General features: G+C 68.7%; 53 protein-coding genes (1 of these 53 running past the window's edge). 18 read left to right on the forward strand and 35 right to left on the reverse strand.

Annotated elements, in window-relative coordinates; translation table 11 throughout:
• A partial coding sequence (locus H036_RS23465) for a hypothetical protein (RefSeq protein WP_157417574.1) occupies nt 1-188 on the reverse strand: 188 nt, incomplete at its 3' end.
• Nucleotides 189-319: 131 nt separating this feature from the next.
• Nucleotides 320-643: a hypothetical protein gene (locus H036_RS0117580; protein ID WP_017936122.1), complete on the reverse strand. Its 324-nt coding sequence runs from the start codon at nt 641-643 to the stop codon at nt 320-322.
• 225 nt (nt 644-868) lie between these two features.
• On the opposite strand from H036_RS0117580, the gene H036_RS0117585 reads away from it, so the two are divergent.
• On the forward strand, nt 869-2,023 hold the full coding sequence (locus H036_RS0117585; RefSeq protein WP_017936123.1) for a hypothetical protein: 1,155 nt from the start codon (nt 869-871) through the stop codon (nt 2,021-2,023).
• Nucleotides 2,024-2,125: 102 nt separating this feature from the next.
• On the opposite strand, the gene H036_RS0117590 is transcribed toward H036_RS0117585, so the two are convergent.
• Nucleotides 2,126-2,713: a hypothetical protein gene (locus H036_RS0117590; RefSeq protein WP_157417575.1), complete on the reverse strand. Its 588-nt coding sequence runs from the start codon at nt 2,711-2,713 to the stop codon at nt 2,126-2,128.
• A 1,830-nt stretch (nt 2,714-4,543) separates the two neighbouring features.
• Here H036_RS0117590 and H036_RS24590 point away from each other — a divergent pair.
• The 5 genes from H036_RS24590 to H036_RS0117620 all read left to right on the forward strand — a co-directional run bounded on the left by H036_RS24590 (nt 4,544) and on the right by H036_RS0117620 (nt 9,825).
• Nucleotides 4,544-5,119, forward strand: coding sequence for a hypothetical protein (locus H036_RS24590; RefSeq protein WP_157417577.1), 576 nt, complete (start codon nt 4,544-4,546; stop codon nt 5,117-5,119).
• A gap of 513 nt (nt 5,120-5,632) precedes the next feature.
• Complete coding sequence (locus H036_RS0117600) at nt 5,633-6,724, forward strand: ComEC/Rec2 family competence protein (RefSeq protein WP_157417579.1); 1,092 nt, start codon at nt 5,633-5,635, stop codon at nt 6,722-6,724.
• A gap of 67 nt (nt 6,725-6,791) precedes the next feature.
• Nucleotides 6,792-7,508, forward strand: coding sequence for a hypothetical protein (locus tag H036_RS0117605; protein ID WP_017936127.1), 717 nt, complete (start codon nt 6,792-6,794; stop codon nt 7,506-7,508).
• Between the two features lie 304 nt (nt 7,509-7,812).
• Entirely contained in the window at nt 7,813-8,241 is a 429-nt protein-coding gene (locus tag H036_RS0117615) for a hypothetical protein (RefSeq protein WP_017936129.1), read from the forward strand.
• A 6-nt stretch (nt 8,242-8,247) separates the two neighbouring features.
• Nucleotides 8,248-9,825: a hypothetical protein gene (locus H036_RS0117620; RefSeq protein ID WP_017936130.1), complete on the forward strand. Its 1,578-nt coding sequence runs from the start codon at nt 8,248-8,250 to the stop codon at nt 9,823-9,825.
• Between the two features lie 19 nt (nt 9,826-9,844).
• On the opposite strand, the gene H036_RS26210 is transcribed toward H036_RS0117620, so the two are convergent.
• Complete coding sequence (locus tag H036_RS26210) at nt 9,845-10,402, reverse strand: tyrosine-type recombinase/integrase (protein WP_081615607.1); 558 nt, start codon at nt 10,400-10,402, stop codon at nt 9,845-9,847.
• Between the two features lie 48 nt (nt 10,403-10,450).
• On the reverse strand, nt 10,451-10,795 hold the full coding sequence (locus H036_RS0117625) for a site-specific integrase (RefSeq protein ID WP_081615608.1): 345 nt from the start codon (nt 10,793-10,795) through the stop codon (nt 10,451-10,453).
• A 126-nt stretch (nt 10,796-10,921) separates the two neighbouring features.
• Between H036_RS0117625 and H036_RS0117630 the strand changes: the two genes are divergently transcribed.
• On the forward strand, nt 10,922-12,604 hold the full coding sequence (locus H036_RS0117630) for a tetratricopeptide repeat protein (RefSeq protein ID WP_157417583.1): 1,683 nt from the start codon (nt 10,922-10,924) through the stop codon (nt 12,602-12,604).
• Here H036_RS0117630 and H036_RS24595 read toward each other — a convergent pair.
• Both H036_RS24595 and H036_RS23480 read right to left on the reverse strand, forming a co-directional pair.
• Nucleotides 12,592-13,191: a metallophosphoesterase gene (locus tag H036_RS24595; RefSeq protein ID WP_017936133.1), complete on the reverse strand. Its 600-nt coding sequence runs from the start codon at nt 13,189-13,191 to the stop codon at nt 12,592-12,594. The two genes, H036_RS0117630 and H036_RS24595, sit on opposite strands and share 13 nt — an antisense overlap.
• Nucleotides 13,188-14,024, reverse strand: coding sequence for a hypothetical protein (locus H036_RS23480; protein ID WP_157417585.1), 837 nt, complete (start codon nt 14,022-14,024; stop codon nt 13,188-13,190). The genes H036_RS24595 and H036_RS23480 overlap by 4 nt, the downstream gene beginning before the upstream one ends.
• A gap of 523 nt (nt 14,025-14,547) precedes the next feature.
• On the opposite strand from H036_RS23480, the gene mobF reads away from it, so the two are divergent.
• A complete protein-coding gene (gene mobF / locus H036_RS23485; protein WP_017936135.1) occupies nt 14,548-17,130 on the forward strand; it encodes a MobF family relaxase in 2,583 nt (860 codons plus the stop codon).
• A gap of 17 nt (nt 17,131-17,147) precedes the next feature.
• Here mobF and H036_RS24600 read toward each other — a convergent pair whose 3' ends face one another.
• Complete coding sequence (locus H036_RS24600; protein ID WP_017936136.1) at nt 17,148-18,080, reverse strand: helix-turn-helix domain-containing protein; 933 nt, start codon at nt 18,078-18,080, stop codon at nt 17,148-17,150.
• Between the two features lie 110 nt (nt 18,081-18,190).
• On the opposite strand from H036_RS24600, the gene H036_RS0117655 reads away from it, so the two are divergent.
• Nucleotides 18,191-18,436 carry a helix-turn-helix domain-containing protein gene (locus H036_RS0117655; RefSeq protein WP_017936137.1) on the forward strand — a complete coding sequence of 82 codons (246 nt, stop codon included), beginning with the start codon at nt 18,191-18,193 and terminating at the stop codon, nt 18,434-18,436.
• Nucleotides 18,437-18,441: 5 nt separating this feature from the next.
• Nucleotides 18,442-18,750, forward strand: a complete 309-nt coding sequence (locus H036_RS0117660) for a hypothetical protein (RefSeq protein WP_232421906.1) — start codon at nt 18,442-18,444, stop codon at nt 18,748-18,750.
• Between the two features lie 53 nt (nt 18,751-18,803).
• Here the strand turns inward: H036_RS0117660 and H036_RS0117665 are convergent, their stop codons facing one another.
• The gene (locus H036_RS0117665) at nt 18,804-19,886 is read right to left on the reverse strand and encodes a Fic family protein (RefSeq protein WP_017936139.1); all 1,083 of its coding nucleotides are present in this window, start codon (nt 19,884-19,886) and stop codon (nt 18,804-18,806) included.
• A gap of 248 nt (nt 19,887-20,134) precedes the next feature.
• Here H036_RS0117665 and H036_RS0117670 point away from each other — a divergent pair, with 248 nt between their 5' ends.
• Complete coding sequence (locus H036_RS0117670; protein ID WP_017936140.1) at nt 20,135-21,379, forward strand: DUF6880 family protein; 1,245 nt, start codon at nt 20,135-20,137, stop codon at nt 21,377-21,379.
• Between the two features lie 537 nt (nt 21,380-21,916).
• On the opposite strand, the gene H036_RS0117675 is transcribed toward H036_RS0117670, so the two are convergent.
• The 7 genes from H036_RS0117675 to H036_RS0117705 all read right to left on the reverse strand — a co-directional run bounded on the left by H036_RS0117675 (nt 21,917) and on the right by H036_RS0117705 (nt 28,143).
• A complete protein-coding gene (locus H036_RS0117675; protein ID WP_157417587.1) occupies nt 21,917-23,926 on the reverse strand; it encodes a hypothetical protein in 2,010 nt (669 codons plus the stop codon).
• A 298-nt stretch (nt 23,927-24,224) separates the two neighbouring features.
• Nucleotides 24,225-24,692, reverse strand: a complete 468-nt coding sequence (locus H036_RS0117680; protein ID WP_017936142.1) for a YggT family protein — start codon at nt 24,690-24,692, stop codon at nt 24,225-24,227.
• Nucleotides 24,693-24,847: 155 nt separating this feature from the next.
• The gene (locus H036_RS0117685; RefSeq protein WP_017936143.1) at nt 24,848-25,567 is read right to left on the reverse strand and encodes an HNH endonuclease family protein; all 720 of its coding nucleotides are present in this window, start codon (nt 25,565-25,567) and stop codon (nt 24,848-24,850) included.
• Nucleotides 25,568-25,654: 87 nt separating this feature from the next.
• On the reverse strand, nt 25,655-26,083 hold the full coding sequence (locus tag H036_RS23495; protein ID WP_017936144.1) for a hypothetical protein: 429 nt from the start codon (nt 26,081-26,083) through the stop codon (nt 25,655-25,657).
• A complete protein-coding gene (locus H036_RS0117695; protein WP_017936145.1) occupies nt 26,080-26,973 on the reverse strand; it encodes a mechanosensitive ion channel family protein in 894 nt (297 codons plus the stop codon). The genes H036_RS23495 and H036_RS0117695 overlap by 4 nt, the downstream gene beginning before the upstream one ends.
• 30 nt (nt 26,974-27,003) lie before the next feature.
• Nucleotides 27,004-27,213, reverse strand: a complete 210-nt coding sequence (locus H036_RS0117700) for a hypothetical protein (RefSeq protein WP_017936146.1) — start codon at nt 27,211-27,213, stop codon at nt 27,004-27,006.
• Nucleotides 27,214-27,324: 111 nt separating this feature from the next.
• Nucleotides 27,325-28,143: a helix-turn-helix transcriptional regulator gene (locus tag H036_RS0117705; protein WP_017936147.1), complete on the reverse strand. Its 819-nt coding sequence runs from the start codon at nt 28,141-28,143 to the stop codon at nt 27,325-27,327.
• A 116-nt stretch (nt 28,144-28,259) separates the two neighbouring features.
• Between H036_RS0117705 and H036_RS0117710 the strand changes: the two genes are divergently transcribed.
• Nucleotides 28,260-29,681 carry an MFS transporter gene (locus H036_RS0117710; RefSeq protein WP_017936148.1) on the forward strand — a complete coding sequence of 474 codons (1,422 nt, stop codon included), beginning with the start codon at nt 28,260-28,262 and terminating at the stop codon, nt 29,679-29,681.
• Between the two features lie 18 nt (nt 29,682-29,699).
• Here H036_RS0117710 and mca read toward each other — a convergent pair whose 3' ends face one another.
• The gene (mca, locus tag H036_RS0117715; protein WP_017936149.1) at nt 29,700-30,593 is read right to left on the reverse strand and encodes a mycothiol conjugate amidase Mca; all 894 of its coding nucleotides are present in this window, start codon (nt 30,591-30,593) and stop codon (nt 29,700-29,702) included.
• Nucleotides 30,594-30,654: 61 nt separating this feature from the next.
• Between mca and H036_RS0117720 the strand changes: the two genes are divergently transcribed.
• Complete coding sequence (locus H036_RS0117720; protein WP_017936150.1) at nt 30,655-31,062, forward strand: DUF4307 domain-containing protein; 408 nt, start codon at nt 30,655-30,657, stop codon at nt 31,060-31,062.
• Between the two features lie 57 nt (nt 31,063-31,119).
• Here H036_RS0117720 and greA read toward each other — a convergent pair whose 3' ends face one another.
• The 4 genes from greA to H036_RS0117740 form a co-directional block, all read right to left on the reverse strand.
• Nucleotides 31,120-31,629: a transcription elongation factor GreA gene (gene greA / locus H036_RS0117725; protein ID WP_017936151.1), complete on the reverse strand. Its 510-nt coding sequence runs from the start codon at nt 31,627-31,629 to the stop codon at nt 31,120-31,122.
• A gap of 92 nt (nt 31,630-31,721) precedes the next feature.
• Nucleotides 31,722-32,951 (reverse strand): threonine ammonia-lyase, encoded by a 1,230-nt coding sequence (gene ilvA / locus H036_RS0117730; RefSeq protein ID WP_017936152.1) that lies wholly within the window; start codon nt 32,949-32,951, stop codon nt 31,722-31,724.
• Nucleotides 32,944-34,299: an AI-2E family transporter gene (locus H036_RS0117735; protein ID WP_017936153.1), complete on the reverse strand. Its 1,356-nt coding sequence runs from the start codon at nt 34,297-34,299 to the stop codon at nt 32,944-32,946. Before H036_RS0117735 ends, ilvA begins: the two co-directional genes overlap by 8 nt.
• Nucleotides 34,296-35,471 carry a cystathionine gamma-synthase gene (locus H036_RS0117740; RefSeq protein ID WP_017936154.1) on the reverse strand — a complete coding sequence of 392 codons (1,176 nt, stop codon included), beginning with the start codon at nt 35,469-35,471 and terminating at the stop codon, nt 34,296-34,298. The genes H036_RS0117735 and H036_RS0117740 overlap by 4 nt, the downstream gene beginning before the upstream one ends.
• 147 nt (nt 35,472-35,618) lie before the next feature.
• Between H036_RS0117740 and msrA the strand changes: the two genes are divergently transcribed.
• From msrA to H036_RS24605, 3 genes are all read left to right on the forward strand, one after another.
• Nucleotides 35,619-36,266 carry a peptide-methionine (S)-S-oxide reductase MsrA gene (gene msrA, locus H036_RS0117745; protein WP_017936155.1) on the forward strand — a complete coding sequence of 216 codons (648 nt, stop codon included), beginning with the start codon at nt 35,619-35,621 and terminating at the stop codon, nt 36,264-36,266.
• The gene (locus H036_RS0117750; RefSeq protein WP_017936156.1) at nt 36,266-36,820 is read left to right on the forward strand and encodes a nitroreductase family protein; all 555 of its coding nucleotides are present in this window, start codon (nt 36,266-36,268) and stop codon (nt 36,818-36,820) included. The genes msrA and H036_RS0117750 overlap by 1 nt, the downstream gene beginning before the upstream one ends.
• Nucleotides 36,821-37,119: 299 nt before the next feature.
• Nucleotides 37,120-38,343 carry an HNH endonuclease signature motif containing protein gene (locus tag H036_RS24605; RefSeq protein ID WP_232421902.1) on the forward strand — a complete coding sequence of 408 codons (1,224 nt, stop codon included), beginning with the start codon at nt 37,120-37,122 and terminating at the stop codon, nt 38,341-38,343.
• A 19-nt stretch (nt 38,344-38,362) separates the two neighbouring features.
• On the opposite strand, the gene H036_RS23505 is transcribed toward H036_RS24605, so the two are convergent.
• From H036_RS23505 to H036_RS0117790, 7 genes are all read right to left on the reverse strand, one after another.
• A complete protein-coding gene (locus tag H036_RS23505) occupies nt 38,363-38,746 on the reverse strand; it encodes a nitroreductase family deazaflavin-dependent oxidoreductase (RefSeq protein WP_017936158.1) in 384 nt (127 codons plus the stop codon).
• 94 nt (nt 38,747-38,840) lie between these two features.
• Nucleotides 38,841-39,488, reverse strand: a complete 648-nt coding sequence (locus tag H036_RS0117765) for a TMEM175 family protein (RefSeq protein WP_017936159.1) — start codon at nt 39,486-39,488, stop codon at nt 38,841-38,843.
• Between the two features lie 53 nt (nt 39,489-39,541).
• The gene (locus H036_RS0117770; RefSeq protein ID WP_017936160.1) at nt 39,542-40,279 is read right to left on the reverse strand and encodes a VOC family protein; all 738 of its coding nucleotides are present in this window, start codon (nt 40,277-40,279) and stop codon (nt 39,542-39,544) included.
• Nucleotides 40,280-40,351: 72 nt separating this feature from the next.
• Nucleotides 40,352-42,694, reverse strand: a complete 2,343-nt coding sequence (locus H036_RS0117775) for an Ig-like domain-containing protein (protein ID WP_017936161.1) — start codon at nt 42,692-42,694, stop codon at nt 40,352-40,354.
• A gap of 156 nt (nt 42,695-42,850) precedes the next feature.
• A complete protein-coding gene (locus tag H036_RS0117780) occupies nt 42,851-43,687 on the reverse strand; it encodes a hypothetical protein (RefSeq protein ID WP_026146144.1) in 837 nt (278 codons plus the stop codon).
• Nucleotides 43,687-45,141: a dicarboxylate/amino acid:cation symporter gene (locus tag H036_RS0117785; protein ID WP_017936162.1), complete on the reverse strand. Its 1,455-nt coding sequence runs from the start codon at nt 45,139-45,141 to the stop codon at nt 43,687-43,689. The genes H036_RS0117780 and H036_RS0117785 overlap by 1 nt, the downstream gene beginning before the upstream one ends.
• A 119-nt stretch (nt 45,142-45,260) precedes the next feature.
• The gene (locus H036_RS0117790) at nt 45,261-46,037 is read right to left on the reverse strand and encodes a sulfite exporter TauE/SafE family protein (RefSeq protein ID WP_026146145.1); all 777 of its coding nucleotides are present in this window, start codon (nt 46,035-46,037) and stop codon (nt 45,261-45,263) included.
• A gap of 132 nt (nt 46,038-46,169) precedes the next feature.
• On the opposite strand from H036_RS0117790, the gene H036_RS0117795 reads away from it, so the two are divergent.
• Nucleotides 46,170-46,694, forward strand: a complete 525-nt coding sequence (locus H036_RS0117795) for a GNAT family N-acetyltransferase (RefSeq protein WP_157417596.1) — start codon at nt 46,170-46,172, stop codon at nt 46,692-46,694.
• 67 nt (nt 46,695-46,761) lie between these two features.
• On the opposite strand, the gene H036_RS0117800 is transcribed toward H036_RS0117795, so the two are convergent.
• Genes H036_RS0117800 through H036_RS0117810 form a run of 3 tightly spaced genes read right to left on the reverse strand, consistent with a single transcriptional unit; the run spans nt 46,762 to nt 50,532 of the window.
• On the reverse strand, nt 46,762-48,744 hold the full coding sequence (locus tag H036_RS0117800) for a vWA domain-containing protein (protein ID WP_017936165.1): 1,983 nt from the start codon (nt 48,742-48,744) through the stop codon (nt 46,762-46,764).
• Nucleotides 48,741-49,139 carry an OsmC family protein gene (locus tag H036_RS0117805; RefSeq protein WP_017936166.1) on the reverse strand — a complete coding sequence of 133 codons (399 nt, stop codon included), beginning with the start codon at nt 49,137-49,139 and terminating at the stop codon, nt 48,741-48,743. The genes H036_RS0117800 and H036_RS0117805 overlap by 4 nt, the downstream gene beginning before the upstream one ends.
• Nucleotides 49,132-50,532 carry an AAA family ATPase gene (locus tag H036_RS0117810; protein ID WP_017936167.1) on the reverse strand — a complete coding sequence of 467 codons (1,401 nt, stop codon included), beginning with the start codon at nt 50,530-50,532 and terminating at the stop codon, nt 49,132-49,134. Before H036_RS0117810 ends, H036_RS0117805 begins: the two co-directional genes overlap by 8 nt.
• Before the next feature lie 69 nt (nt 50,533-50,601).
• Here H036_RS0117810 and H036_RS0117815 point away from each other — a divergent pair, with 69 nt between their 5' ends.
• Nucleotides 50,602-50,964: a YchJ family protein gene (locus H036_RS0117815; RefSeq protein ID WP_017936168.1), complete on the forward strand. Its 363-nt coding sequence runs from the start codon at nt 50,602-50,604 to the stop codon at nt 50,962-50,964.
• Here H036_RS0117815 and cydD read toward each other — a convergent pair.
• The 4 genes from cydD to H036_RS0117835 form a co-directional block, all read right to left on the reverse strand.
• A complete protein-coding gene (cydD, locus tag H036_RS26010) occupies nt 50,940-54,425 on the reverse strand; it encodes a thiol reductant ABC exporter subunit CydD (RefSeq protein ID WP_081615610.1) in 3,486 nt (1,161 codons plus the stop codon). The two genes, H036_RS0117815 and cydD, sit on opposite strands and share 25 nt — an antisense overlap.
• Nucleotides 54,422-55,432, reverse strand: coding sequence for a cytochrome d ubiquinol oxidase subunit II (gene cydB / locus H036_RS0117825; RefSeq protein ID WP_017936170.1), 1,011 nt, complete (start codon nt 55,430-55,432; stop codon nt 54,422-54,424). The genes cydD and cydB overlap by 4 nt, the downstream gene beginning before the upstream one ends.
• A gap of 10 nt (nt 55,433-55,442) precedes the next feature.
• Nucleotides 55,443-56,891 (reverse strand): cytochrome ubiquinol oxidase subunit I, encoded by a 1,449-nt coding sequence (locus H036_RS0117830; RefSeq protein ID WP_017936171.1) that lies wholly within the window; start codon nt 56,889-56,891, stop codon nt 55,443-55,445.
• Between the two features lie 115 nt (nt 56,892-57,006).
• Nucleotides 57,007-57,671, reverse strand: partial view of a cystathionine beta-synthase gene (locus tag H036_RS0117835; RefSeq protein WP_026146146.1) — the 3' portion only. It continues 724 nt past the right edge of the window; the window shows 665 of its 1,389 coding nt (coding positions 725-1,389); its start codon lies beyond the right edge, outside the window; the stop codon is at nt 57,007-57,009.

Below are 57,671 nucleotides of genomic sequence, written 5' to 3' on the forward strand. Positions count from 1 at the left end.
GGGCCGTCTTCGACCTGTCGCCGCAGTCCCAAGAGCCCGCTGTGCCACCAGCCCCGGTAGACGATGCAGATCGCTTCGCCCTCCACCCAGGCGTCCTCGATCGCGAACTGCCCATTGTGGTCGTTCGGCTCGGGCGCGCGCCGAAGCACATCAGCCAAGATGAGCACTGCCCGGGTCTCTCCGGTCACGTGGGCGACCATAGTGGCCGGAACATCGGCTCGCGGCTAGAGCCAGAAGAAGAGCACGTCCCAAACGAACTCGCCGAAGTCGACGATCTTGTCCTTGAGCCGACGGACTCTTGTCGTGGGCTTCTCATCGGTCACCGGTCAAGGCTATGCCGGGGGATCACTCTTTGCTGCTTCGACCGAGGTGCCGGCACCGGCTTGCTGGACGCCCGCCGGCGCGCCCAAGTGACGTCACGGCGTTCCGCGGCGAGATGCTCGAGTCGGTCGGCTCGTTCTTCCGCGGACTGTGCGAGGGCGTGGGCTTCTTCGGCTCGCTGGTCGGCTTTCTCTGCCCGATCGTTGGCGTTCTTCGCGAGCGCGTTGGCGCGGTTGACCTGCTTCCAGCCGACTATGGCGACGCAGAGCGTGACGAAGATGCTGAAGGCGGCCATGAAGAGGGTCGCTTGGTCGTTGCTCACGGTGGTTTGCTCCTGCGTGGGGTGGCTCGGTTACGGCGACATTAGTGGCGCCGACCGACGCGTTACAGGACGAGCGCACATCGGTTTCGGTCGCCCCACTGCGCATACGGACGCTAGGGGGAGGCGGTGGACACCTGGTGGCTCGTTGGCGTCACGACGCGGCGGAATGACGCACGCTCCGCAACGGCCCAAGACCTTGTCGGCCGGTACTGATACACAAGAGCCATGGCTATGGAGTCTTTGTCGGCGCTACTCGACGAAACGCTGCCGCTCAACCGCAAGGAGCGGTTCTACACCGGCACGGTCCTCCCCGGGATCGTCTGCGCGCAACTGCCAGAGTTGGCGCGGCTCACGGCGCTCATGGGCTGGCCGAGCGTCGATGTCCGCGACGATCCCCAGGATTGCGGACTCGTCTTCTTCACTGAATATGGCATCGCGGAGTCGGCGTACGGGCCAGCTCGTGCACGCTTTGAGGGCCTCTCCACAGCCCGCGACACCCCCGACGTGGTCTTTCTCGTCACTCGCCCGGAGCCCGTGTTGTTCGCGCTTGAGGCGAAGATGTTCGATCGGCCTGGGGGTGGCGCTCTTCGCAAGCAACTGGATCAGCAACTCGATCTGCTGCTACCGCTTGCGCAACGACTGGCCTCCTGGCTAGGCGTCGACGCAGTGCCGGTGGTCCACCGCGCTCTGCTCCCTCCCGAGCAGATGACCCTCCATCTCGAACCTCATCAAGCGATCAGTTGGTCGGAGTTGCGTGATGCCTACGCGGGCATCGCCCCGCCGTACTGGCTCGCCATGCTCGACGAGGCGCTCAACCGCTACGTCGACCTCGTGACCCGAGCGCTGCCGAACGACGACGCTCGCCTCAGTGGGCAGGCAATCGTGTCGGACTTCCAAGGGGGGTCGCTGCCCTACAACTTCATGGGCCGTCATCGGGGTCTCCATGGACCGGCGATGCGTGAGGACATCACGACTGGCACGTGGGTGAGCACCATGTACCAAGTCGCGGTCTCTGACCCGAACAATCCCAACTGGTTCCCTATCGCGGACTTTGTGCAGCGGGTGGCCGATGGCCAGGAGCGAGCCAGCACGGCTCCAGCGCCGAGGGCTAACGGACCTCGATTCGAAGACGCGCGCGAGGATCTACTCGATGCCCTCAACGCCGCTCATTGGCAGGGCATGAGGCTTCTCGGCGAGGGGTCAGTCCTTGAGACCATCAAGAACGCGACGGACGCTCAGCTCGACGGAATACCTGAGGGCGATCTGCGCGACTTGGCGGCTTTGTACCGAGCCACCACGGCTCAAGCGATAGCTGCTCGCGCGGCATCCAGCGACATCTGGAGCGCCGTCCGCGCTTCACAGTCCGAGGAACCCCGCTGAAGCGAGCGAGAGCACTCGGTTTCGTCCCATGCGCGGCGGATGGACGCTCTTGCTTTGCCTGTCGATCGGCGCTGGCAGCCCGGGGGGATCAGAAGTCAGGGGTCAGGAGGCAGTCGTGATGGGAAGCCTGGTCCCGTACCCGCGCCGTGCCTGACTTGGTACCCACAGATAGGCGTTTGAGGGTAGGCCGAAGCGCGCGGAAACCGCCCTCGCGCTGGTCACTAAGTGATCCAGCTCCCGGCCGTGGAGGTAGCAGGTGACGGCGCCGCCGGTGGTGGTGCTTTGGCCGCACGCGCCGCCACCGCTGAGCTCGTCAGTAAGCGGTTCCATCAGTTCGAATTCGGGCGGCTCGTCTCCGGGGCGTCCGAACAGTAACTCCAACAGCACTTCGCCTGAGGCCCGTGCCTCGTCGCGCCGCATCCGATCAGCCCAGTGGCCAGGAACCCGAACGAGCATGGTCATCCCGACACAGATGAGGATGAGATAGGCGCGGTAAAGGCCGCCGGCCACAGCTACGACTCGACAAATGACCCGAGCGACACCGCCCAGGTAAGAACTCGCCGTCCACCCGAGAACGAGCACGATGATGCCGGCGGCGCCGAGGCCGTAGGTGTCCCAAGAGGTCGGTGGTCTGAGGTGACCAGGATCAGGGATCAGGTCGCCCTTGGCGCTCGCCCCATCTCCGGACATGCGGCAACTGTACGGGTCGCACCGAGACCATGCCGTGCAAACGCGTACGGCGATGTCGGATAGAAGCCCGCGTGGGCGAGACCAGAAGGACTCGCGGCGGTGTGACGCGGGTGTGACGCCTACAAGTTTGCCGGCGGCGGAGCGACCTGACGGACCTCGTCGGCGTCGGACACAGCCCAAATGGCGATTCGAAGCCGGGCGCGCACCCATTCGGGCACACGTAGTGCGGCCGTGACTGCCTTCTCTGGCACAACGACGCCTAGCAGGGAGTCCGCCGCGTCCTCCGGAATTCGGCGGAGAAGTTGACCGTAGAGCGTGTCCACGTCAAGTCCGATCGCTTCGGTTCGGCCCTTGGCCTCGGCGTACAGAGTCGCGCTCCCCTTAGTCGCTTTCACGTCGACGAAGTCGACTTCCGTCTGTACGCTCCAACCTTCGCGTCGGAGGTGATCGCTGAAGGCGCGAACGACTCGGGCTTCATCTCCCCGCATCCAGCTCTCCCTCCGAGAGGTTCGTTCCAGGATGCGTGGGATCGGCCGATCTGGCTAGAGCCGCCTGCACTCGTCCCTCGTCGGCGACAAGCGGCGGATCGACGCACCTTTGGAACGGCGCTTGTTGGGGCTAGGTCCGAGCCGTCAGCCGTGTCGTCTGTAATCGCGCTAGGCAGGGTCGTTGCCGTTCCAGCACACGATACCTTGTTCGTCGGGCAACACGTTTTCGATCAGCGAACCGGCGGCTTGCCCAGTTCCTCGACCAGGACATAGGCCACGATCTGTTCGACTGATGGATCGCGCTCGACCGGTCGCCGCAGTCCCAAGGGTCCCCTGTGCCACCAGCCTCGGTGGACGATGCAGATAGCGTCGTCATCCACCCAGGCTTCTTCAATCCTGAACTGTCCGTTGTCGTCGCTCGGCTCGGGGGCGCACCGAAGCACGTCACCAAGACGAGCGCGGCCCGCGTATCTGCGGTCACCTGGGCGACCATAGCGTGCTGGCATGGGCACGTCCCGGCCAGCGGCAGACGCGTGGTCGGCTCGCGGGGGTGTGGCGCACCTTGGAAGCGACCGGGTCGATTTCGGGACAGCATTGCTTGCGCGTACGAGGATGGCCGCTATGAGGTCGTGTTGGGCCGCGGTCCTGCTCGTTGCCATCGTGGCCGTCGGAACTGGCGGAGCGGTGGCCGCTCACGCGCGTGCCAAGCACCACGATGAGCGGTCAGGAGTTCCTGTCCTCGCAGCGACGCCGACAGTTGTGCCTCATCCGAACGATAAGAGCGGAGTCTGCTCGGCTTCCGACGGTCTTCCGGTTCAGTCAGCCGAGACACCGGTCGGCCGCCGCCTGTGGGTCGGTCAGCACCCCGCGGGCGGCGTCGCGCTCTGGCTGCCGGGGATGAACTCGCGGTGTCGGCCGGTCCTGACTCGACTGGATGCACAACACGCAGAAGACTTCGCGAACGCGGTCGAGCACGCTTCCGCCCTGCCTCAGGGCCCCTTCAGCTGCCCGGCGGACGACAATTCCGGTGTCACGGTGTTCCTCACCTACCCCTCCCAACCGGGAGCCGAGGTCGTTCAGATTGGCCTGACTGGTTGCGGTGGCATGTCCGCACCCGGACGCGATCGTCGCAACGCGGATGCTGCGCTCGCGGCACTGGGGCCAATCCCAAAGGGACTCGAGGCGGTTGCGCGAGGGCGCGCCAGATCCTGAGTGCGCGGCTTCGTAGTCGGCGGCTCGAGGGGCGAATCTGGTGGTCGTGCCTTGCGCGTTCATCCGCAGATGAGTGCGTCCGCCACGCGGCGGAAGACGCGCATCCCCGGTCAGTGGCATCGTGCATGTGGTGACACACCATCATCCGCCGATTGACTTCCCGATGTATGGCCTGGACCGGACGTGGGCGGGTCCGCGCTGGCTGGACCTGCTTGATGGACCAGCCGGCCACTCGGTGTGGGGCATCTGGCTCGGCCATGGTCGAGACGTGGCCCGGAGCGCTGGCGGTAACTGGGCTGTGGTCGGGTCGTTCTCGCCTGATCGGTCCGCACCGCTGCGCTCACCTGGAGAGACGTTCGAGCACGGCCTCGCCTTCGACGTTGCCCGGGTCTTGCTCGGTCACTCCAGGGACATTCGTCGCATCGAGATGGAGGCGGACCGCTGGGAGTCCTGGCCGACGGTTGCCTGGCGGGTCGACGGACAGGTGGTGACGGCTCGGCTTCTCGTCGAGAACGGCCCGGCTTGGGCAGGGTTCACCACCGATGTACCGCACGTGGGCCTGGTGGTCCATGGCAGTGGGTTAGAGCCTGACGGGCTTTCCTTAGCCCGGGTGAGTGAGTCGTCGAGCTATCACTTCGATGCCAAATCGCCGCTTGAGTATCCAACCGCGATCCAGGCTTCTCAGGACGCTGCCCTGGGTCGATGACCAGGCACGATGACCGGCTCCACGGGAACTTCTCATCGACCGGTCATCGGCACATCTGGCACTCGACAACGAGGTCGGCTCGCGGCGGTTTGACGCAGCCTGAGCGGGGCGCGCCCGTGGCTCCTTTTCAGGCGCTAGAACTCGAGGCGACGTCGTCGCTCTCACGTGAAGGCGCGCGGAACGTAGTGGGAGAGGGCTCGCATCGTTGGCATTGCGATCGCTTCGGCGTGTCCTCCACAAAAAATCTGTGGCAGAAGGGGTCCATGGGGTCGAAGGGGCGCATGTGAACGCTTATCCCCAAGTCGATGGCCACTTGTCCACAGCGAATCCCCATCGCGTAATTCCAAGGGCGTAGTTCGTGGCCTACGCTGTAGTCACAAATGCCGCGAGACCTCGGTCCGAGGCCATAGCTCGGCTCCAAGGTCTCGACGGTGTCATTGGCGTGATGACTGTCAAAAGACTATCGGGAGCGGCCCTGATGCTTGGCATTGGGGCTGGCCCGCGAGTCGTGTGTTGGTCGAAGCAGAAGGTCGAGTGGTCAGACACACTCGAAAGGCAAGACTGATGTACGAAGTTGATTACATGTGGGTTGGGGAGAAGACCAACACTGGCGACGCGATCGCCATGCGGTTCACCCGACCTGACACTGGCACGCAGGCCGTCGTCATCATCGACGGCGGCTTCCATGAGACCGGTGAACGGCTCGCCGACCATGTCGAGAGCTACTACGGCACCCCGACCGTGGACCTGGTCGTGTGCACCCATCCCGACGATGACCACATCATGGGTCTGTTCGAGGTTCTCGAGCGTCTCGATGTCAGGCGCCTCCTCATTCACAGGCCCAGCCGCTACGGGTATGGCCCGGACGATGACGTAAAGTCCCAGATCGTCGAGGATCTCGTCGCGTTGGCGCAGCGACACGGGGTCACGGTCGACGACACGTCCTACGCCGGTACCTCGTTCTTCGGCGGCGCCCTCGTGATCGCCGGTCCGACCGAGGAGTACTACTCCGAGATGCTGCGAGAGCAGTCGTCGCCGTCAGCGGTCGGCAGTCTCTCCCACAGCATGAAATCCGCATTCGGTGCGCTCGTGCGTGAGGTGCGCAGTCTGTTCGGTGACCCCGGCGAGACGATGACGGGCGACAACGGCGGCACCACTCCCCGTAACAACTCAAGCATCATCCTCGACTTGCAGGTGGAGGGCACTCGCGCTCTCTTCACCGGGGATTCTGGTGCGCCTGCGTTGACGCTTGCCGCCGACAAGCTGGATGCCCTGGGTCGCTCGCAGGCAACCATCGAGCTGTTCGACGTGCCGCACCACGGTTCCCGTCACAACCTCACGCCGCAACTGCTCGATCGGCTGCTCGGGACGCGCACGGACGGCATCCGTGGGGGCGCGGTGGCGAGCGTCGCCAAGGAGGCCGTCGACCATCCTCGTGCTGAGGTGGCGAACGCGATCAAGCGTCGCGGCTATCCGGTCTACTGCAGCCGGGGGGTCAACCTGTGGTGGCACGGCGACACCGCGCCGACGCGGGCCGCGTACAACACGCCGGTGACGGCACTGGAGTGGCTCGACGAGTCTGACGACGAACAGGGCGCTGCCTGAGCCCCTGGCGGGTTCCGGGGAGGGTCGCTGGTCGGCCCTCCCCGTCGCAGGTTCGAGAGGAGACGAAATGTCCGGCGTCGGCGATCTGTTCGACTCCTACGCCCTGAGAGCGCGGGTATACCCCGCCCTCCTGGCCGCGGCGCCTGTCGCCGCGATCGTGGTGGTCGTTTGGCCGCACTCACCGGCTCAGGCGCTGTGGGCGCTCGCGGTCGCGGTAGGTGCCGTGTATTTCCTCGCCAGCTGGGTTCGTGACCGAGGCAAGCGCCTGGAGAAGCAGCTGGTCGACGAATGGGGTGGGATGCCGACCACCCATCTCCTGCGGTGGCGGGAGAACCAGGCAACGCTGGAGTTCCTGCGCCGGCGGGACTTGCTGCAGGCGGCCACGAAGATCTCGCTGCCCTACCAGGACGCTGAGACGGCTGCGAGCGATGCCACCTATGTTGCGGCGACGCGGGCCCTGATCGCGCGCACCCGTGGGGACCAGCCCGCGTTCAAGTTGATTCACGATGAGAACACGCAGTTCGGGTTCCGCCGCAACCTCTTGGCGATGAAGCCTCTGGGCGTCATCTTGACCAGTGTGAGCCTGGCCTTCGACCTGGCCTGGGCCATCGTGGTGTCGCCTGGTCCGGGGCTGCTGCTCGGCATCGTCCACGCGCTTGTTCTGGCTGCCTGGGTCGTCATCGTGTCGGCCGACTGGGTTCGGACGCAAGGAGAGACGTATGCGGAGCGCCTCTTCGAGGCGCTTGAGCATCTAGTTCCGCCCGTCGCGGACACGTCGAGTTGAGCACCGCCCGGGACCGCAGGCGGCTCGAGCGGCGATATGACGCGTTTCGACGGTCCCGAATGGGGACCCAGAGATGTGGTCGTCCGTTCGTCGAAACCACTACCCTCCTCGACATGGAGCCGGTGGTCTTCGCCTGCGCGCACGAGGGATGCTCGGGTCGGGTGACGTATGAGGGACGCGTGACGGTCGTTGGCGCCCTGCGCAAGCGCGCGTCCGATCCGTCGGCACCGTTCCGGATCTTCCTGCGTTGTGATGCGCCCGGCGGCCACGTGAGCTCGTACGTCATCGCTCCTCAGGAACCAGCGTGAACGACCTAGTCGACGACACCTACTGGCTGGGCCGCGCGACCGAGATGGTCGAGGGAGCACTCGACCAGCGCAAGGCAACCGCCGACAAGCTCACCTCGACCGCCGCCTGGCTCGCGACGCTGACGACCGCCGGGGTGACGTCACTGGTTGCGCTCCGCAACCCCGAGCTCGGCACGCCGATCGTCGTACTGCTCGCGCTCGATCTGGCCGTCGTCATCGCGGCCTACGTCGCCGGTCTCTTGGCTTCACAGCCACGCTTCCGCTCGTTCGACCCGCGAGTCCCCGACGAGATCCGGCAGGCGCACGAGAGCGCGGTGCTGTCCGTACGTCGCTCGCTCGTGACGGCGACCGCGCTGGTCATCACTGCGGCGGTCCTGTCCAGTCTGGTCCTCGTCTTCGTGGCGTCTGCTCCTCGGGCCGGGTGACGATCGATGGTCGGGCGCAGATCACGAAGGGCGATCGACGCAATCGCACCTGCCTTCCCGCCACCCGATGTTGCCGGGCTCTATGACTGGGCGTCAGCGCTCATCCTCACCAACAGCGAGAGCCCTGTCTTCGGGGAGGGCCTCAACCCCCTCGCTGATGACCGCGAGCTTGCTTCCACACTGACGCACGAGCTGACCCACCTCGCGCAGACCGTCATGTCCGCGCAGTTGCTCGAGTGGCAGTCCGCGATCTTCCGAACGTTGCTAAAGAGGCTCGCTGCCGAGGCCAGCGGTCCGGTTGACGAGACGTTCACGTTTCAGTTGCACGACGTGCTGCGGACATTCCGTCCGGACCCGGGTGAGAACGCCCAGGACGCCAAGGTCGTCGAGCTCCTGAGCTGGATCCACCGGCGCGGCAGGACTGGCCTCGCGCCGATGGAGCTGGTCGAGGCACACGCGACCTGGATCGAGTTCACGACGCACTGGAGCTATACCGATCCGGGCCCGCATTTCTCGCGGTGGCTCCACGAGCACGAGATCGGCTGGAGCCATCGAGCGGCGTTCGACTACTGCCGCTTCGTCCTCGGCGACACCCAAGCCGAGGCGCACTTCGCACGGCTGGTCGGCATCGGCCTGTCCCATGACGATCCGAGCAGCACGCTGGAGGTGAGCCTGACATGCCTCGCACGTTCGGGTCCCAACCTTTCGACGTCCGAGGTCTGTGCGGCTCTCGCGGACGCGGGCATCGGCATCCGTGACCCGCACACGTCGGCGGCGGAGCTAGGCGATCAGGTGCACCCCGCGCTGCGCGAGCGGTTGAGGAGCCTCGGTCCCGGCTCGGTCGAACATTGGCTGGCCAGCCCCGACGACTTCCTCGTCACGAACCTCCGCCAGCTCGACCCCGTCATCGTCTTGCTTCCCGAGGAGCAGGGCCGAATTCCCGTCCTCCGTCCGGCTCGACCGCACGGGTGGAACACCCAAAGCGACGACGACCTGTCCGGCAGCCTCGTCGAGAGCCAGATGGTCGTTGCGGCCGCGCTCCAGCAGTACGCGCGGCACGTGGACGTTTCCCCACCCCCCGCCGAGCTGCAGTGGCTGTCAGAGGTGTCGGGCGCCCCGGCCGTGCTGTCGATCAGCGAGGCGATGGCGCCGGCGGAGTTCATCGATCCCATGCATTCGATCCACGAAGATCCACACTCTGCTCGCTACTACGGTCGCGTCATCGTCAGGTTCGAGGCGGCCGACGACCCGAGGCCAGACGCCCAGATCCCGTGGGTGCGGGACCGGGCGGCGCTGCTGCTCGAGCACTGCCCGTGGCTCCCGATCTACTTGGACTTCACACCGAGCGTCCCGCAGCTGCTCGTGTGGTTGGGACTGCTGAGCGATCCTGACGAGGTCTTCGAAGGGGGCCAGGTCGACCTCGGAAGCCCCCGCACGAGTGGCGCAGTTGTCTGGCTGGCCAGACAAGCAATCGAAACTGGACGCGAGCGTGGTCAGGACACGTCAGTGTTCGTCCGCACCCTCCTCAATGCACTTCCGGCGGAGTTCGAGCCGTACTTCTGGGAGCGTATGAGCCCACTTTGAGCCGGCGCGTCGTGGTCAGCTAAGAGCGCGTTCGGTCTACGCCCGTTGGACGCCGCCGCATTCTGGGCGCCTTGACTCGCCGGTTGTGGCTCAGACGCCGGCGACGTAGGCAGTGAAGAAGTGAACGGCGTGGCGGTCGAGGTTGCCGCGGGCGCGGTCGTAGTGCTCGGTGGTGCGGGGGGCGGCGTGGCGGCGTGGCGGGCGAGGATCTGGGCGTCGCGTAGCGGGACGCCGGCGTCAAGTGCATTGATGATGGCGCGTGGCGCAGTGAGTGGGGGCTGATGTGCCGAGGGATACCGGCAGCTTCCGCGATGCGGACGACCATGCGGTAGGCGTCGCGCCGATCGATGGGCTCGCCGGACACCGGCCGCAGGATCAGCGGGCCGGCAGTGCGCTGCCCTCGGCACGCCTCCAGCACTCGGAGCACACGCACGGTGAGCGGCATCGGGGCCGGCTTGTCGCCCTTACCGACCAGCCACCGGACGCGGTGTCCCCGAAGCGTGTCGGTGTAGTCCTTGATCCGCACTGCTGCCGCCTCGGAGGCCCGTAGGGCGTTGATGCCGGAGCAGGTAAGCAAGGGCGCCGTGGTGGGCGGTGAGGGTTTGCGCGGTCTGCAGGAAGCGGATCAGCTCGAGGCGATCAAGGCCCTGGGTGCGGGCTCGTCCTGGTGGACCTTCGGCAGTCGGGCGTAGATGGCTGGGTCGGTGGTGATGAGGCCGTCGATGTGGGCAAAGCGGAAGAAGCCGCGGACAGCGTGCATGGCGGTGTTGGTTGAGGAGGCCATCAGGCCGCCTTGGCCGAGGTGGCGGATGTAGAGCTCGACGTGTGCGCGCTGGATATCGAGGAGTGGGTCGAGGCCGTTGGCGTCGCACCAGTTGAACCGGCGGCGCAGTTGGTAGGCGTAGAGGCTGTGGGTGTGGCCGGCGTGGCGGGCCAGGTAGGACACGGCGGCTTGTTGGGCCGCGGTCATGGTGTCGGGTTGGAACGGCAGAAGCGTGGTGGTGGACGTGACGAGACCTGCGAATCAAGAAGAGGTCCCCACTGCTTGCAGCGAGGCGGTCCTCGACCGTAGATCTTCCGCTTGCGGTCAGCCTCGGTGCGCCGCGACGCGGGAAAATGCGCGGATGCCGAGGAACACGTCACCCGGTCCGTCGCCGTGTCCTACATTGCCTGGGTGCTCAGGGACGTGACATGCCGCCAGGTCTTTCTAGCCTCTCCAGGCGGCCTCGAATCCGAGCGCCGGGCTTGCCGGGACGTCTACCGCGAGCACAACGAGTCCGCAGCTCTGCGGCACCTCTCGTTCTTCTATGTGCACGCCTGGGAAGACGTTCCCGGCGGGGTCGGGCGGGCACAGGGCCGCATCAACCCACGCATGGACGGATGCGACTACGCCGTCGTGATGTTTCATGACCGCTGGGGCTCGCCGACTTCGGAGGACAGCAAGTACTCCTCCGGAACCGAGGAGGAGTTCTATCGGGCCATCGAGTTGCTCGCGGATGCCAAGAGCGAGATGCGCGACATGCTCGTTCTCTTCAAAGACATCGAAGCGGCGCGAATGCGCGACCCCGGTGACGACCTGAAGAAGGTCCTGACCTTCCGCTCGATGCTGGAGCAGCCCAACAGCAGGGGTCTGATGTTCGAGACATTCGACTCCGAGGCTTCCCTCCGTCACAAGATCGGCAGAAAGATGCGCGAGTGGCTCCACGACGACGGTCCCAAAGCCCCCGTCGTAGTCGATTTGTCCCCTGGCACCATCGACACAGGAGCCCTTCGGAATCTGGATCCAGCCGCGCTGCTGGCGGCGGCCCGGTCCTACACCGATCAAAGGCTATTCACGCAGGCTGAAGCCGCCTACGCGGCAGCGACAGTCGACGATGACCCGGCCGCTGTCTTGGAGTTCGGGCAGTTCATGCGACGCACCGGGCGCGCGGACAGAGCCATGGATTTGAACCGCCAGGTCGTCGCGGATGGCGGCCTGTTGGCGTCCCAGACAGGCGAAGCAGCAGCACTTCGAGTGCGAGCAATGTCGAACATCGGCGTCTTGCAGCGACATCTTGGTGAGTTGGGCCAATCAGTCCGAACGTTGAGCGAGGCGGTCCGAACGGCCGAGGCCGCGCGAGCGCCGATCCCGGACGAACTGTGCTACGCGCGCGACAACTACGGCCACTCGCTGCTGCGAGCCGGGAAGATCGACGCGGCTCGGACCCAATTTGAGCTTGCGCACGTTGTCCGGGAAGAGATTGGCACGCCAGATCAACTTGCCCAGTCGGCTATCAACCTCGGCCGATTCCATCTCGAGCAGTCCAACTACGAGGACGCCATCCCGTATTTCGCCACGGCGCGGGGCTTGCTCGAGGACGACTCCGACGAGCATCTACGTGCGAACGCACTCGCCGGCCAAGCCGAGGCCCACATCCGACTCGGCCAGCACTTTGAAGCGGAACCGCTTCTCGAGTCTGCTTATGAGATCAACGAGCAGCTGAGCAACCAGAAGGGCCTAGGCATCGTCTGCGGCCTGCAGGCACGGTGCCTCCTGCAATCCGGTCAACTGGATAAGGCAACCGAGCGCATTGCTGCGACACAGGAGATCGCCGATTCGACCAGCGACGTCCAGGGCGCGGCCGTCTCTGCTCTTCTGCGCGCCGAGCATGCGTGGCGCGCCGGCGAACCCTCGGCCGCCACGTTTCTCGCCGCTGCCGACGTGGCTGTCGCTGAGGCGTCGGATGCCGGTCTTCGTAGCGATCTCGAGAACCTTAAGAACAAGGTTCAGGGCGCCTGAATCCAAGTCCTGCTCGGCCAGAGGAAGCAGGTGAGTTTCCCTTCGGGCAGGGTGCCGCATCCCGTGTCGATGAGCGCGCGCGACTCATTGATCTCCGGCACGCCGCCCGGGAGGAGACGGTGGCCGAACACGCCGAAGGTGTCGGCCGGGAGCGACTCGCCGTCGCTCGGAGCATGGGCGGCGAAGCAGCCGGCCGTATTGAAGGACCGGTCGAGGTTCCGCAGGAACTCGAGATGCGTTTCCGGCACGCGTTGACGCAAAGGGAGGATCGTGCCATCGGCAGCCTGCCGTGGATAGCTGCTGAGCGTCGCGGCGCCGCCCATCCGTAGAAAACGGTCGATGCGGCCGTCGTCGATGGCAGCGAGGAATGCTTCATCGTGATGGCCGAGCAGGAAGTGTGCGCGGCGTCCAAGGTCGTGCTGGAGCTCGACGAGGTACTCGAGAACCTGGCTCGATTGCGGACCTCGGTTGACGTAGTCGCCGAGAAAGATGAGGGCAGCCGCCTCATCTTGCGCTCGTTCTACGACCCTGACCAAGGGATCCAAAACGCCATGTACATCTCCAATGAAACCGATTTGGAAGGTCACAGCGTTACCCGTGGCAGTTCGTCATAGGGCAACTCTTCTCCGTCGCCAGCAAGGATGAGAGTCGCGAAGTTCGACAGTTCCCGGTCATCGGCCCACGACCCTTCGATGAGCCCGTGGAGGGTGCCGTACGGGTTTGATGCAAGTGGCCCGACCGCCGCTGTTAGACGTCCGCAGAGGTCGTTGAAGACCTCGAGACTGGCCGCTGGCCGAACAGCCTCGTGCGAGGAAAGCACAGACACCAGGGCCGAGTCATGCCTGCGATCTGCGATCTCCCGGACCGAGAAGCACGGCCTCCCCGCATCCAGCGCCTGCGCATACAACGCGGTTCGCAGCAGGTATCGCCCGACCTTCGTCAGTCCTTCGATGTACTTGCCGCGGTCGGCCTTCGATACATCAAGTACCGGGGTCAACGAGCGAACCCGAGTAATGATCGAGCCCGGCTCAGGCGCCTGGATCGCAGCAAGAGCGCGCGCCAACTGGTCGTCCGTGTCGTACAGAACGATGCCATCACGGGCCAGGTGGAACCCGAACAGCGTCCCCGACAGATTGGAGAGGTCGCGGATGTCGTATCTAGCGATACTGACCTGCCCGTCGCGGCTTGCCCGGCAGTGGGCGCTGGCGTCGAGGAGGAGGACATCAACATCTGACTCGAGGTCGGCGTCCCCACGAGCCCAGCTGCCGTAGAGCAGCAACGCCTGCCAGTTGCCCATGACTTTCGAGCGCAGTTCGGCACGGAGTGTCGACGGCACGCCGAGACCGGTCAGCTTTTCATCGATCGACTGCCATGCCGACGGCGTCACGTCAGCGTCAGCGGGCAGATGTCCACTCGTCACGTGACACATTCTCTCTGCCAGAGCATCCGATTCTTGCAGTACCAACATGATTGACTGCCGCGGCACACGAGATTCTGCGGTGCGTGCCCCTTGAGCGCGACCCGTACCGCCAACAAGCCGACATACGAGAGGCTCGATTCTCGACCGAGTAGCAGTGCGGATAGGCGAACCAGAGGTGAGGCAATCTGGGCGATATGGGCGCCCGGCGAGCGGTGTACGAGGCCGGCACCGCTTGGACACTCGCGCGCTCGCGCTGTTGATCGCGAGCGCCGACTAGGGAACATCTCCATGGCCTTTCCCTCACCATCCCGATCAAGCTCGCCTCTCACTCCACCCGCTCTCCGCTCCCTCAACCTTCATTGCCAACCCTCGATGGCTCCCCGATTCCTCCCCCTGCCGCCTTCCTTTCATCTCCATCTCGGGCGGCACGCATGCTACGACAGTAGGTAGCCCAGCGCCCCGGAAGAGGCGCGCTGACCTGGGGATATGTGGTTGTCGACGGTTGTTGACGGAGGCGGTTCCGATGCACGGCGGGATGAAGGTCTACCGCGGCGCCGCCAAGGCTGCACGCAACTACGTCGAGGCCGACCGGTCGCGGGCCGACGACTACTACCTCGCCGAGGGCAGCGGCCTCGCCATGCGGTTCGTCGCCCGCCGTGACGGTGCGACGGACTCCGTGCGGCTCGAACGCCGAGCAGACCTGGATGGCGAGTCCTACGAGACGTGGGTCGCCGGGTACGACGTCGAGACGAACGAGCCGAAGGGGCGACTGCGCAAGGACGACCAGGCGGTGCGGTTCGTCGAGGTCACCGTCAACGGACCGAAGACCTGGTCGCTCGCCGCCGCGCTGCACGACGACATTGCGCAGGCGTACGACGCGGCCCAGATGGCGGCGGCCGAGGAGATCATCGGCTGGCTCGCCGCACATGCGACCACCCGGATCGGCCCGCGTGGTCGGCAAGTGCAGGTCCCGGTCGAGGAGCTCGAGGCGACCGTCGTGCGCCACTTCACCTCGCGTGCCGGCGACCCGCATCGGCACCTGCACCTCCAGATCAACGCCCGGGTCTTTGCCCAAGGCGCCTGGCGCGGCATCCACACCGTCGGCGTACGCGACAGCCTCGAGGCGATCAACGGCATCGGCCATGCGGCCGTGATGACCAACCCGGAGTTCCGGGCCGCCCTCGCGGAGCACGGGTACACCCTCGACCCCGAGACCGGTGAGGTCACCCAGCTGTCCGGGTACGCCGGAGCCTTCAGCGCACGGTCACGACAGATCGAAGCGAACATCGACCAGTATGAGGCGCAGTGGCGACGCGACCACCCGGACCACGAGCCCGGACCCACCCTCCGGCAGACCTGGGACCGCCGAGCCTGGGCCGACGCCCGGCCCGACAAGGTCGTCCCGATCTCCGGGACCGATCTGCGCAACCGCTGGGTCGAGGAGCTCATCGAGCTCGGCTTCCGGCTACCCGCGCGTGAGACCAACCCCAGCCACAGCCAGGGCCGGACAGAGATCGGGGCCCTGGAGCGCGATGCCCTGGCCCAGCGCGCCGTCGACCGGATCGGCGCCCACCACTCCGCCTGGAACGCAGCCGACATCCGCGGCGAGGTCGAGAAACTCATCACCTCGGCCGACGTCGTCGCCCCCGGCGCCGTACGCCGTGAACTCGCCGAGGACCTGACCGCACGCGCGATCCAGATATGCGTCCCGCTGGTGCACCGCGACGACGTGCCGGAGCACATTCGCGCCTTGAGCTCAGCGGACGTGCTCGCCGTCGAGTACGACCTGGTCGCGCATATCATCCGCGCCGGCGAGCGGGAGAAGGTCACCGTCGTCGAAGGTGCCGCCGGCGCCGGGAAGACCCGGCGGCTCGCCGCCACCCGCGCCCAGGTCGAGGCGCGCGGCGGGCGGATGATCGTGGTGACCCCGACCCGCAAGGCCGCCCAGGTCGCCGCGGACGAGGTCGGCACCCAGACGCGCGCCGTCGCGAAGCTGCTCCACGAGCACGGTTACCGGTGGGACGACGACGGCCACTGGCGCCGGACCGCGCCTTCGCCCTCCGCTCCCCGGCTCGACAGCCGCACCCTGCTCGTCGTCGACGAGGCCGGCATGCTCGACCAGGACAGCGCCCGCGTCCTGCTCTCCCTCACCGCCGCGGGCGGTGCGCACGTCCTGCTGATCGGCGACCGGCACCAGCTACCCGCCGTCGGCCGCGGGGGCGTCCTCGACCTGGCCGCCCGCTACACCCCCGACCGACACACCGAACTGAGCGGCGTCCACCGCTTCACCGACCCCGCCTACGCCGACCTGTCGCTCCAGATGCGCTCCGGGACCAAGCCCGGCGACGTCTTCGACGACCTGCTGCGCCGTGGCGAGATCGTCATCCACGCCAGTGACGTCGAACGTCAGGACCTGCTCGCGGTGAAGGCGTCCTTCGGTCACCTCGTCATCGCCGACACCCGCGAGCAGGTCGCCCGCGTCAACCACACCGCCCACCGTCTGCGGGTGGTCACCGGCCAGGTTGCCGACGCCGTCCTCACCGCCGCGGGAGAACAGATCGGCGTCGGCGACACCATCGCGACCCGTCACAACGATGCCCAGGTCGGCGTCGCCAACCGTGAGATGTGGACCGTGGTCGACGCGTCCACGGCGGGGCTGCAGGTGACCGGTGAGAACGGTCACCGCCTGCTCCCACCGGCCTATGTGCGCGAGCACGTCGAGCTCGCCTATGCGACCACCGCCTACGGCGCCCAAGGCTCGACCGTCGCCGCCAGTCACGTCCTCGTCGGGGAGCACACCGGCGCCGCATCGGCGTACGTCGCGATGACCCGCGGCCGCGAGCACAACGTCGCCCATCTCGTCGCCGAGTCCGTCGAGGATGCCCGCAGGCAATGGTGTGAGGTGTTCGATCGCGATCGTGCCGACCTCGGACCATCGCACGCCGCGGGGTTGGCCGCCGAGGCGATCGACCGGTACGGCCCCACCAAGCCTCGGTACGCGCGCCGTTCGGCTTCGCCTGCCGCACGACGCCCAGCTCCCGGCGATCCCGTGTATCGACCACCGGCGCCATCACGCATGTCGCAGTCTCCCGGTCTCGGGTTGTGACCGAGCCAGGGGGCGCGCTACAGGCGACGGAGTCGCGCGGCCACCTCATTCCTGTCGCCGAAGGGATCGACGGCGATCCGAACGACGCACTCTGTTCCCTCCGGGGTCAGGGCCACCTCGTCGCCGTCGTATCCCGCACCCGCCCATCGTCGGGCGAACGCGACTGCAGCGTTCCAGGTGGCAGGAGCGGAAGGGTGCCTGGTGTTCGGAAGCTCCGCGACGAGGCGCTCGACGATCGCCGCGACCGACGTGGACACGTCCACCAGTGATCGGTCATCCTCCCGCGCAGGAACTCGCGGGTCGAACCTCGTGCGCACGAAGCGAGCTCTCGGTCTCCTCGCTCTTCGTGGCCGCTTCGGCTGCGGCTCGTACCCGCGAATCCACGCCTTCGCCGTGAAGTCAGCACGCTCCCCGGACAGGAGCCTCAGCGGATCAGGGTTAGTGGGCTGCTTCGCGATCACGATCGCCCACCTCCACGCTTTCCGGACCGGCTCGGGGAGGTCGAGTTCGTCCCACAAATCAACGAGCAGCGGGCCGTCGACCCACCGGATCATCTGCTGCGGCAGCCCACATCGGACCAGCTGCTCGTAGACGCCCTTGCGCTGCTCACGGTCCCGCATATCCCACTGCTTCATCGAGCCGTCGTTGATGAGGTCCGGAATGTCGAGGGTTGCGAAGCAATCGGGCATGTCGACGTTCCAGAGCAGGTTCGGCACCCAGAACGGGTCCACCCCGGGCACCCGATGCTCGACCCAGTCGATGTGGAGACAGAGATTCAGGTTGCACCCCGCCGCTTCGACGATCCGCGAAGCCACCTTGAGGCTCGGGGACTTCAGACCTCGTTCGTACGCCGACAACGCCGCCTGCGACGTACCGGCCTTCGCGGCGAGCTCCGCCTGCGTGAGACCCCGGTGCCGTCGGGCGATTTCGAGCAGATATGCCCGCTCCATCTGTCGACGGTATACCCGATCGGACCTATTCGGGCCCCTGGCTGGGGCGACCCACACACCTACCTGTCGCCTCGCGCGGTCCTCGCGGGAGTGTGCCCACAGGAGGAACCATGAACAACGTGCAAGACCTGCGCTTCCACGAGCGCCACGACGACGAGCTGCTCACCCTCGACGACGTGGCCGCCATCCTGATGACCCCGGTCAACACCGTCCGCTGGTGGCGCCAGATCGGCACCGGGCCGGAGTTCTTCAAGATCGGCCGCCGCCTCTACACGACCGTCGGCGACCTGCGCCGCTTCATCCGCTCACAGCGACTCGCCTCGAACGGCGTCCTGCCCAAGCCGAAGGCGGTGTGAGCGCGATGCACTGGCCGCCGGATGCGGCAGCAGACACAGACCCACGGCACGTCTTCCTCGACGCCCACGACGTGATGGCGCGCTACGGCTGGGGCAAGACCCGGGGCTACCAGCACCTCAAGGACCGCACCTTGGTGCCGGCGCCTGTCATGACGCACCCCGACCGCTGGCGCCTCGACCAGCTGCTGGCGTACGAGGAGAAGCGGATCGCGCTCGCGGAGGCTGCGCTCGAGGCTCTCCTCGCGCCGCAGCGCGCCACGGCGGACATCAGCGACTTGCTCCCCCAACCCAAGCGACGACCGCGATCGGCATGAGGCGCGACCAATTCGCCATCGTATGAGCTACTCAACTAGCAGGCGCAGCCACCTCACTCCGGGCGGGTCAGCACGTCCAGGAACTCGTGGTTGACGAAGAGGAGCTCTCTTCCGACCTTGACGTCGCTGAGCAGGCCGGCGGAGACCAACGCGTGCAGCCACGACGAAGCGGTCTGCCGCGAGACTTCGCATCGCCCGGCGACGGCGCTGATGCGGCAGTAGGGTTGCTCGAAGAGCACGTCGAGGAACTGTGCGTCGCGCCCGCCCGGGGTGGCCGCACGTGCTCTCTCGGCGATGTCATCCTGACAGGCGCGGATGGACCCGACCTTCCTGATTGTGGAGGTCGCAGACTCGCGGACGACATCGAGCATGTAGAGGATCCACTCGATCCACGCGCCTTCAGCGGTCACCGCGCGCAACAGCCGGTAGTAGTCGTTCTTCCGAGCGATGATCGCGCGCGAGAGATAAAGGATCGGGTCGTCGAGCAGTCCTGCTTCGATAAGCATCAGGATGTTGATGACACGGCCCGTGCGACCGTTGCCGTCGTGGAACGGGTGGATCGCCTCGAACTGATAGTGGGCGACCGCCATCCTGACCAGCGGATCAAGGTCGTCTTCTGCATGGATGAAGCGCTCCCAGGCCGAGAGTTTCTCCCGGATGACGCCAGCGCCTTCCGGCGGCGCATAGACGATCTCGCGCGTTGTCGGGTTCGCGATCCGCGTGCCCGGGACAGCACGCACGTCCATCTCGCGGCCGTGCAACTCCGAGCAGATCCTGGACGCAGTCGTCGCCGTGAGCGGCCGGTTCCTGATCGAGTCCACGCCGGCGAAGAGCGCGCTCCGATAGCGAAGTGCTTCCTTAGTCGCATGATCGCCACCGCCAGACTCGACGTGCTTGAAGAGCTCGTCTGCTGTCGTGACGATGTTCTCGATCTCGGAGCTCGCCTGCGCCTCGAGCAGCGGGACGGCGTGGATGAGGATGTTGGGGTTCGGCAGCAGCCGGGCCGCCTGAGCAAGCGTCGCCAGCGCCGTGCGGGCCTCGACCGTCGCCTTGAGAACGACCTTGGGCTCAAGATCGAAGCCCTCCGGCGGCAGCGGCGGCAGAGCGTTGAAGGGAACCTCGGGGCTCCAGCTCACGTGTTAGCTCCTTCAACGCATCCGAAAGACGTGTTAGGTATTTTGGAGAAACCTAACACGTCGCCGAGATCTGTTAAGTCTGTCGACACGAGCGCCGGCCGTGGCTGGCAAGCGTCACAGTCGGGCGGCGTACGTCGAGTGCAACCACGTCCTGCGTCGAGCTACTGCAATCTACTGAAACAATTTGCCGCTAGATCTTTCCAGTAGCTGCCACCAGAAGCGCGCCCACTCTCTGAGAGACTGCCCGCATGGTTGCGGTTCCGACGACCGGTTTGGCTGACGACGTCCTCCCACTGATCCGGAGCCGGGGCGACCTGTACCGCTGGAGCGCGGCGAATGCTCACGGCTACGACATGCACCAGGCGATCGACATCCTGGAGCAGGACACGGTCGCCGGACCGGCGGAGCGCTATGCGGTCACGCACAAGGCATTGACGAGCGCGATCAAGGTCATCGCGCGCGCGGACGACTCCAGCGGGATCATCGGCGACGCATGCCGCCGACTGCTCGACCTCCATCCGCGCATAGCAGCCGCGGCTCAGATCAAGCCGTCGAAGCTGATCGACTGGATGATCAAGTTCCAGTTCGACGACAGCGACGTCGACTACTTCGAGCTCGACATCGCGGCGTATGCCCCAGCCCTGGGCGCCGAAGGTGTCTCCGCCTACCGCAACCGCCTCGCCGAGATCGAAGCGAGCCTCGGCCCGCGCCCGAGCCGCGAGGACCGCTGGCAGTCGAGCAATTCGCACGCCTGGTTCACCCTCGACTGGAACGCCAAGCGCCTCGCCGTCCTCGACCGCGATATCGACGCCATCATCCGCACCCACGTCCGCGATCGGAAGGTCGCCGCGTGGTTCACCGACACTGCTGAGGCGTTCGAGGAGATCGGCGAGTACGCCCTTGCCATCGACTGGGCCCGTCAGGCCACTGAGTTCGGCCTCGGGCACCAGTCCGTCACCGCGTCGCGCTACTGGATCAAGCTGCTCGAGACGCATCGGCCGGCCGACGTACGGGCCGCGCGACTCTTCCTCTTCCGGCGATGGCCGAACTCATCGACGGCAACGGAGCTCCATCGCGCCGCAGGAGACGACTGGCCCATATACCGCGACGAGGCGATGGCCGCGCTCTCGCGCCAGCCGTATGACGCCGTGACGTTCATCCTCCGCGCCCTCGGCGACGCCCGAGCCGCGTGGCAACTCGCCCATGACCTCTGCCTCGACGACGACCATGGATGGGCGGCGCTCGTCGAGGAGTACGAGAAGATCGACCGGCTCGCCGTCCTACCGGTCCACGAGCGCCTCGTCCGCAACACGCTGACGAACACCGGCGCGGAGCACTACCGCCGTGCAGCCGTCCGCCTGGCCCGGATGCGCACGCTGGCAGCGGACACGACCGAGGCTGCGAACGTCGATGAACTGATCACGGAACTACGAGAGGAGCACAAGCGCCGACCTCGGCTGCAGCAGGAGTTCACCCGGGTCGGACTACCCTGAGCATGCCCCAATCCGCTGCCACCGGCCGCTACATTGCGACCTCGCCGGACGTTCGGGGAGGCCCGAAATGGCGCAATTCCGGCGTGCCACTGGTTTGCGTGAACGTAAAAAACTGATGCACGAGGTGATACACGAGGGCCCGGAAACAGTGTCCTCCGGCGGCATTAGTTGAAACTGAACGGACCGGCAAATGCCCTCTGACCTGCGGTTTCGTCAAAGTCCGTCAACGACCAAAAATCGCTCGGGGTCTTGGCACCAGTGACACGCTGCGGATCCGACGCTCAACAGGACGGGAATGCCGTTCGCTTCATTGCGTTGCCGCCGCCCCCTGAACATGCAGGTTGGAGATTCGCGAGTCGCTGAGCTTCCGGGCCTTGCCCCGATCGTGCGACGGCCCGGCCCCCTGGGCGGGGACGTGACCGTTGGACTGCCGCGCCTCCGCCGGTCGCGAGAAATGGGTTGGTGGCCTACCCCTGACAAGGAGTAGGCCACCAACCGGTGCGCCTTGTGCTTAGTAGCTAAGAGGCGACGAAGTTGTCACTTCTTCACGGGCAGGACAGCCCGGACCGATACCGGATATCCCTGCCCAGCACGGGGCTTCAACGTCACCGTCAACGGGTACTTGCCTGCCTTCTTCGGGGTCACGACACTCACCGAACGGGCTGCGGTCTTGTGTGCCTTCACCTTGCTGACGTTCCAGCAAGCGGAGCGGCCATGAATGTGCAGCCCCTTCGCGGGAACGATCCGGAAGCCCTTAGCGACCTGCACGCACGCCGACACATTCGTGGCCGTGATGACCCCTAGGTTCGAAGCAGCGACACGGTAGGTGACCTTGTGGTCCGCCTCGAACGTTGATGCCTTCTTCGACGGTCGAGCTGCCAGCGAGAACACTGTCTTCTTCGGCACGGCAACCTGCAGCGTGCGCGAGGTCAGTACCGACTTAGCGCCCGTAAGTGCGTCCACCCCGTTCAGGGCTGCGGGCACAGACAGGGTCTTGCCTGCCAACGACGCAGGCAGGGAGAACCGCAGGACGACAGACAACTGCGTCCCGGCGGCATACGAGCCGAAGTTGCACGTGACCTTGCCGGAAGCGACGGGGCAAGCCATCGTCCGGGTCGTGCGGACCGGTGTTGCCGACACAGCTGCGGCAGCAGCGGAAGACCTACTCGTGGACGCACGGCCGGCCGAGGCAACCGGGAGCGCGCTCGTGGCGGCGGTGATGGTCGCAGTCGGCGCACCCAGGCTCCCCGCCATGGTCAAGGAGACCGAGGATGTCGACGACAGGGTGGCTGCGAGAGTGGTGCTCGCCGTGCCGACGGGCTGGGACGTGGCGATGGTCGCAGGCTGCATCGGGAAGTTCATCGTCGTGGACGCGACCGGGGTGGTCTGGTAGCGCCCCGTATCGGCGGGCGTGAACACGCCCGAGAACGCCAAGCTGAACGTCGTGGCTCCGGTCATCCCAATCTTCGCCCCTGGAATGGCCACCTGCGACGGGAGCATGTTGGGGCTCACCCGGAACGGCGCCCCTAGCGGTTGCGTGCCCTGGAACAGCTGAACCTGGCCGCTGACAGACTCCTCATGCGGGCCCAACGCGACCACGCCCACCATCACGCTGGCGCCATCACTGCTCACCTTCCCGCCAGTGAACCGCACCGTCACCGGCAGCTGTGTAGTCGTCGTGATCGTCCGCTCCCACGTACCCAACGAGCCGTCACTCGTGCTCAACACCAGGCGTACTGAATGGGCGGCCTGCAACGCGGCGTACGGATCGGGAACGGTCGGCGTGCCGACGAGGGACCAGTCCTTCCCCACGTACTGGGACGAGGGCCACGGGTCGGAAGCCGAGAGGCCCAACGGGACTCCGTCTGCGAAGACATTCAGGTGGACAGCGCTGCTGGGAACGCCGGACGCGTGCGACCACGAACCCAAGAACACCATCCGGCTCCCGCCCCCGGCGGGCAGAACGTACTGCTCACCGTCCGCGAACGACCAACCCACACCCATCCCACTGAAGGCAACCAGCAGCTTCGGCGTCTCCACCGCAATGACCGGCTGAGTCAGCTGAACCGGAGCCGACTCAGACGCCGAGAACTCCGTGTCGTAGATGTTCAGGCCGTCGTACGGCGAGTAGTTCGCGGCCAGGAACAGCGACGCGTCCTTGTTCAAGAACGGGAGGAGCGCCCGCGTGACCGTCACGTTGATAGACGCATCCCCCGATGCGTCGACTGCCGCATCGCCCAGGTAGACGTCACTCGGGGTCAGGCTCGGATCCACGTAGGTGTCGGCTCCCCACAGCTGCTCCGCCGTGTCGGCTGCGTCGAAGGAGACTCGACCCTGAGGGACCGTGCCGCCATCGGCGCCAACGTGGGCAGTCAACGTGACCGACTGGCCGGCCACCAGGGTGCCGGGGCTGGACAGCGTCGTCTGCGTCAAGGCGGGGGCCGTGGCAGCAGATGCTGCGCCGCCAGTCGAGAGAGCGCCAAGTGTGAGCGCGGCGGCAGCGACACTGGCAAGGACGCGCCACGATAGGCGGGGAGAAGACAGCACAGAGAACTCCGAACGTCAGCAGGGAAACCAAGCAACCCCTTAGGTCGGCCCGGAAGGTCCCTTCATGAGCGGACCTACCACACCGTGTTGTCGAAACCGTCAGGTTGCGCCCAGCCGGCTCGTCCCGGCTCGTTCGGTCTCGTTGCACGGAGTGTCATGACACATCGTCCTGCCTGGAGCGTGCCTAAGTGCCTGGTACGAGGTCAGGACGAGCGACAGCACCGCGGCACTGACGATCGTCGTGAACCGCGTTCGGTCGGGACGGCGGTCAGCGCCGGCGGCGCAGCGCTCGGATCCGTCAGCGAGTCGGTGGTGGAGGCGAGCCAGGTGGCGCGTACGTCGGATGCCCCGCCGCGCCCGACCCCGGCGCGCCCGACCCGGGCCCACCCGCACCCGGCGGCAAGGGCGCGGGAGCGTAGACGCGCGCCGCGGCGGCTCGTTCGTCTCGCTCGATCAGCCGGCCGAGCCACTCGAGAGCCGTGTGCACTGCCCAGGCCCCGAAGGCGTAGACGAGCATCGCGAACAGGACCGACGTGTCGAGCACGGCACCGACGTTCTGATTGCCGCTCAGGCCCAGGTCGATCGGGGTGAACATGCCCCGGAACGGCTCCATCGCGCGGTCCAGCGAGCGATAGACCCAGGCGACGAACGACGCATCCGGGTTGGCGCCGAAGAGCAGCAGCACGAACCCGAGCGTCAGGACCACCTCGGTGATCAGGAGATAGGCGTAGACGAGCCACACCAGGGCCCGGATCCCGAGCAGCACGACATGACGCTGCGGATGTGGACGGGCGGGCGGGACCGGTGGCCCGGCAGGCGGAGGGGCGGTGGGCATGGCCATGATCAGACGTCACCAGCCCGAAGCGCCGCTGACCTCGCCCGAAGCGGGTGGTCTGGGACACCGGCCGGCGACGTGCGCCGTCACTCCGGGCAGCCGTCGAGCACCTTCGCGATCGCATCGTGCTCGGCCCGCGTCACCCACAGCCCGTAGGCCCGCTTCACCGCGACCTGACGTGCGACGTACGCACACCGGAAGGGCTTGTACGGCGGCAGCCAGGTGGCGGCGTCGCCATCGCGCTTGGACTCGTTCAGCGGGCCGCTGACGGCGAGCAGCTCGCGCGGGTCGTTGGCGAACGCGCGCCGTTGCTCCGGGGTCCACCGCTGCGCACCCTTCTGCCAGGCGTCGCCGAGCGCGACCACGTGGTCGATCTGGACGGCGGTGCTGGTGCCGACGCCGCGAACGAAGTCGATCATGGTGGCACCGTAGGGGTCACGCAGGGTGCCGGCGAGGACCACGCAGCCGTGGGTGCCGGCCTTCAGCACCACATCGGTCAGGTCGCGGCGCAGCACGTCGTTGCGGGTGTCGCAGCCGTTGTGTCCCCACTGGTCGCCGGTGTCGTCGCTCCACGCCGGCCCGAACGCGTCCCTGTCGTAGCCGGTCATCGGGGCCCTGCCCTTGATCGGCAGCGCGGCCAGGTCGGCGCGGGCCGTGGATGTGTCGACCGCGACATCGATCGGCGCCGTCCCTGACCGCGCGGAGGCGACGTCGCCCGGCCGCACGGTGCTCGACGGCACCGTCGCGCAGCCGCCGAGGAGGGCGAGCGGCAGGACGCACATGAGGAGCAGGGCGAGCCGGGTCATGGGCGAAGCCTGCCAGCGAGCACCGACAGTCTCAGCCGCCGGCCCGGCCCCCGCCCAGCCCCGGGCCAGGAGCGGCCCACGAGCGACTCAGCCGGCGGCGTCCGAGGGCGACGTGGTGCCCAACGCGGCCGGGCTGCCCGACGGCGTCGGCGAGAGCGTCGCCTTCGGCGGCGACGAGGTCGTCACGGGACTCGGTGTCGGCGAGGTCACCGGGGCCGACGTCTTGGGCGCCGACGAGCTCTGCTGCGGCTGCGAGGAGTGCGTCTGCGTCGGCGTCGCGGACGCAGAGGCCTGATGGGTCGGCTCCGCCGTCCGCGTCGGCGAGGGTGAGGGTGAGGACGTCGGGGTGGGTGAGGGCTTCACGGTCTGCGCCGGGACCACCACGACGGGCCCGGTGGTCGTGGTCTGGTCGGGACGCACGAACAGGTAGAGCACCAGCACCGCCAAGAAGGCGCCCATGAGAGCCCAGGTCGAGCGCCGCGGCAGGTGCGCGCGCAGGAAGTCGAGGAAGGTCATGCGGTCCCCGTCGGCTCACCGGTGCTGATCTCGGCCTGCAGGATGATGCCCTCGGCACGCAGCGTGCGGGTGATCAGCACGCGCAGCGCGCGACCGACCTCGAACTGCTTGCCCGGCAGCGTCCGCGCCACCACCCGCACCTGGAACTGGTCCACCTCGATCGACTCGACCCCCATCACCGAGGGCGTGTCGAGCAGCAGCGCGTGCAGCTCCGGGTCGGCGAACGCGGCCTCGCCCGCCTTGCGCAGCACGGCCAGGACCCGGTTGACGTCCATCGTCACCGACACAGGTACGTCGATGACAGCCCGCGCCCAGTCGCGCGACAGGTTGGTGACCTGGGCGATCTGCCCGTTGGGCGTGATCACGACCTCGCCGGTGGTGGTCCGCACCGTGGTGGTGCGCAGGCTGACGCTCTCGACCGTGCCGAGCACGGGCACACCGAGGCCGACCACCGAGATCCGGACCAGGTCGCCGAAACCGTACTGCCGCTCGGCGACCAGGAAGAACCCGGCGAGCAGGTCCGCGACGACCTTCTGGGCGCCGAAGCCGAGCGCCACGCCGGCGACGCTGGCGATCGGGATGAAGGCGGCCAGCGCGATGCCGAGCTTCTGCACCGCGAGCAGCCCGGCCACGATGTAGACCAGCACCACCAGCACCCAGGTGATCACCTGGTTGAGCGCCCGGCGGTGCTTGTCGTCCTCGGAGCGCACCAGCGAGGTCTGGGCGGCACGGCGGGCCTCGGCGCGCTCGGTGACTGCCTCGCTGGCCCAGCGCACGAATCGGGCGAGCAGAACCGCGCCGATCCCGAGCAGCACGATCTCGAGGCCATTTCCTCGCGACCACGTGCCGAAGTCACGGATCGGCGACAGCGTCGCCAGCACCTCGATCACAACGTCACCCTAGTGGCTGGTGGGTGGACCTCAGACGTGCTTGTGCGGGGCGTCCGACTCGTCGTACACGCCCTCCTCGCTGGCCTTCTTGACCTTCTTCAGCTGACGGCTGAAGCTCCAGCCCAGGACGCCGACGGCCGCGAGGAGCAACAGGAAGACGGCGAACGCCGTCCACCCGGCCTTCACGTTGTTGTCGGTCGGGACCGGGTCGGTCGCCAGGGTGAGGAGCAGGGGAAGCATGTCTCCAGTGTGTCACTCGATGCTGACGCCGCGAAACGGTCACCCCCTCGACACCGTCTCGACCGCTGGAGGGACAGCCACCGGGTGCCGGCCACCGGTGCCGGCCGACGTTCAGGCGCGGGCGAGCAGCTCCAGCCCGTCGGCGGCAGCGCTGCCGGGCTCCGCGGAGTAGATCACCATCCTCAGGCTGCTCTCCGGCAGCCGCATGACCTCGTAGGTGAGGTCCAGCCGCCCCACCAGCGGGTGGCGGAAGTGCTTGGTCCCGAAGCCGCAGTCGGCGACCGGGTGCTCGGCCCACAGCTCGGCGAACTCGTCGCTGCGCTGGGTCAACTCGCCGACCAGCCTGCTCAGCCGCGGATCGTCGGGATGCAGTCCCGAGGAGTAGCGCAGGAAGCCGACCATCGTCCGCATCACCTCGGCAGGGTCGACGTACAGCTCGGGACCGTCGGGTTCGAGGAACAGCATCCGCGCCAGGTTCGGCCGGTCAGCGGTCTCCGGCCGCTCATAGGGCTGGGTGTGCCCGAACAGCAGGTGACCCAGCTGGTTCCAGGCGGCGACGTCGTTGGTGTGGTCGATGATCAGAGCGGGCGCAGGCACCGTGTGGAGGACCGTCAGCGCGCTGGCCCGCGGGCACACGCAGCCCGCAACGGCCGAGCCGCTGGCCGGTCGCGCCAGCCTGCGCAGGTGGTCCCGCTCGCCGTCGGAGAGCCGCAGGGCGCGGGCGAGCGCGTCGAGCACCGCATCGGAGGCGTTGTGGTGGTCGGACTGCTCCAGCCGCGTGTAGTACGTCGGGCTCACCCCGGCGAGCTGGGCCAGCTCCTCACGGCGTAGCCCGGGGACGCGCCGAGCGCCGTACGACACGAGGCCGGCCTGCTCGGGACTGATGGCGGCACGGCGGTTGCGCAGGAACTCCCCCAGCTCGGTGACCATGGACCCATCGTGGCGCATCGTGCGGCTCGGTGCCTCACCCTGCCAGTGGTAGGCAGGCCGATGGCTGGCACACCAGGGGTCTCGCTGTCCGTGCCGGCTGGCCCGACGGTGGATCCATGACGACCCTCTCCGCACCGGTCACGACGCCAGCACCACCGCCAGCACCCGGCATCTCCCGCCGCCAGGCGCTCGTGCTCGTCCTGCTCCTGGCCTCCCAGTTCATGCTCGCGGTGGACTTCTCCATCCTCAACGTCGCCCTCCCGACCGTCGGGGCAGGTCTCGGCTTCGCGAAGGGCGACGTCCAGTGGATCGCCACCACGTTCGCGCTCGGCGCGGCCGGCTTCACGTTGCTGTTCGGACGCGTCGGCGACTTCGTCGGACGGCGCAGGATCTTCCTCCTCGGCATGGCGGCGCTCGGCATCGCCTCGCTCCTCGGCGGCCTGGCTCCCTCGCCGGGGCTGCTGCTCACGGCGCGCGCGGCCCAGGGACTCGCCACCGCCGCGATCACCCCGGCGGCCCTCTCCCTGCTCACCACGACGTTTCCCGAGGGGGCACTCCGCGACCGGGCACTCGGACTCAACAGCGTGATGATGTCCTCCGGCTTCACCATCGGCGCCGTCCTCGGCGGCGTCCTCACCGACCTGCTGAGCTGGCGATGGGCGTTCCTGGTCAACATGCCGATCGCGGTGCTGGTCCTGGCCATCGCACCGGCCCTGTTGCAGGACACCGCCGAGCGTGAGCGCTCCCGCCTCGACCTGGGCGGTGCCGCGCTCGTCACGACCGGCCTGGTGGCACTGGTCCTCGGCGCCACCCGGGCCGGGTCGCACGGCATCACCGACGGCGGATCACTGGGCGCGCTTGCGGTGGCAGCCGCCCTGCTCATCGCCTTCTGGCTGGTCGAGGACCGTCACTCCCACCCGCTCGTCGCGCCCCGGATCCTGCGGCGCCGTACGGTCGCGTGGGGCAACGTCGTCGGACTGGTCACCTTCGCGATGGAGTCGGCGCTGGTCTTCCTGCTCACCATGTACCTCCAGCAGGTGCTGGGCCTCGATCCGCTGCAGACCGGTCTCGTGCTCGTCTCGATGGGAGTCGGCTGCGTGCTCGGCGGTGTGCTCGCACCGCGCGTGATCGCGACCGTGGGCGCTCGCCGCGCTGCGACCGTCGGGCTCGTCGTGCAGGCGCTGCTGACGGGCGTGCTCGTCCTGGTCGGTACGACGCGTGCCTCGATCGCCCTGGTGATCGTCGCCACGTTCGTGGGAGCGCTCGGGCACGTCACCGCGATCGTCAGCTTCATGGTCAGCGCCACCTCCGGCCTGCCCGACCGGGAGCAGGGCCTGGCCACCGGCCTGGCGACCATGACGCAGCAGGTCGCCATCGCGCTGGGGGTGCCACTGATGAGTGCGGTGGCGATCGCTGCCGGCGGTCTGGACTCGGTCCACGCGCTGCGCGTGGCCATCGGCGTCGATGCCGGCGTCGTGCTGGTGGGGGCGGTGGCCGTCTGCCTCGGCATGCGACCCGGCCGGCCGGCTCGCGAATGATCCCGCCGAGGGGCTAGCTCACTCGATCGTGATGCCGGCGAAGAGATCGTCCTCGGGCAGCGTGGTCGGCACGTGCGAGGTGACCAGCTCGTAGTCCTCGGTCGGCCAGACCTGCTTCTCCAGCTCGCGCGGCGTGGCGAACCACCAGCTGTCCGGGTCGATCTGGGTGGCGTGCGCCAGCAGCGCCTGGTCCCGCACGCCGAAGTAGTCGGCGCAGGGCACGTGCGTGGTCACCCGCGCGTCCCAGGCGTCGTCCTTGTCCCACTTCTCCAGCCGCTCGCCGTAGTGCGACTCCAGCCCGTGCGCGAGCATCGCCTCGTGCAGCGCGACGGCCTTGGGCCGGTTGAAGCCGTGGTGGTAGTAGAGCTTCGAGACCTGCCAGGCCGGCCCCAGGTCGGGCTCGTAGTCCGGGTCGGCCGCCTTCTCGAAGGCGTAGACCGACACGTTGTGGCACTGGATGTGATCCGGGTGCGGATAGCCGCCGTTCTCGTCGTACGTCGTCATCACGTGGGGCTTGAACGAGCGGATCAACCGGATCAGCGGGCGGGCGCCCTCCTCCACCGGAACCAGGCCGAAGCAGCCCTCGGGCAGCGGCGGCTTCGGGTCGCCCTCCGGCCAGCCGGAGTCGATGAAGCCCAGCCAGTCCTGGGAGACGCCGAGGATGTCGCGGGCACGCTCCATCTCCTGGCGGCGGATCTCGTGGATGTTCTCCAAGATGCCGGGCCGGTCCATCTTCGGGTTGAGGATCGAGCCCCGCTCACCGCCGGTGCAGGTGACGACGTGGACGTCGACCCCCTCCGCGACGTATCGCGCCGTGGACGCCGCGCCCTTGCTGGACTCGTCGTCGGGGTGCGCGTGGACGTGCATCAGGCGAAGGCCGGCCTTGCTCGGGGCCTGGGGGCGCTGCGTCATGGATGAATCCTAGGGTCAGGCCGATGAGAGGCCTCGACCCGCGGGGTGTGAGGATGTGCCCGTGAACCAGCAGCATCCTTCCGCCCGCATCGCCCAGCGGTACGGCGGTGGCAGCACCTGGGGACGGAACGCGTTCCTCGGGATCGGCGCCATCATCGTCGCGGCACTGATCGGCTGGTTCGTCTGGGCGGTGTGGCTGCACAGCCACCCCAAGGTCGGCTCCTCGATGGAGAGCTGGGAGCTGCAGGGCCCCAACGCCGTCAAGGTCACCGTCGACGTGCACATCTACGACGCGGCCGCCCACCCGACCTGCACCCTGTTGGCGTACGCCGAGGACCACTCCACGGTCGGCGAGCACAGCTTCACCCCGATCTCGGGGCGCCAGGTCATCACCGTGCGCACGGAGCGGGAAGCCACCTCGATCGACTGGCGCGGTTGCGTGGCCAAGGGCCAGCGCGACCCGCAGTAGCCCTTAAACGACAACGACCTGGCTGCCGAGGCAGCCAGGTCGTCGGACGTGGTGGGATCAGTCCTCGAACGGCACGACCTTGAGCACCTCGACCTTGAGCGTGCGGCCGTTGGGGCCTTCGTAGGAGACCGTGTCACCGGCGCTCGCGCCGAGCAGGGCGGCGCCGATAGGCGACTGCGCCGAGGAGATCTCGAGACCGCCGGCGAAGTCCTTCATCTCGATCGAGGCGATCAGCCGGTCCTCCGCCTCGTCGTCGTCGTCGCCGTCGAACTTGAAGGTGACGATCTTGCCGACGCCGACAACGCCGTCGTCGCCGGGCTCGGTGGTCTCAGCGTTGCGGAGCACGGCCTCGAGCTGCTGGATCTCACCCTCGAGCCGGCCCTGGGCCTCGCGAGCGGCGTGGTAGCCGCCGTTCTCCTTCAGGTCGCCCTCGTCACGCGCAGCACTGATCTCGGCGACGATCTTGGTGCGCTGGGGGCCCTTCTTGTCCTCGAGCTCGGCCGTCAGCTTGTCGAAGGCACCCTTGCTGAGCCAGATCGTGGCGGTGTGCTGGGCGTCGGTCGTCATCGAGTCACTCCTGGGAAAGACGTCGGGGGTGTTGCAGGCAATCCGACGAGTTTACCAGCGGTTCAAGTCGGCGTGCAGCGGTTGCGACCTGCTCACGAGGTCGGATCGACCCGGTACCCGCTCGCCGCCAGTCGATCCCTCAACCGAGCGGCGTGAGCGATGCCACGGGTCTCCAGCTGCAGCAGTACCTCGACCTGGTCCAGGCTCAGCGCCGGGTCGGTGCGACCGTGGCTGACATGCACCACGTTGGCGCCGACCTCGGCGATCAGCGCCAGCAGGCCGGCGAGCGCTCCGGGCGCATCGTCGAGCACCACCCGGAGCACGAGGTAGCGGCCGTCGGCCGCCAGACCGTGCCGGATCACCTTGCTCAGCAGCAGCGGATCGATGTTGCCACCGGAGAGCACCACCGCGACCGGACCCTCGAAAGCCGTCGGGTCGTCGAGCAGGGCCGCGATGCCGACGGCGCCGGCCGGCTCGACGACCAGCTTGGCCCGCTCGAGGAGAGAGAGCAGCGCCCTCGAGATCGACTCCTCGCTGACCGTGCGGATCTCGTCGACGTGGTCGCGCACCGCCGCGAAGGTCAGCTCGCCCGGCCGGCCGACGGCGATCCCGTCGGCCATGGTCTTCATCGACGCCAACGGCACCGGTCCCCCGGCCTCCAGCGAGCTCGGATAGGACGCCGCGCCCTCGGCCTGCACCCCGATCACCCGCACATCGGGGCGCTGGGCCTTGATCGCGAGCGCCACCCCCGCGATCAGGCCGCCGCCTCCAGCAGGTACGACGACGGTGCGCACGTCGGGCACCTGCTCGAGGATCTCGAGGCCGACGGTTCCTTGACCGGCGATGACGTCGGGGTGGTCGAAGGGATGGATCAGCACCGCGCCAGTGCGAGCGGCGTACTCGTGTGCGGCGGTGAGGCTCTCGTCGACCGTGCGGCCGGCGAAGATGACGTCGGCGCCGTACCCGCGGGTGGCCCGCTCCTTGGGGATCGGGGCGCCCTCGGGCATGAAGACCGTCGCACTCGCACCGGTCAGCCTGGCCGCGAGCGCGACGCCCTGAGCGTGGTTGCCGGCGCTGGCCGCGACCACGCCCTTGGCCCGCTCCTCGTCGGTGAGCCGGGCGATGCGCACGTAGGCGCCGCGCGACTTGAACGACCCGGTGCGCTGCAGGTTCTCGCACTTGAGCAGCACCGGTGCGCCGACCAGGTCCGAGAGCCAGCGCGAGCTCTCGATCGGGGTCTCGATGACCACGTCGCGCAACAGCTCGCGCGCGGCCTCGATGTCGGCGAGCTCCACGCCGCAGCTGTTCGCCACGTCACCCATCGGCACTCTCCTCGGCCTGCTCCAGCTCCTCCTGCTCACCCTCGGTGAGCAAGGCCCCGTCGTCCCGTTCGGGATCGGGTGGCGAGGAGTCGGCGGCGAGGTGCTGCCCGACGGCGTTGAGCGCGGCAGCGATAGGTACGGCGACGAGCGCGCCGGCCACGCCCGCGACCAGGACGCCGGTGGCGATCGAGATGATCACCGCGAGCGGGTGCACCGAGACCCAGCGGCCCATCAGGAACGGCTGCAGGCCGTGCGCCTCCAGCTGCTGCACCAGGATCACTCCCCCGAGCATGAACAGCGCAGTGACGATGCCGTGGTCGACCAGCGCGACCAGCACCGCGACCGTGCCTGCGATGGTGGCTCCGATCAGCGGCACGAACGCACCGAGGAAGACCAGCACACCGATCGCCGCCACGAACGGCACCCGCAGGATCGTTGCCACGATCATGATGCCGATCGCGTCCACGGCGGCGACGATGACCGTCGCGCGGACGAACTGGGTCAACGAGATCCACGCGACCCGGCCCGAGCTGTCGACCCGCTCGCGCGCGGCCCGCGGGGTCAGCTTCACCACCCAGGTCCAGATCTGCTCGCCCTCGGCGAGGAAGAAGTACGTCGAGAACAGCACGATGAAGACCCCGGCGAGCACGTCGGCCGCGACCCCACCGACCTCGCTCACCTTGCCGAGCGGGTTGCCACCCGAGCCGGCCTTGGTGACCTCGTGCTGGAGTCGGTCGATCCAGGAGTTGATCTGGTTGTCGCTGGCGTGCAGCGGACCGGTCTTGAGCCAGTGCCTGATCTCCTCCAGGCCCTTGACGGTCTGGTCGGCCAGGTCGCTGGCCCCGGTCGCCACCTGGTGGCCGGCGAAGAAGAGCAGCGACCCGACGACGAGGATCACCAGGACCAGCACCGCGAACGCGGCCAGGCCGCGCGGCAGCCCGATCCGTTGCAGGAGCGCGACCAGCGGCACCACCAGCGCTGAGATCAGCAGCGCGACCACGACCGGGATGACCACCACCTCGAGGAAGCCGAGCGCCTTGAACAGGCACCACCCGGCGGCCACGATGACCAGGAGCCGCCAGCCCCACGAGGCGGCCAGCTCGATCCCGTAGGGCACCTCCACCTTGCGGCCGCCCGCGGCGGTCGCGACCGGGATCGGGATCGGCGGGGGGGTCAGCTGGGCCTGCCGGTCCTCGCGCAGCTGCGCCCACTGGGCGTAGAGCCTGGCCGCGAGGCGCTCGTTGTGCTGGCGCTCCGACTCCGTCTCGGACTTCAACGTGCGCCCGGCGGGATCGCTCGGGGCCGTCGGGACTGTCGGGCCTGTCTGGTCTGTCGGCTCGTCACTCATCCGAGCGCCCGCTCGAGGTCGTCGATGAGGTCCTCGACGGTCTCGATGCCGACGCTGAGGCGGATCAGGTCGGCGGGCACCTCCAGCTCGGTGCCGGCGACACTGGCGTGGGTCATCCGGCCAGGGTGCTCGATCAGACTCTCCACACCGCCCAGCGACTCGCCGAGGGTGAAGACCCGGGCGTTGGCGCAGACGTCGAGCGCCTTGCCCTCCCCTGCCCTGACGCGGAAGCTGATCATGCCGCCGAAGCGCTTCATCTGACGCTGCGCGACCTCGTGACCGGGGTGGGTCTCCAGACCCGGGTAGATCACGTCGCCGACGGCGGGGTGGCTGGTCAGGAAGTCGACGATCCGCTCGGCGTTGTCGCAGTGCCGGTCCATCCGGACGGCGAGGGTCTTGAGGCCGCGGTGGGTCAGGAACGCGTCGAAGGGCCCGGCGACGGCGCCCACCGCGTTCTGGTGGAAGCCGATCCGCTCCGCCACGTCGAGGTCCTTGACCACGAGCGCACCACCGACCACGTCGGAGTGGCCTCCGACGTACTTGGTGGTGGAGTGCACCACCACGTCGGCGCCCAGCGCGAGCGGCTGCTGGAGGTACGGCGAGGCGAAGGTGTTGTCGACGACGAGCAGCGCGCCGGCCTCGTGGGCGATGCCCGCGATCGCGGCGATGTCGCCGATGTTGAGCAGCGGGTTGGTCGGCGTCTCGACCCACACCAGCTTGGTACGGCCCGGCTGGATCGCCGCGGCGATGCGCTCGAGGTCGCTCACCGGGGCGGGCGTGTGCTCCACGCCCCACGGCTTGGCGACCTTGTCGACCAGGCGGAACGTGCCGCCGTACGCGTCGTCGGGGATGATCAGGTGGTCGCCGGGCTTGGTGAGGGACCGGATCAGGGTGTCCTCGGCGGCAAGGCCGCTGGCGAACGCGAAGCCGCGCTCACCCTCCTCCACCGCAGCCAGCGCGCCCTCGAGCGCGGTCCGCGTCGGGTTGGCACTGCGGCTGTACTCATAGCCACCACGCAGCCCTCCCACGCCGTCCTGCTTGTAGGTCGAGGAGGCGTAGATCGGCGGGTTGACGGCACCGGTCGTCGGATCCGGCTCGTAGCCCGCATGGATGGCGCGGGTCTCGAAGCCGTGCCCCTTGTCGAACGCTGATTCTGCGTGCTCGTGGCTCACGGCACGAGCCTACTCAGCGCGGCTTCGGCGGTCTCACTCCGATGCCACCGACGACCGACCGCGACCGCGTGGGCAACCCTGTGGCCGACCCCGGGAACGTACGGCGTCTGCGCGGTGTTGGAGAGTATGGATTCGAAGGAGGAACCCATGTTCGGACGCCCCACCTCGCTCTACCCCGCTGACAAGACCCTCCCCGGCCGCGACACGCTGGAGTGGGACCTGCCCGCCAAGCACCGCGTGCTCGGCACTCCCCTGCTCGCCGACCCTGCCGACGGCAGTGCGCCGGAGGGCTATGTGGTCGCCTACTTCGGCCTCGGCTGCTTCTGGGGCGCCGAGGAGATGTACTGGCAGATCCCCGGTGTCTACGCCACCGCCGTCGGCTACCAGGGCGGCACCACGCTCAACCCGACGTACGAGGAGGTGTGCAGCGGCCTGACCAACCACACCGAGGCCGTGCGGATCGTCTTCGACCCTACCGTGGTCAGCTACGCCGACCTGATGAAGCGGTTCTTCGAGGTGCACGACCCGACCCAGGGCATGCGCCAGGGCAATGACGTCGGCACCCAGTACCGCTCCGCGCTCTACTTCCTCTCCCCCGAGCAGGAGCAGACCGCACACGAGCTCACCAAGGTGTACGGCGAGGAGCTCGCCCGCCGCGGCCTCGGCGAGATCACCACCGAGATCCGGGAGGCTCCGATCTTCTACCCGGCCGAGCCCCACCACCAGCAGTACCTGGACCGGGTGCCGAACGGCTATCGCTGTCACGCCAACACCGGGGTTGCGTTCCCGGCCTGATGGATGAGCTGCACCCGCTCCTCGCGAGTCGATGGAGTCCGACGGCGTTCGACCCGTCGCACGAGACCAGCGAGGAGCGGGTGCGGTTGCTGCTGGAGGCCGCCCGCTGGGCGCCGTCGGCCGGCAACTCGCAGCCGTGGGCGTTCATCGTGGGCCGGCGCGGCGATAGCGATCACGCGCGGCTGGTGCGTCATCTGGCGCCGTCGTCGCTGCGCTGGGCGGCCGATGCTGACCTGTTGATCGCGAACCTGTCGCATCGACTCGTCGAGGGCACCGACTGGGCGTTCTCGGAGTTCGCCGACTACGACCTCGGCCAGGCGGTCGCGCATCTGACCGTTCAGGCCCACGCCCTCGGGCTGCACGTGCGGCAGTTCCGCTCTTTCGACCGGGACGGCCTACACCGCGAGTTCGGCGTACCGGCGCACTGGCAGGTCACCACCATGTGCGCCGTCGGCTCCGCCCTTGAACCTGTCGCAGGGACTCCCTTGCGGGAGCGGCGGGACGTCAGTGATCTCCTGTGGCCCGCAGCCGAGAGGTCACTTTCTGCGGGTTGAGGGGTCAGTTTCTGTCGGTTGAACCGCCCCGCGCCGCCGAGCCACGCCCGCCGAGCTTGTCGAGGCGCCGGCGGTGAGCGGGGCGGCCAGAGACAAACGAGAAGCGTGGGCCAGTCCCAGCGTGGTTGCGTGTCTTGGGCGGGTTGGGTGCCTTCGTATCGGTTGCGTCGGGCCACCAGGCGTGTGATCGGGTACGGCGAGCATTTCACCCGATGCGGCCAGCAAAGAGGGTTGTCTAGGTCAATCTGAGCAGATAGAATTCGAATACGTGTTCGACACGATTCTCTCGGGTGGTGACCATGCATCAGATCCAGAAAACTCTCGCGACGATCGATGCCGCCCTGAGTGACGCCGTGGACGCGAACCCGATCTTCCTCTCCACCACCGACAAAACCGCCGCGCTGCTGGCACTGACGCGGCTCGAAGCGGGGCTCGCCGAGCTGCGGTTGCGGGTGATGGCCGCCAGCCAGGACGTGGCTGAGGAGATCGGTGCGCGCGATGTGGCGTCCTGGCTGGTCGCCCAGGAGGTCGCCGACAGCCGCCCGGCACATGCTGCGCTGGCCCTGGCGCGCGGCCTGGAGGGGCGGCCGGTGGTACGGGCCGCGTTGGCCGAGGGTCGGTTCAGTCTCGGGCACGCCCGGGTGATCCTCGACGGGCTCGCCGCACTGCCCGACGACCTACCCGCGGAAGTGCTGGAGAAGGCCGCGGCGCACCTGTGTGACCTCGCCACCCAGCACCGCCCCAAAGACCTACGCCACCTCACCCACCATCTCCTCGAAGTCGTCGCACCCGAGATCGCAGAAGCAGCAGAGGCCCAAGCCATCCGCCGACTCGAAGAAGCCGCGCACGCGAAAGCGACGTTGACGATCAGCGACCACGGCAACGGCATGACCCGGATCCACGCGCTCGTGCCCGAAGCCGTCGGAGAGCGGTTGCGCACCCTGCTGGAGGCCTTCGCCCAACCCCGCGTCGCCGCGCTGGAAGCCGACGGCAAAGTGCGCCCCCGCAACCGGCTCTTCGCCGACGCCTTCGCCCAACTCCTCGAATGCGTCAACGGCGACGGCCTCCCAGCCCACGGCGGGGACACCACCACCATCATCGTGGCCATCCCGCTAGACCAGCTGCGCAGCGAGCTCGGCACCGCAAGCCTCGGCCAGATCCCGATCTCCGCGGGCGAGACCCGGCGGCTGGCCTGCACCGCCGCGATCATCCCCTACGTCCTCGGCGGAAAGTCCGAGCCCCTCGACCTCGGCCGAGCCCGACGGCTGTTCTCACCGGCCCAGCACAAAGCACTCAAGATCCGCGACCGGCACTGCCGCGCCGAAGGCTGCACCGTCCCCGCGACCTGGTGCGACGCCCACCACGAAAATCCGTGGAGCCTGGGAGGCCCGACGGATCTGAGCAACGCGGCCCTGCTCTGCGGCCACCACCACAGACGAGCCCACGACCCGACGTACGAGACCATCCGCCTCGCCAGCGGCGACTACCGCTTCCAGCACAAGATCGACGTACTCCGCCGGTGAGGCGGATCCCCGCGAGTCCCTACTCGTCGATGGTCACCGTCAGCACGTTGCCCTCGTGCACAAGCTTGACGACCAGCCGCAACGGCTGCGGCAACAGCTCACGTCCCGCTGGCGCCGGGACCAGGCGTACGTCGCGGACGCGGTAGCGGCGGCCGCGGTGGGCGACCACGCCGCCGTCGGCGGCGAGAAGGTTGCGCACCCAGTCCGACTCGAGGCCGTAGCCGACGAGGAACGCGAACCCGCCTGGACGCCGCACGCAGAGCACCGGGGTGCGGTAGCGGCGGCCCGAGCGTCGCCCGACGTGCACGATGATGGCGTGTCCGGGGATTCGGCCCGCCCAGCGTCGCTGGATCGGGTTGGTCACCTTGCGGTTGAAGGCGGCGAGCGCACGAGGCAGGTGCATACCTCCGTTCTACCGTGCCGGTGGATGCGCGAACGACCTGACGGCGTGGCGTGGCTCGGCCGGCCTCCCCGACCTCACCCATGCGGCCCACCGATCAGCGGCGACCTCGGTCCGGCAGGATCCGACGGACCAGACGGTAGACGCGATCGTCCAGCATGAGCAGCAGCAGGGGGTAGTAGCTCAGCGGCGGCCACACCAGGGTCAGCACGAGCCCGATAGCGATCAGGACGGCGTTGACCCAGCCGCGCACGGGGTCGCCCACCGGAAGGTCCGGGTCGACCGTCTCCGGATGGCGTCGTGTGACGGCTTGGACGCCCGCCAGGGTCGCAGAGGCGACAAGGGTGGCGCCGAAGTAGATGATCCTCGTCAGCGGGTCGTGCGAGGAGCTCGCCACCAGCTCGGTGGCGAATGGCATCACGACGATGCTCAGTGCCCAAAGCAGCAGCAGCTGCGTGACGTGGCGGTTCAGCGTCAGCACCGGTCTCAAGGTCTCGTGCTGGATCAGCCACAGCCGAGCGATCACCACGAAGCTCAGCAGGAAGCCCCAGAACTGCGCCTGGTGCTCGTGCAACAGGTGCCGGACCGACTCCCCGGACCCGATGTCGGCTCCGAGCTCGGTCAACGGGAGCACCAGCAGGGTCAGGGCGATCGCGACGATGGCGTCGATGAAGGTGAGGAAGCGGTCGAGGTCACGGTGACGCTCGCGTGTCGTCTCGGTTGGGCTCGCCGGCAGCTCGGGCATGGCTCATCTTGACGCATGCGCGCCGGCGGAGCAGACCACGCCACGGGTTCCGATCAGTCGGTAGAACCGGTCACCGGGTCCCGGCCGGTGACGCACACCGGCGGCCCGGCGGGCGCTCGCATCGCCGTCCAGATCGGGCCCTGGTGGATCGGCTCGGCACCCAGCGCGACCAGGCGGCGTACCTCCGCCTCCCTCTCGTCCGTCGCGATGTCCAGATGGCCGCGCACCTCGCCCTCATCGTGCTCGAGGCGCTGGATCAGGACGCGCACCCCGAGCGCCGGCGGTACGGCGAGGCGGGCGAACTCGCCGCGCGGCGTCTGCCGCACCGGCCAGCCGGTCAGCGCGGCCCAGAACGCGCACTCCACGGCATGAGCGGAGGGCCCGACGTCGAGGCAGAGCTGGTCCACCCGGGATCGATGCCCGTCGGGCCAGACGGTCGGCGCCGAGGGGGCGGTCGCAGGCGCGGTGACCAGGCAGAACCGATAGCCACCCGGAGAGCGGAGTACGGCGTGATCCTCGCGCGCGACCAGCGTGGCGCCACAGCCGATCGCGTGCTCCACCCCCGCGGACAGGTGCGGCACGTGCAGATCGAGATGGGTCCCGGCGGGACCGTCGCCGACGCGCTGCACGCGGAGGTGGTCGTCCCCCGCCGGCGGGAGCAGGGTCGCGAACTCGTCCGTCTCGCCCCGGGGCGCCGAGAGCTGGTAGCCCGTGACGTCGCGCCAGAAGTCCACGGCCAGCGGATGCTCCGCGCTGGTCAGGTCGAGGAAGAAGGTCAGCCGGGCGATCACGGCGCCACCGTACGCCGAGGGCCGGCCGCGGGAGGTGTCCCTCCCACGACCGGCCCGGTGGTGGCGCAGGTGCTACTTGGTGACCTTGACCGACGTACCGGTCGCGGTCGATGCGGCGTAGTTGGCGTCGCCGGCGTAGGCGAGCTTCACGGTCCAGGTGCCCTTGGGCAGCTTGGGCAGCTTGACCGTGGCCACGCCGGACTTGAGGGTGGCCGTCGCGGTCTTCTTGGCCGAGCCCTTCTTGAGGGTGACGGTGACCTTGCCGGTCGCGGTCGCGTTGCCGACAGCAGCCGCGACGGTGACCTTCGCGGCACCGGCCTTCTTCGAGGTCGGCTTCTTGCTGGTCGTGGCCTTGACCGAGGCGACCGAGCCCTTGGCGACACTCAGCGTGCCGGTCTTGGAGAAGGCCAGGATCTGGTCGTCACCGACGTAGGACAACGTGTAGGAGTAGCTGCCCGCGGCGAGCTTCGGCAAGGTGAACGACGCGGCGTTGGCCACGATGGTCTGCGCCGGGTAGCTCTTGCCGGCGACCGTCAGGGAGACCTTGCCGGTCGGCACGCGGCCGTACTCGTTGGCGATCGCGACGGTGATCTTCGGCGCGGTGCCGTACTTCACGCTCGGCGCGGTCACAGTCTGGGTCGAGGTGACCCCGCCCGGCAGACCGTCGAAGAAGTAGCCGAGCTTCGCGATCGCCGCCTGCCCGAAGGCAACGCCGCCCGCGGATACGCCTGACGCCGCGCCTAGGGCCGTTAGGACGTTCGTCCTGCGCTGCGAGACCTTCGACGTGTCACCGTTCGCGATCTCGGTCGCGGTCTGATAGGCCGAGTCAGGCGTGTTGCTCGCACTCGGGTAGACGGGGTTCTGCCAATTGAAGCCGGCCAGACCAGGGATCGTCTTGATCTCAGTCGGGAACTGCGAGTCGGAGAGTCCGATGCGGGTGCCGGCCGGATGGGTGTACCACCACTGCGACATGTACTCCTTGAATGTCGGAAGACCGCTCGCCGGATCTGCGTTCTGCTGGATCCACTGTCGCGCGACGCCCTTGGCGGAGCTGCCGCCGATGCCCTTCTGGTAGCCGATGAGGAACGGCACCTGCAGCTTGCGCACCGAGTCGATCACCTTGGTGGTGTCACCCCCGGGGTAGTAGTTGACCTTGGTGCCTGTGTTCGGGTCGTACTCGGTCAGGAGGTTCTGGAGGTAGCTCCGCACCAAGTCGCCGTAGAGGTACGACGGACGGGCGTTGAGCGTCGCGACGCCACCCGAGGTGATGGCCGCGTTGTCGCGGATGTGCAGCGGGTTGGCGGACGTGTTCGGCTCGGTGGTGGTCGTACTTGGGTCGTAGGTCGTGCCGCCATCGAGAACGAGGTCGAAGTTGTAGACCGTCACGTTGTTGGCCGCTGCTTGGGCATTCACGTCGTGAATCACGGCGCGCGTGTTCGGGCACCAAGTTCCACCGAACAGAATGACAGCGTTCTGCGTGGTCGCGTGATCGAGCAGGTGGATCAGTTCCGGATAGGTGAGCTGCTGCACATGCCAGTCAGCCGCATCGCCGTCGGAGATGAGGTTGCCACCCTTTGCCGTGTCGGCAGCGGTGGTCGGGTAGTGACCGTAGTCGACCAGATCGTGCTTGCGGTTGAACTCGGTCTCGTAGAACTTCGCCTGCGACACAGCGGTCGGAGCATTGGTCCCGGTCAGCGTTGCGAAGTCCGCTGCGAACGTGTTCGACAGGGCCACACCGGGCGTCACCGAGGCATCGGCGGTGTTGTTGGCAGCATCCACCCAAGTCAGCACCTTGTCGGGCTGCGACGAGGCATTGATGTGGTCCTTGTTGTAGGCGAAGAAGAAGCTGTCGCTCGCACCGATGGCCGGCGTCGCACCCGCGCGGTTGTCGAAGGCCGGGGCGTCAGCGTCGTTGACCACAGCGTCGGTGTCCCCGATGTACTTCGCCAGCAGATTGGTCCATAGCGTGCCAAACGCTGCCTGCGATGAGCCCGCGAGGCTCGTTATCCCGCTCGGATTGCGGATGTCGAGGTTCCGCAATCCGCTATAACCGGAGAGGTTGGGATCGAACCAGTAGATCTTGCTGATCCCCTTCGCCTGCGCCTGCGTCACCGCGGCCTGGGCGGTCGTCTTGAAGTTGGCATCGAGTGCCGGGTCACCCACGAGGAATGCGAAGTTTCCCTGCTGCTGGAGAAGCCAGTTGAAGCGCTCATAGGTGACTGTCTCGAGGACGGTCTGACCCGCCGCAACGCCGAGGGTGTCCTGCAGGTAGGTGGTATCGGTGTAGGTGGTGGCAGTGCGCGCAGGAGCGGCGCCGGCGGGCGCGCTCAGCGCGCCTCCGGCGAGCGCTGCGACGCTCATGCCCGCGGCGGCGATGGCCGCTGCCGCGCGCTTTCGACGGGCGAAGGCGTTCATGGGTGGGTTCCTCAATCTTCTCGGTCCGAGACGGTGGGTGGTGCGGTGAGTGGGATGCTCAGGGCGCACTCGGCCCGGCGACGGCCGCGTGGCCGTCGCCCTGGCGAGGCGAAGGGGTGGTGCTAGGTCAGCTCAGCGAGTGACATCGGGTGGAGCTCATGCGACTCCTCCCCTGCGGCCACGCCGGCCGACGGCCGTGCGGAGCGCGTTGCCGATCAGCAGCGCGATGCTGGCGGCGGCGAAGGCGCCGAGGATGAGGACGCCGGCGAGGCGGGTGTTGCCCGTGCCGCTGCCGGCGGCGGTTGCCGCGGAACTCAGCTGCTGGTCGGTCGCCACTGTGGTGCTGGCCTGCGACGGCGAGGGCGACGGTGCTGCGGCGACGACCGCAGCGGCGTCCTTCTTGTGGTGGTGCGGCTTCGCCGACGCGGAGGCAGATGGCGACGCGGCGTCCGAGGCCGTCGCGGTGGCGCTCGCCGATGCGCTGGCGCTCGGGTCGGCGCTGGGGCTGGCGCTCGCCGACGGCTTCGCGGTGGTCGAGGCGGACTTCGAGGTCTTCTTCGTGCTCGAGCTCTTGCTGGTCGAGCTCTTCGAGGTCCTGGTCGACTTGGTGCTGCTCGACGTCGTGGTCGTGCTCGAGGACTTCGAGCCCGAGCTGCTCGAGGAGCTGCTCTGCTGCTTGAGCCACACCTGGTAGCTGGTGACGCGACTCCACTCGGTCCAGTGGACCGTCTTGGTGCCGTTGTCGGTGTCGTAGATGACCTCGTTGTCGGCGAAGTCGTAGCTGACGCCCGGGATCGGCGTGCACTCGTAGTCGTCCTCACCCGGCATCGTGTCCTGACCGTCGGTAAAGGTCTGACCGCCAACCACCACGGTGATGGGCGCCGGATGGTCGGCCGGGTTGGTGATGTCGGTGGCGTGCGCCGCCGGGGCCGTCAGCAGGGTGGCGGCACTCAGGCCGAGACCAGCGGTCAGCAGGGCGATCTGTCGCTTCATCAGGCGTTCGTCAGCTCTCGTGCTCCGGCCGACGGGTCGTCGGCGATGGGGGTGATGGGAGTGGTCAGGTCGGCGAGAGCGACGGTCTCCTCCGCGGCGACGCGACGGCCCGGCAGCGGCGACTCGTCCGCCTCCTGGAACTCGGCCCGTCCCGCGAAGATCTCGTCGTCGAGCAGGCCGGTCTGCCGGGCCACGACGGTGGCGCTGGCCGCGGCGGCCGTCACGTTGGTCATCGTGCGGGCCATGTCGGCGATCGTGCTGATCGGGATCGTCACCGCGACGAACTCCAGCGGCAGGCCGGCCGCGGAGAGCACCGTGGCGGCGGCCACGGTCGCTGCGGCGGGGAGGCCCGCCGTACCGACGGAGACGAGGACGCCGAGGACCGCCAGCCTGAGGTAGTCACCGGGGCCGTAGGGGATGTCGTAGGCGTTGAGGCCCCAGATCGCGATCAGCACCGGCCAGATGCCGGCGCAGCCTGGCATGCCGATGGTGGTGCCGAGCGGAGCGGTGAAGTGCGCGATCTCGGGGTGCACGCCGACCTCGCGGGTCAGCCGCTCGGTGGTGACGGGGAGCGTGCCGACGCTGCTCTGCGTGGTGAAAGCGGTCAGCTGGGCCGGGAAGATCTTGCGGAAGAACGCGAGCGCCGGGACCCGGCCGAAGACCTTGAGCACCACGCCGTTGACGGCGAAGGTGTGCAGGAAGCACGCGACCCAGGTGAGTGCGAGCAGGCCGACCAGCGACCAGAACTGCTTGCCGAGGTTGGTGCTGTTGCCCACCGTGGTCGCGGTCAGCGCCACGATCGCGTACGGCGTGAGCTGGATGACATAGCCCACGGCCTTGAAGATGACCAGCTTGAGCGCCTCGGCACCGTCGCGGAACGGGCGGACCTGCTCTGGCTTGCGCTCGGCGAGCGAGAGGTAGGCGATCGAGAGCACCAGCGCGATCAGGATGATCGGGATGATGTCGTTGGCGCGGAAGTTCTCGACCACGTTGGTCGGGAAGAACCCGATCACGACGTGGGTGAAGTCCTGCACCTGGCCCTGGACGGCGTCGGTGGCGGTGCCGCCGAGCTTGCTGTGGACGCCGGAGCCGGGCTGGAACGCCAGACCCAGACCCATCGCGAGGACCACGGCGAGTCCGTTGCTGAGCATCAGCCAGAAGACCGAGCGCAGGCCGATGCTGCGCAGCTTGGCGATGCTGCCGAGCGAGGTCACCGACGAGACGATCGCGACCAGGATGAGCGGCGCCACGCAGGCCAGCAGGATGTTGAGGTAGATCTTGCCGATCGGGTCGACGTACTCGACGTGGTCTCCGGCGATCAGCCCGATCGGGATGCCGAGGGCGAGCGCGATCAGAGTGATCACGCTGAAGTTGATGTTGCGCCGACGGAGCCGGTGGATGAGCACAGCGACCAGTGCCACCGCGGCGAGCGTGCCCCAAGCGGGCCAGTTCATGCGAGTTCCCTTCAAGCCTGACGCCGCGATGGCAGCGCAGGAGGAAGTTAAACCCTAAATCGAGCGACTCGCTCTACTTTCTCAATATTAGAGACAACCGCTTGAATGCTGAGACGCGCTCAGCCCCACCAGCCCACGAGCTCTCCCCCGATGCGCACGATGAAGCCGCCCACCACCAGCAGGAAGAACACGCGTACGAAGCCCGTCCCGCGGGCCACCGCGAGCCGCGCACCGAGGTAGCCGCCGGCGATGTTGCACGCACCCATCACCAGCGCCAGGCGCCACAGCACCGCTCCCTGGGGGATGAAGACGACCAGGGCGGCCAGGTTCGTCGCGACGTTGGCGAGCTTGGCCTTGGCCGAGGACTCGAGGAACGAATAGCCCAGCAGGCCGACCAGCGCGATCACGAAGAACGAGCCGGTCCCGGGGCCGAGGGCGCCGTCGTAGAAGCCGATCGCCGCACCGATCATCATCGCCAGCGCCAGGTGACGGCGCGGGCCGTGCCGCAGCAGCGTCTCGCCGCCCAGCGTGGGCCGGAACCACACCCACGCGCCGATCAGCACGAGCGCTACCAGCACGATCGGCTTGAACAGCTCGCTGGACAGGTGCGAGGCCACCGCCGCTCCCCCGGCGGAGCCGAGGAACGCCAGCACCATCAGCGGGACGAACGTGCGCGGGTCGGGCCGCACCCGGCGGTAGTACGTCGCGGCACTCGTCGTCGTACCGCAGATAGAGGCGAGCTTGTTGGTCGCCAGCACGTGCACGGGCGCATAGCCCGGCAGGCCGAGGAGCAGCGCCGGCAGCTGGATCAGCCCGCCGCCGCCCACGACCGCGTCGACGAAGCCGGCCGAGGCCGCCGCCAGCGCCAGCAGCAAGACGACGCTCGGATCAGGCACGCCGAGAGGGTACGGCGTCGGCGATACTGCTGGAGTGGTCACCCTCCCCCTCACGGATGCGGCGCGCTTCCCGCCGCCGATCCGGGTGCCGCGGCGGTGGGCACGGCCGGAGCTGAGGCGCTCGTGACCGACGTGAGCGTCCGACCGGCCACTGCAGCCGACGCGGAGGCCTGTCGGGCTGTCTACGCACCCTACGTGCGGGAGACGGCTGTCAGCTTCGAGACCGAGGTGCCGACCACCTCGCAGATGGCCGGACGGATCGCTCACGCGCACGTGTGGCTGGTCGCGGAGCGCGACGGCGAGGTGGTCGGCTACGCCTACGCCGGCGAGCACCGGGAGCGGGCCGCTTACCGCTGGACCTGCGAGACCAGCGTGTACGTCGCTCGCGGGTGCCACCGCGGCGGCGTCGGGCGAGCGCTCTACCGCGAGCTGCTGGTGCGGGTGCGCGAGCGCGGCTACCGGCTCGCGCTGGCCGGCGTGGCGTTGCCGAACCAGGCGAGCATCGGCCTGCACCGCAGCCTCGGCTTCGTCGACGTCGGCGTCTTCCACCGGATCGGCCAGAAGCTCGGGGCCTGGCACGACGTGGCCTGGCTCGAGCTCGATCTCGCACCCGAGGCCGAGGACGGCGCGGGGGCCAAGGTGCCGCCGCCGAGGTGAGCAGATTCCGAGAAGGCGACTCTCAGTGCTCGCCCCTAGCGACTCGGGCCGGCGGCCACCGCCGACCTCAGCCGGCCCACCAGCCGCGACCGCCGCCCCAGAGGTCGCCGTAGCCTCCGCCTGCGGGGCCACTGCTGCGCGACCCCAGGTAGCTGCCGACCACAGCGGCGCCGAGGTCGTCGAGCTCCGGCGCGATCACCTTGCCGTCGACCCGGCGCGCCATCGAATCGACGAATCGGGCCAGGCCCGGATCCTCGCCCAGCCGGAAGAAGGTCGTCTGCGCGCCGAGACGCCCGGCGTTGTCGAGCTCGCGGACGGCGTAGGCGATCGTCAGCGGGTGCGGCGGGTAGGAGAACCACACCTCGCCGTCGGGCTCCAGGTGGGAGGTCGGCTCCCCGTCGGTCACGATGAGCAGCACCGGCTGGGCGTTGGGATGCTTGCGGAAGTGCCGATTGGCCAGCAGCAGGGCGTGGTGCAGGTTGGTGCCCTTGTCCCACCGTGCGTCCAGCGCGGTCAGCTCCTCGATCTCCATCACGCGCGCCGCTCGGCCGAAGCCGATCAACTGCAGGTGGTCACCGCGGAAGCGCGACCGGATCAGGGTGTGCAGCGCGAGCGCGGTCCGCTTCATCGGCACCCAGCGGCCGTCCATCGCCATCGAGAACGACGTGTCCACCAGGAGCGCTACGGCTGCCTGGGTGCGGGACTCGGTCTCCTGCACCTCGATGTCGTCCAGGCTGAGCCGGTCGCCCCGGCGCAGCGCCTTGTTGAGCAGGGTGCGCGGGATGTCCCAGGGCTCCGTGTCGCCGAACGCCCACGGTCGGGACGCACCGGACAGGTCGCCCGCCGCGCCGGCGGTGCGCAGGTCGCGCTGACCCTGGCGACCGGACATGCGCTGGGCGACGTCACGCAGCAGCGCCTTGCCGAGCTGACGCATCGCCTTCGGCGTCAGCCGCAGATTGCCGTCGGAGCCCCGCTCGAGCTGACCTGAGTCGCGCAGCGCCTGCTCCAGCTGCTGCAGCGTCCGCGCATCGACCGCCGCTGAGTCGCCGAGCTGGCGGGCAAGCGCGTCGAGGTCGACGTCGTCGAGGCGCGCCCCGCCGTAGGACTGGGAGAGCTGCTCGGAGAGCCGGTCGAGCTCGGCCAGGTCCTGCAGTACGCCGGTGCCGTCGCCCAGGCCCAGCCCCTCGCCGCCGCCGAACTGCTCCGAGCCGGACCAGTCCTCCCCCGGTCGCAGCGACTGCAGGTTGGCGTCGAGGTGGTCCAGCGCCTCCATCAGCGCCGGCGACCCGAACGCCTGCGCGGAGAGCTCCATCAGCTCGGCGCGCTGCTCGGGTGTCATCGAGTTGAGCATCCGCTGAGCCGCGGCCGCCCGCTGCGCGAGCGAGTCGAGCAGCTCGTCGATGTCCTGCGGGTCCTCGGGGAAGAAGTCGCCGTGCTTGGCCATGAAGTCGGCGAAGTCCTCGGGGGTGTCCTCCCCGAGCCGGTGCTTGTCCAGCAGCTCGTTGAGGTCGCCGAGCATCTCGTTGACCCGGGCGCGGTCCTCCTCGTTCGCGCTCTCCAGCGCCTGCTTCATCCCGGCGAAGCGCTGGTCCAGCAGCTCGCGGCCCAGGAGGTCCTTGATCTGCTCGTAGTCCTCACGCGCCTCGCGGGAGCGCCAGTCGTAGGACGACAGCTCGGAGACGGCCGCCGCGGTGTTGGGCGGCAGGTTGTTCAGCTGCATCTCGCGGAACATCGCGTCGTCGGCGTCCAGCGTGGTGTCGCGCGCGATCTGGCCGCGCTCGGCCAGCACCGCCTTGTCGAGCAGCTCGCGGACCTGCTGCATGGTGCCGTCCAGGTTGTGCCGCTGCAGGAGCTCTCGGCGCTTCTCGGCCACCCTCCGAGCCAGGTCGTCCAGGCCCTCCTGATCGCGACCGCCGCGGCGCAGGAACTCCTGCAGCGCGCGTTCGGGCGAGTATCCCGCCATCACGTCCTCGCCGATCGCGTCGAGTGCCTCGGCGATGTCGACGGGCGGAGCGAGCGGGTCGCCCCCGGCGTACCTCTTGTATCTCATCGGCGCTGCACCTTCGCTCCCGCGCCGAGCGCGCGGGGAATCTCGGCGACGACCTCGACCTGCTTCAGCAGGCGTGCGAGGGTCGCCTCGTCGGTCGCGGAGTCGACCTCGACCCGGTAGTCGATCCCGGTGGAGGCCCAGGCGTCGTCGAAGCCGCCATCGGCCTCGACGGCGACGCCGCGCACCGCGATCCCGGACGCGCCGGCTTCGCGGTAGACGTCGTTGAGCACGCAGAGCGCCACCGAGAGGTGCAGCGCCTGCGCGCCGTTGGTGACCGGTGCGGCCACCACGCCTTCGGGCGTCCACGCGTGCGGCAGCACGACGGCTCCCGCACCGGCGCCGGCTCGCAGCGAGCCGGTGCTGGCACGGACGCCGAAGGACGAGAGCTCAGCCATAGACGACTTCGGATCCGTCGCTGTCCTTGCCGATGCGCCGCGCCAGGTAGAGGCCCTCCAGCGCCAGCTCGATCGCGCCTGCACGCTCGCCGTCGTTGCGCGCGTCGAGCCGCTCGCAGACGTCGTCGTACAGCTCGGACTCGCCGAGTGCCGGGAGGCCGGTGAGGAAGTCGAGCGCGCTGACCTGCTCGCCGGTGGTCACCATCTGGCCACTCTCGATCGCGGCGACCAGCAGCCCGAAGTCGATGCCACGCAGCCGCGCCCGGCAGGTCTCGGCGGTCGCCGTCCGGAGCAGGTGGGTGAGGACCTCGGTCTCGCGGCCCTCCTCGCCGGTCTCGAACTCGATCTTCCCGCCGAGTACGTCGACAGCGGTCTGCAGGTCGACCACCCGAGCCACCGGCTGCTCCTCGCCCTGCAACGTGGCGCGGTGCAGGGCAGCGGCAGCGACGGTCTCGGCCCCGGCGATGGAGAACCGCGCCGAGACGCCGGAGCGCTGGTCGACCGCACTCGACTCGCGCAGGTTGCGGGTGAACCGCGCCAGGATCTCCAGGAGGTAGTCCGGCACCTCCGCGACCAGGTGCGACTCCTGTCGGACCACCGCCATCTCAGCCTCGAGCTCGAGCGGGTAGTGGGTGCGGATCTCGGCGCCGAAGCGGTCCTTGAGCGGCGTGATGATCCGGCCGCGGTTGGTGTAGTCCTCCGGGTTGGCGCTGGCCAGCACGAGCACGTCCAGCGGCAGCCGCAGCACGTAGCCGCGGATCTGGATGTCGCGCTCCTCCATCACGTTGAGCATCGCGACCTGGATCCGCTCGGCCAGGTCGGGCAGCTCGTTGATCGCCACGATCCCGCGGTGCGACCGCGGGATGAGGCCGAAGTGGATCGTCTCAGGGTCGCCCAGCGACCGGCCCTCGGCGACCTTCATCGGGTCGACGTCGCCGATCAGGTCGGCGACCGAGGTGTCGGGGGTGGCGAGCTTCTCGGAGTAGCGCTCGGAGCGGTGCCGCCACGTCACCGGAAGCGCGTTGCCCAGCTCGGCCGCACGCCGCTTCGAGCCGACGGTGATCGGCTCGAGCGGGTGCTCGCCCAGCTCGGAGCCCTCGATCACCGGCGTCCACTCGTCGAGCAGGCCGACCATGGTGCGCAGCAGGCGGGTCTTGCCCTGGCCACGCTCGCCGAGCAGCACGATGTCGTGCCCGGCGATCAGCGCACGCTCGAGCTGCGGGATGACGGTGTCCTCCAGGCCGTGCAGGCCCGGCCAGGGGTCCTCGCCGGAGCGCAGCTTGGCCAGGAGGTTGTCGCGGATCTCGGTGCGCAACGGCTTGAGCACGTGGCCGGCGGCCTTGAGCTCGCCGAGGGTACCGATGGTGGGCGGAGTCGCGGGAGCGTCTGTCACAGCATTCACGCTACTGCGCCGGACAATCCCTCCGGGAGGGTCAGCCGCTCCCTTCGGGACAATGGCCCGGTGATCGGCTCACCCTGCCCCTGCGGCTCCGACCTTGCCTACGACGCCTGCTGCGGACCGCTGCACCGCGGCGTACGTCAGGCAGCGACCGCCCTGGAGCTGATGCGCTCACGCTATGCGGCCTACGCGGTCGGCGACGTGGACTATGTCTTCCGCACCTGGCACCCGCGCACCCGGCCGGCCGACCTTGCCCTCGAGGGCGGACCGTCCTGGACCGGTCTGACCATCGAGGGGTACGGCGAGGATTGGGTCGAGTTCACCGCTCGGTGGCTCGACCACGGGGCGACCGGGCAGCTGCACGAGCGCAGCCGGTTCGACCGTCGCGCGGGCCGCTGGTTCTACCTCGACGGCGAGATCTCCTGATCCAGCGCGATCACGCGGTCGACCCGGTCGAGCCCGGCCTCGGCGTGGGTGATCCACACGACCGCACGGTGGTCGTGGTCGAGCACCTCGGCCGCGAGGGCGTGCGCGGTCCCTGCGTCGAGGTGGGCCGTCGGCTCGTCGAGCACCAGCACGGGCTGGTCGGCGAGCAGGCTGCGGGCGATCGCCAGCCTTGCCCGTTCGCCGCCCGAGACGGCCGCGTTCCCGTCGCCGAGGTGGGTCTGTAGACCCGCCGGAAGCGCGTCGACCCACTCCCCCAGGTGCGCCTGGCGCAGTGCCTGCTCGACCTCCTCGTCGCTGCAGCCGGGCCTGGCGAACCTGATGTTCTCGGCCAGCGTCGAGGTGAAGACGTACGGGTCGTCGTCGACCAGGCCGACCCGCGCGCGGACCGAGGCTGCGGCCAGGTCGCGGTAGTCGGTGCCGTCGAGGGCGACACCACCGGCGTCCGGATCCAGGAACCGCAGCAGCAGGGCCGCGAGCGTGCTCTTTCCCGAGCCGGAGGGACCGACCACCGCCACGCTGTCGCCTGGCTCGAGGCGCAACGCGGGCAGCTCACGGTCGCGAGCCCGAAGCGCGGCGGCCGTGATCGTGCTGCCCTCGGGCAGCGGCTCGGGGGTGGCGCTCTCGCTGATCGCCGGTGGCTGGTCGGTCAGCTCCCGCAGTCGCGCTGCAGCGGCGGCGCCCCGTGCGGAGGCCGCGCCGGCGTCGGCGAGGGTGGTGCCCGCCTCGGCGAGGGCGAGCGGCAACAGCAGTAGCAAGGTGAGCACGGGGCCACTCAGCTCCCCGGACGCGACCTGCCCGCGCAGCAGCAGCGCGATCGCCGCGACGCCGATGCCGGCACCGGCCAGCACCAAGGCACGGGCGCCACCGAGCCAGACGGCAGCCGTCCCGGTCGCGGCGGCCGAGTCCCTGCCGGCACGCGTCACCGCGTCGACGGCCCGCTCCTGGGCACCCCACATCCGCAGCTCGTCGGCGGTCTGGGCGACCTCCACCACAGCCTCGGAGAGCACGGCTCGCGCCGCCACCGCCCGTTCCTCGGCGCGCGCGGCACCGGCCCGGGCCAGCGCGAAGGCAGCGGCTGCCACCAGCGCACCGAAGGCCACCGCCACACCGGCGCTCGGACGGATCAGCGCGGCGCACAGAGTCGTGAGCAGCGCTGTCACGACGTACGACCGGACGGGCAGGCGCACCCGCAGCTCGGTGTCCAGGACCGCATCGACGTCGTCGACCACAGCGGCAAGTACGTCGCCGCGCCGCCTGCCGAGCCGACCAGGCACCAGCGGCACCAACGCGTCGTAGACCGCCACCCGCCGCTGCGCCAGCAGTCGTAGCGCACGGTCATGGGAGCTCAGCCGCTCCAGGTAGCGCAGTCCGGGTCGAGCCAGGCCGAACGTCCTGACCGCCACCATCGCCACCGTCAGCGTCAGGATCGCGGGCCGAGCATCAGCCCGCACGATCAGCCAACCCGCCGTCGCCGTCAGCGCGATGCCACACACCGACGCCAGACCCCCCAGCACAGCTGCCCCCCACCCGCTGCCAACCCGCCGGGCGCGGCCCCGGTCCGCCGGTCGTCGCCCGCGGGGGTGCCGCGCGGGCGCGGCCGCAGCCGGAGCGGAGGCGCCACGGTCCGCTGGGCGGGGCCCGAGGGGGTGCCGCGCGGGCGCTGCCGCAGCCGGAGCGGAGGCGCCACGGTCCGCTGGGCGGGGCCCGAGGGGGTGCCGCGCGGGCGCTGCCGCAGCCGGAGCGGAGGCGACGAAGGAGCCGTAGTGGAGCGAGGCCTGCCCGCCGGCGCTCCCTCGAGCCCCGCCCGGCGCCACCGACACCGAATCCGACACCGGCGACAGCTCCACAACATGATCCGCAAGCTCCACCAACGCCGGCCGATGCGCGACCACCAGCACCCCACGATCCCGCCCCCACCGCGCAACGGTGCGCGCGATGATCTGCTCGGTCGCCGGATCCAGGTGCGCGGTCGGCTCGTCGAGCAGCACCCACGGCCGTCGGGAGAGACCGATCCGCGCCAGCGCGAGTCGAGCCCGCTCCCCAGCGGAGAGGCTGTGGCCGTCCTCGGCCAGGTCGGTGTCCAGGCCGTTGGGCAGCTCCGCCACCCGGTCGGCCAGGGCCACCTCGCCCAGCTCCGCCCAGAGCTCTTCGTCGGTCGCGTCGGACCGCGCGAGCCGGAGGTTGTCGGCGATGCTGCCCGCGACGAACACCGGCCGCTGCGGGAGCAGGGCGATCCGATCGGACGGCGGGCGGCGTACGTCGCCGGAGCTGGGCTCCAGCCTGCCGGCGAGTACGTCGAGGAGGGTGGACTTGCCACACCCCGACGGACCGGTGAGGGCGGTGACGCCCCGGCTCGGGACGATCAGCGACACCGGCGCGAGCGCGGCCTGGCCTCGATCGGGATAGGTCACCGACACGGCGGTGGCGGACAACTCCGAGCCGGTCGGTACGCCGGGCGACACGTCAGGCGACCCGGCGCTCTCCGCCGCCACGGAAGGCACCGGCAGCGCCGCCGCGGCCTCGAAGGTCGCGCTCCCCTCGGCGGCGGCGTGGAACTCCGACCCTGCCCGGCGCAGCGGCCAGTAGGCCTCCGGGGCGAGCAGCAGCACGACCAGCGCGGTGTGCAGGTCGAGCCGGCCGTCGGCCAGCCGGATGCCGACGGTGACGGCCACCAGTGCCACCGAGATGGTCGCCACCAGCTCCAGGATCGCCGCGGAGGCGAATGCGACCCGCAGGGTCGCGAGATTGCGCAGCCGATAGCGGTCGGTGACCTCGGCGATCGAGGCCGACTGGGCCTCGGCCCGGCGGAAGGCGACCAGCGTCGGCAGCCCGCGCATCACGTCGAGGAAGTGCCCGGCCAGCGTCTGCAGGGCCCGCCATTGTCGCTGCGCCCGATCGCGGGTGGCCAGGCCGACCAGGATGCCGAAGACCGGGATCAGCGGCAGCGTGAGCAGCACGATCAGCCCGCTGAGGGGGTCGAGCACCGCGATCACCGCCAGCGTGATCACCGGCAGCACCACGGCCAGCACCAACGCCGGAACGTAGCGGGTCAGGTACGGCTCGGCCGCGCTCACCCCGCGGGTGGCCAGCACCGCCGCCTCCCCCGTCGAGCCCGTACGCCGCAGGTCGCGCTCGCCCAGCAGCGCGGTCACGACCCGGCGCCGCAGGCCCGCCCCGACCGCGCCGGCCGCGCGGGCGGCAGCCACGTCGCCGACCCAGCCGAGCAACCCGCGCACGGCGAAGACCGCCACCGTGACGGCCGCCCAGGAGGCGACCCGCCCCGCTGGGTCGTGGTGGATCACCGCCAGCACCAGGGCCGTCACCACGAACGCCTGGGCCACCAGCGCCGCCGCTCCGGCGACGCCGACCGCGACGACCACCGAGAGCGATCGGCGAGCGGGAGCCAGCTGCGCCCGCAGGCGCGGGTCGGAGGGTCTCAGTGGACGAGCTCCTCACTCGGGATGTGGTGCACCGACAGCCGGCGGCGGAAGACCCAGTAGGTCCAGCCCTGGTAGAGCACCACCAGCGGGGTGAAGATCACCGCGATGATGGTCATCACCCTCAGCGTGTAGTGGGTGGCCGAGGCGTTGTACACGGTCAGCGAGACCCCGTCAGCCAGCGTCGTGGGCATCACCATCGGGAAGAGCGCCTCGAACAGACCGGCCACCGCCAGCGCCAGGGCCAGGAATGTCCCTGCGAAGGCCCACCCCTCCTTGCCCAGGGTGGCGGAGAGGACCCCGCCGACCAGGCACGCGGCCGCGCCGATGAACAGGACGGCCGAGGTCAGGTCCCCGGTGTGCACCTCGACCCAGAGCAGGAAGACCACCGCTACCACCGCGGCCACGACGCCGAGGGCGATGGCCAGGCGTCGCGCCCGGTACCGGATCTCCCCGTCGGTCTTCAGCGCGATGAACATCGCGCCGTGGGTGAGGAAGAGGAACAGCGTCGTCAGGCCGCCGAGGATCCCGATCGGGTTGAGCAGGGTCCAGATCGTCCCGGTGAAGTTCATGTCTGCGTCGATCGGCACACCGCGCACGATGTTGGCGAAGGCCACACCCCACAGCACAGCCGGTACGAGCGAGCCGACCACGATGGCGCGATCCCACCAGGCCTGCCAGCTCGGGTCGGAGCGCTGGTGGCGGAACTCGAAGGCGACACCGCGCACGATCAGGGCCAGCAGGATCAGCAGCAGCGGCAGGTAGAAGCCGGAGAACAGCGTCGCGTACCACTCCGGGAAGGCCGCGAACGTCGCCCCACCGGCGGTGAGCAGCCACACCTCGTTGCCATCCCAGACCGGCCCGATGGTGTTGATCATCAGCCGGCGCTCGCGGTCGTCGCGGGCCAGCACCGGGAGCAGCATGCCGACCCCGAAGTCGAAGCCCTCGAGGACGAAGTAGCCCATCCACAGCAACGCGATGAGGCAGAACCAGACGGTGGTCAGCTCCATGTCAGTCTCCTCAGTACGCGAAGGTCAGCGGCTGGTCGTCGTCGTCGCGACCGATGTCGCGCCAACGCAGGTCCGGCGGCTCGACGTACGGGTCGGCACCCTTGCGGATGAAGTGCAGCAGCAGCTTGACCTCGACGACGGCGAGCACGGCATAGATCAGGGTGAGCCCCAGGATCGAGATCCATGCCTCTGTCGGGCTCACGTTCGGGGAGACGGCCGAGCTGGTCTGCATGAGGCCGAAGACGACCCACGGCTGGCGGCCCATCTCGGTGAAGATCCAGCCGACCGAGTTGCCGAAGAGCGCGAACAGCGGAGCCAGCACCGCGACCCAGCTGTACCAGCGCCAGGTCGGTGCTCGACCGCGCCGGGTCAGGAAGGCCAGCAGCACAGCGCCGGCGACACCGGTGGCGCCGAGCCCCATCATCCAGCGGAAGGACCAGTAGGTGACCGGGATGATCGGGGTGTAGTCGCCGGGACCGAACTTCTGCTCGTACTGCTTCTGCAGGTCGTTGATGCCCTGCACCTTCTCGTTGAAGTGCCCGGTCGCGAGGAACGAGAGCAGGCAGGGCACCTCGACGGCGAACTTCTTGTGCTTGCCGTCGCGCGTCCCGATGGTGAAGACCGAGAACGGCGCACAGGTGTCGGAGGTATCCCAGAGCGCCTCGGCGGAGGCCATCTTCATCGGCTGTACGTCGGTCATGATCTTGCCCTGGATGTCACCGGTGAACGCGACCCCGACGAACGCCAGGACCGCCACGACCGCGCCGAGCCGGATGCCGCGGCCGTACAGGACCCGGTCGCCCTCGGCCTGCTCCCCCGCCTCCTTGGCCCGGCGACCGTAGAGCCAGCCGCAGACCGCCACCAGGAAGACAGCCGCCGTCATGTAGGAGGCGAGCACCACGTGCGGGAAGGTGCCCAGCTGGACCTTGTTGAACATGACCGCCCAGAAGTCGGTCAGCTCTGCCCTGCCGGTGGCCTTGTTGTAGACGTAGCCGACCGGGTGCTGCATCCAGGAGTTGGCCGCCAGGATGAACCAGGACGACGCCAGCGTGCCGAAGTGCACGATCCACATGAAGGACACGTGCAGCTTCCGCGGCACCTTGTCCCAGCCGAAGATCCAGAGTCCGATGAAGGTGGACTCCAAGAAGAACGCCAGCAGCGCCTCCATCGCGAGTGGCGCGCCGAAGACGTCGCCCACGAAGCGGGAGTAGTCCGACCAGTTCATGCCGAACTGGAACTCCTGCACGATGCCGGTCACCACCCCCATCGCGATGTTGATGAGGAAGAGCTTGCCGATGAACTTCGTCAGCCGCAGCCAGTCGTCGCGACCGGTGCGCAGCCACATCGTCTCCATCAGGGCGACCAGGGCGCTGAGGCCGATCGTCAGGGGGACGAACAGGAAGTGGTAGACGGTGATGATGCCGAACTGCCACCGAGCGATGTCGAGGACGCTATCCACAGTCCCGACGATCCTCCTCCGTCCCTGAAATTCTCAAACGCGGCGCTCGTGAATAAATTCACAAGAGCCGCGTCTGAGCGTGGATCGAGGATTTCGGGCGGTCCCGGAGGCCGGGTCAGGCCCCGCTGAGGAAGCTCAGCAGGTCCCCCCGCGTCAGTACGCCGACGGGCTTGCCGTCCTCGTGCACGAGGACGGCGTCCGAGCCTTCCAGGAGCTGCACCGCGGCCTGGGTGTCCTCGGTGGCGCCGATCGTGGGCAGCGGCGCGCTCATGTGCTGCTCGACCGGGTCGGTGAGGTGCGCGTCCCCGGCGAACAGCGCGTCGAGCAGGCTCCGCTCCGAGACCGAGCCGGCGACCTCCGCGGCGACGATCGGCGGCTCGGCACGCACGACCGGCATCTGGCTGACGCCGTACTCGCGCAGGATGTGGATCGCCTCCGCCACCGTCTCGCTCGGGTGGGTGTGCACCAGCGCCGGGAGCGCGCCGGACTTGCCCCGGAGAACGTCCCCGATCGTCTGGCTGGCCTGGTCGGCACCGGTCGGGAAGCCGTACTGCGCCAGCCAGTCGTCGTTGAAGACCTTCGTCAGGTAGCCGCGGCCCGAGTCAGGCAGCAGCACCACGATCACCGCGTCATGCTCGCCGGCCTCGGCGAGCTCGTGGGCGAGCTGCTTGGCGGCGTAGGCAGCCATCCCGCTCGAACCGCCGACCAGGAGCGCCTCCTCGCGGGCCAGCCGCCGGGTGAAGGCGAAGGAGTCGGCATCGGAGACCTCGATGATCCGGT

Source organism: Nocardioides sp. Iso805N (assembly GCF_000364605.1).
Classification (GTDB): Bacteria; Actinomycetota; Actinomycetes; order Propionibacteriales; family Nocardioidaceae; genus Nocardioides.

Coding starts and splice junctions, on each gene's coding strand:
- H036_RS0117705 (WP_017936147.1), bottom strand. CDS start 28,143: ATGGTCACCGAGCTGGGGGAGTTCCTGCGCAACCGCCGTGCCGCCATC.
- H036_RS0117605 (WP_017936127.1), top strand. CDS start 6,792: ATGTCCGGCGTCGGCGATCTGTTCGACTCCTACGCCCTGAGAGCGCGG.
- H036_RS0117685 (WP_017936143.1), bottom strand. CDS start 25,567: ATGACCCGGCTCGCCCTGCTCCTCATGTGCGTCCTGCCGCTCGCCCTC.
- H036_RS0117655 (WP_017936137.1), top strand. CDS start 18,191: ATGAACAACGTGCAAGACCTGCGCTTCCACGAGCGCCACGACGACGAG.
- ilvA (WP_017936152.1), bottom strand. CDS start 32,951: ATGGGTGACGTGGCGAACAGCTGCGGCGTGGAGCTCGCCGACATCGAG.
- H036_RS0117805 (WP_017936166.1), bottom strand. CDS start 49,139: ATGGCTGAGCTCTCGTCCTTCGGCGTCCGTGCCAGCACCGGCTCGCTG.
- H036_RS0117590 (WP_157417575.1), bottom strand. CDS start 2,713: ATGTCCGGAGATGGGGCGAGCGCCAAGGGCGACCTGATCCCTGATCCT.
- mca (WP_017936149.1), bottom strand. CDS start 30,593: ATGACGCAGCGCCCCCAGGCCCCGAGCAAGGCCGGCCTTCGCCTGATG.
- H036_RS24605 (WP_232421902.1), top strand. CDS start 37,120: ATGCATCAGATCCAGAAAACTCTCGCGACGATCGATGCCGCCCTGAGT.
- msrA (WP_017936155.1), top strand. CDS start 35,619: ATGTTCGGACGCCCCACCTCGCTCTACCCCGCTGACAAGACCCTCCCC.
- H036_RS0117700 (WP_017936146.1), bottom strand. CDS start 27,213: ATGCTTCCCCTGCTCCTCACCCTGGCGACCGACCCGGTCCCGACCGAC.
- mobF (WP_017936135.1), top strand. CDS start 14,548: ATGCACGGCGGGATGAAGGTCTACCGCGGCGCCGCCAAGGCTGCACGC.
- H036_RS0117625 (WP_081615608.1), bottom strand. CDS start 10,795: ATGACCGCGGCCCAACAAGCCGCCGTGTCCTACCTGGCCCGCCACGCC.
- H036_RS23495 (WP_017936144.1), bottom strand. CDS start 26,083: ATGACCTTCCTCGACTTCCTGCGCGCGCACCTGCCGCGGCGCTCGACC.
- H036_RS23505 (WP_017936158.1), bottom strand. CDS start 38,746: ATGCACCTGCCTCGTGCGCTCGCCGCCTTCAACCGCAAGGTGACCAAC.
- H036_RS0117620 (WP_017936130.1), top strand. CDS start 8,248: ATGGTCGGGCGCAGATCACGAAGGGCGATCGACGCAATCGCACCTGCC.
- H036_RS0117660 (WP_232421906.1), top strand. CDS start 18,442: ATGCACTGGCCGCCGGATGCGGCAGCAGACACAGACCCACGGCACGTC.
- greA (WP_017936151.1), bottom strand. CDS start 31,629: ATGACGACCGACGCCCAGCACACCGCCACGATCTGGCTCAGCAAGGGT.
- H036_RS0117780 (WP_026146144.1), bottom strand. CDS start 43,687: ATGAAGCGACAGATCGCCCTGCTGACCGCTGGTCTCGGCCTGAGTGCC.
- H036_RS0117585 (WP_017936123.1), top strand. CDS start 869: ATGGCTATGGAGTCTTTGTCGGCGCTACTCGACGAAACGCTGCCGCTC.
- H036_RS0117775 (WP_017936161.1), bottom strand. CDS start 42,694: ATGAACGCCTTCGCCCGTCGAAAGCGCGCGGCAGCGGCCATCGCCGCC.
- H036_RS0117800 (WP_017936165.1), bottom strand. CDS start 48,744: ATGAGATACAAGAGGTACGCCGGGGGCGACCCGCTCGCTCCGCCCGTC.
- cydB (WP_017936170.1), bottom strand. CDS start 55,432: ATGGAGCTGACCACCGTCTGGTTCTGCCTCATCGCGTTGCTGTGGATG.
- H036_RS0117765 (WP_017936159.1), bottom strand. CDS start 39,488: ATGCCCGAGCTGCCGGCGAGCCCAACCGAGACGACACGCGAGCGTCAC.
- H036_RS0117785 (WP_017936162.1), bottom strand. CDS start 45,141: ATGAACTGGCCCGCTTGGGGCACGCTCGCCGCGGTGGCACTGGTCGCT.
- H036_RS0117735 (WP_017936153.1), bottom strand. CDS start 34,299: ATGAGTGACGAGCCGACAGACCAGACAGGCCCGACAGTCCCGACGGCC.
- H036_RS24600 (WP_017936136.1), bottom strand. CDS start 18,080: ATGGAGCGGGCATATCTGCTCGAAATCGCCCGACGGCACCGGGGTCTC.
- H036_RS0117710 (WP_017936148.1), top strand. CDS start 28,260: ATGACGACCCTCTCCGCACCGGTCACGACGCCAGCACCACCGCCAGCA.
- H036_RS0117670 (WP_017936140.1), top strand. CDS start 20,135: ATGGTTGCGGTTCCGACGACCGGTTTGGCTGACGACGTCCTCCCACTG.
- H036_RS0117750 (WP_017936156.1), top strand. CDS start 36,266: ATGGATGAGCTGCACCCGCTCCTCGCGAGTCGATGGAGTCCGACGGCG.